Origin of the sequence: Streptomyces rectiviolaceus, assembly GCF_039533825.1 — a bacterium.
GTDB lineage: Bacteria > Actinomycetota > Actinomycetes > Streptomycetales > Streptomycetaceae > Streptomyces > Streptomyces rectiviolaceus.
In genome coordinates, this window is the sequence record NZ_BAAAUG010000050.1 from 1 (window position 1) to 40455 (window position 40455).

Annotated in this window: 35 protein-coding genes; 20 read left to right on the top strand and 15 right to left on the bottom strand. The window is 71.7% G+C overall.

The genetic code is table 11. The features are described from left to right. Together ABD378_RS16615 and ABD378_RS16620 are read right to left on the bottom strand one after the other, a co-directional pair. Nucleotides 1–498: TIGR04282 family arsenosugar biosynthesis glycosyltransferase (locus tag ABD378_RS16615; RefSeq protein ID WP_344521687.1), on the bottom strand; the 498-nt coding region annotated here is incomplete at its 3' end. Next, on the bottom strand, nucleotides 495–1256 hold the full coding sequence (locus ABD378_RS16620) for a glycosyltransferase family 2 protein (RefSeq protein ID WP_344521688.1): 762 nt from the start codon (nucleotides 1254–1256) through the stop codon (nucleotides 495–497). The genes ABD378_RS16620 and ABD378_RS16615, both read right to left, overlap by 4 nt. Before the next feature lie 124 nt (nucleotides 1257–1380). Here ABD378_RS16620 and ABD378_RS16625 point away from each other — a divergent pair, with 124 nt between their 5' ends. Then, a complete protein-coding gene (locus ABD378_RS16625; protein WP_344521689.1) occupies nucleotides 1381–2265 on the top strand; it encodes a response regulator transcription factor in 885 nt (294 codons plus the stop codon). A gap of 5 nt (nucleotides 2266–2270) precedes the next feature. Next, the gene (locus tag ABD378_RS16630; RefSeq protein ID WP_344521690.1) at nucleotides 2271–3383 is read left to right on the top strand and encodes a sensor histidine kinase; all 1113 of its coding nucleotides are present in this window, start codon (nucleotides 2271–2273) and stop codon (nucleotides 3381–3383) included. A gap of 35 nt (nucleotides 3384–3418) precedes the next feature. Here ABD378_RS16630 and ABD378_RS16635 read toward each other — a convergent pair whose 3' ends face one another. From ABD378_RS16635 to ABD378_RS16650, 4 genes are all read right to left on the bottom strand, one after another. Further along, nucleotides 3419–4468 (bottom strand): NAD-dependent epimerase/dehydratase family protein, encoded by a 1050-nt coding sequence (locus tag ABD378_RS16635; RefSeq protein ID WP_344521691.1) that lies wholly within the window; start codon nucleotides 4466–4468, stop codon nucleotides 3419–3421. Nucleotides 4469–4807: 339 nt separating this feature from the next. Further along, the gene (locus ABD378_RS16640; protein ID WP_344521692.1) at nucleotides 4808–6187 is read right to left on the bottom strand and encodes a carboxyl transferase domain-containing protein; all 1380 of its coding nucleotides are present in this window, start codon (nucleotides 6185–6187) and stop codon (nucleotides 4808–4810) included. Continuing rightward, nucleotides 6180–7628 carry an acyl-CoA synthetase gene (locus tag ABD378_RS16645; RefSeq protein ID WP_344521693.1) on the bottom strand — a complete coding sequence of 483 codons (1449 nt, stop codon included), beginning with the start codon at nucleotides 7626–7628 and terminating at the stop codon, nucleotides 6180–6182. Before ABD378_RS16645 ends, ABD378_RS16640 begins: the two co-directional genes overlap by 8 nt. Nucleotides 7629–7681: 53 nt before the next feature. Then, nucleotides 7682–8944, bottom strand: coding sequence for an SLC13 family permease (locus tag ABD378_RS16650; RefSeq protein WP_344521694.1), 1263 nt, complete (start codon nucleotides 8942–8944; stop codon nucleotides 7682–7684). A gap of 276 nt (nucleotides 8945–9220) precedes the next feature. Between ABD378_RS16650 and ABD378_RS16655 the strand changes: the two genes are divergently transcribed. The 3 genes from ABD378_RS16655 (at nucleotide 9221) to ABD378_RS16665 (ending at nucleotide 12218) form a co-directional block, all read left to right on the top strand. Further along, nucleotides 9221–9952, top strand: a complete 732-nt coding sequence (locus tag ABD378_RS16655) for a FadR/GntR family transcriptional regulator (RefSeq protein ID WP_344521695.1) — start codon at nucleotides 9221–9223, stop codon at nucleotides 9950–9952. Nucleotides 9953–10106: 154 nt separating this feature from the next. Further along, on the top strand, nucleotides 10107–10793 hold the full coding sequence (locus ABD378_RS16660; RefSeq protein ID WP_425583849.1) for an esterase/lipase family protein: 687 nt from the start codon (nucleotides 10107–10109) through the stop codon (nucleotides 10791–10793). 105 nt (nucleotides 10794–10898) lie between these two features. Further along, a complete protein-coding gene (locus ABD378_RS16665) occupies nucleotides 10899–12218 on the top strand; it encodes a YhgE/Pip domain-containing protein (protein WP_344521697.1) in 1320 nt (439 codons plus the stop codon). A 42-nt stretch (nucleotides 12219–12260) separates the two neighbouring features. On the opposite strand, the gene ABD378_RS16670 is transcribed toward ABD378_RS16665, so the two are convergent. The 4 genes from ABD378_RS16670 to ABD378_RS16685 form a co-directional block, all read right to left on the bottom strand. Then, nucleotides 12261–13319, bottom strand: a complete 1059-nt coding sequence (locus ABD378_RS16670) for a YncE family protein (RefSeq protein ID WP_344521698.1) — start codon at nucleotides 13317–13319, stop codon at nucleotides 12261–12263. A gap of 118 nt (nucleotides 13320–13437) precedes the next feature. Then, nucleotides 13438–13974: an NUDIX hydrolase family protein gene (locus ABD378_RS16675; protein WP_344521699.1), complete on the bottom strand. Its 537-nt coding sequence runs from the start codon at nucleotides 13972–13974 to the stop codon at nucleotides 13438–13440. A gap of 85 nt (nucleotides 13975–14059) precedes the next feature. Continuing rightward, nucleotides 14060–15907 (bottom strand): ABC transporter ATP-binding protein, encoded by a 1848-nt coding sequence (locus ABD378_RS16680; protein ID WP_344521700.1) that lies wholly within the window; start codon nucleotides 15905–15907, stop codon nucleotides 14060–14062. Further along, a complete protein-coding gene (locus ABD378_RS16685; RefSeq protein ID WP_344521701.1) occupies nucleotides 15904–17598 on the bottom strand; it encodes an ABC transporter ATP-binding protein in 1695 nt (564 codons plus the stop codon). The genes ABD378_RS16680 and ABD378_RS16685 overlap by 4 nt, the downstream gene beginning before the upstream one ends. 200 nt (nucleotides 17599–17798) lie before the next feature. On the opposite strand from ABD378_RS16685, the gene ABD378_RS16690 reads away from it, so the two are divergent. The 4 genes from ABD378_RS16690 to ABD378_RS16705 all read left to right on the top strand — a co-directional run bounded on the left by ABD378_RS16690 (nucleotide 17799) and on the right by ABD378_RS16705 (nucleotide 20686). Next, on the top strand, nucleotides 17799–18341 hold the full coding sequence (locus ABD378_RS16690; RefSeq protein ID WP_344521702.1) for a nitrobindin family protein: 543 nt from the start codon (nucleotides 17799–17801) through the stop codon (nucleotides 18339–18341). Between the two features lie 151 nt (nucleotides 18342–18492). Beyond that, on the top strand, nucleotides 18493–19008 hold the full coding sequence (locus tag ABD378_RS16695; RefSeq protein ID WP_160508892.1) for a lytic polysaccharide monooxygenase auxiliary activity family 9 protein: 516 nt from the start codon (nucleotides 18493–18495) through the stop codon (nucleotides 19006–19008). 113 nt (nucleotides 19009–19121) lie between these two features. Beyond that, complete coding sequence (locus tag ABD378_RS16700) at nucleotides 19122–20201, top strand: NAD(P)H-dependent amine dehydrogenase family protein (RefSeq protein WP_344521703.1); 1080 nt, start codon at nucleotides 19122–19124, stop codon at nucleotides 20199–20201. A gap of 5 nt (nucleotides 20202–20206) precedes the next feature. Continuing rightward, on the top strand, nucleotides 20207–20686 hold the full coding sequence (locus ABD378_RS16705) for a carboxymuconolactone decarboxylase family protein (protein WP_344521720.1): 480 nt from the start codon (nucleotides 20207–20209) through the stop codon (nucleotides 20684–20686). 41 nt (nucleotides 20687–20727) lie between these two features. Here ABD378_RS16705 and ABD378_RS16710 read toward each other — a convergent pair whose 3' ends face one another. Further along, nucleotides 20728–22371: a GMC oxidoreductase gene (locus ABD378_RS16710; protein WP_344521704.1), complete on the bottom strand. Its 1644-nt coding sequence runs from the start codon at nucleotides 22369–22371 to the stop codon at nucleotides 20728–20730. A 237-nt stretch (nucleotides 22372–22608) separates the two neighbouring features. Between ABD378_RS16710 and ABD378_RS16715 the strand changes: the two genes are divergently transcribed. Genes ABD378_RS16715 through ABD378_RS16745 form a run of 7 tightly spaced genes read left to right on the top strand, consistent with a single transcriptional unit; the run spans nucleotide 22609 to nucleotide 32699 of the window. Further along, nucleotides 22609–23916, top strand: a complete 1308-nt coding sequence (locus ABD378_RS16715; RefSeq protein ID WP_344521705.1) for an ABC transporter substrate-binding protein — start codon at nucleotides 22609–22611, stop codon at nucleotides 23914–23916. Then, nucleotides 23913–24932, top strand: a complete 1020-nt coding sequence (locus tag ABD378_RS16720) for a carbohydrate ABC transporter permease (protein ID WP_344521706.1) — start codon at nucleotides 23913–23915, stop codon at nucleotides 24930–24932. Before ABD378_RS16715 ends, ABD378_RS16720 begins: the two co-directional genes overlap by 4 nt. An 11-nt stretch (nucleotides 24933–24943) precedes the next feature. Next, nucleotides 24944–25756: a carbohydrate ABC transporter permease gene (locus ABD378_RS16725; RefSeq protein ID WP_344521707.1), complete on the top strand. Its 813-nt coding sequence runs from the start codon at nucleotides 24944–24946 to the stop codon at nucleotides 25754–25756. 38 nt (nucleotides 25757–25794) lie between these two features. Beyond that, nucleotides 25795–28971: a glycoside hydrolase family 38 N-terminal domain-containing protein gene (locus ABD378_RS16730; protein WP_344521708.1), complete on the top strand. Its 3177-nt coding sequence runs from the start codon at nucleotides 25795–25797 to the stop codon at nucleotides 28969–28971. A 57-nt stretch (nucleotides 28972–29028) separates the two neighbouring features. Beyond that, on the top strand, nucleotides 29029–30732 hold the full coding sequence (locus tag ABD378_RS16735) for a class I mannose-6-phosphate isomerase (protein WP_344521709.1): 1704 nt from the start codon (nucleotides 29029–29031) through the stop codon (nucleotides 30730–30732). Next, entirely contained in the window at nucleotides 30729–31634 is a 906-nt protein-coding gene (locus ABD378_RS16740) for an ROK family protein (protein WP_344521710.1), read from the top strand. The genes ABD378_RS16735 and ABD378_RS16740 overlap by 4 nt, the downstream gene beginning before the upstream one ends. Before the next feature lie 30 nt (nucleotides 31635–31664). Next, nucleotides 31665–32699: a LacI family DNA-binding transcriptional regulator gene (locus ABD378_RS16745; protein ID WP_344521711.1), complete on the top strand. Its 1035-nt coding sequence runs from the start codon at nucleotides 31665–31667 to the stop codon at nucleotides 32697–32699. 18 nt (nucleotides 32700–32717) lie between these two features. Here the strand turns inward: ABD378_RS16745 and ABD378_RS16750 are convergent, their stop codons facing one another. The 4 genes from ABD378_RS16750 to ABD378_RS16765 all read right to left on the bottom strand — a co-directional run bounded on the left by ABD378_RS16750 (nucleotide 32718) and on the right by ABD378_RS16765 (nucleotide 36442). Beyond that, complete coding sequence (locus ABD378_RS16750; protein WP_344521712.1) at nucleotides 32718–33554, bottom strand: transglutaminase domain-containing protein; 837 nt, start codon at nucleotides 33552–33554, stop codon at nucleotides 32718–32720. Beyond that, nucleotides 33551–34177: a CGNR zinc finger domain-containing protein gene (locus ABD378_RS16755; protein WP_344521713.1), complete on the bottom strand. Its 627-nt coding sequence runs from the start codon at nucleotides 34175–34177 to the stop codon at nucleotides 33551–33553. Before ABD378_RS16755 ends, ABD378_RS16750 begins: the two co-directional genes overlap by 4 nt. Before the next feature lie 154 nt (nucleotides 34178–34331). Beyond that, nucleotides 34332–35456: an NADH:flavin oxidoreductase gene (locus ABD378_RS16760; protein ID WP_344521714.1), complete on the bottom strand. Its 1125-nt coding sequence runs from the start codon at nucleotides 35454–35456 to the stop codon at nucleotides 34332–34334. Between the two features lie 68 nt (nucleotides 35457–35524). Next, nucleotides 35525–36442: a LysR substrate-binding domain-containing protein gene (locus tag ABD378_RS16765; RefSeq protein ID WP_344521715.1), complete on the bottom strand. Its 918-nt coding sequence runs from the start codon at nucleotides 36440–36442 to the stop codon at nucleotides 35525–35527. A gap of 141 nt (nucleotides 36443–36583) precedes the next feature. Between ABD378_RS16765 and ABD378_RS16770 the strand changes: the two genes are divergently transcribed. From ABD378_RS16770 to ABD378_RS16785, 4 genes are all read left to right on the top strand, one after another. After that, complete coding sequence (locus ABD378_RS16770; RefSeq protein ID WP_344521716.1) at nucleotides 36584–37702, top strand: diaminopropionate ammonia-lyase; 1119 nt, start codon at nucleotides 36584–36586, stop codon at nucleotides 37700–37702. 83 nt (nucleotides 37703–37785) lie between these two features. After that, entirely contained in the window at nucleotides 37786–38184 is a 399-nt protein-coding gene (locus tag ABD378_RS16775) for an ASCH domain-containing protein (RefSeq protein ID WP_344521717.1), read from the top strand. Further along, on the top strand, nucleotides 38177–38377 hold the full coding sequence (locus ABD378_RS16780; RefSeq protein WP_344521718.1) for a hypothetical protein: 201 nt from the start codon (nucleotides 38177–38179) through the stop codon (nucleotides 38375–38377). The genes ABD378_RS16775 and ABD378_RS16780 overlap by 8 nt, the downstream gene beginning before the upstream one ends. A 71-nt stretch (nucleotides 38378–38448) precedes the next feature. Then, nucleotides 38449–40455: ATP-binding protein (locus ABD378_RS16785; protein ID WP_344521719.1), on the top strand; the 2007-nt coding region annotated here is incomplete at its 3' end.

Here is a 40455-nt window from a genome sequence, read left to right on the forward strand (position 1 = left end):
CCGGGACCGTTGAAGGGCGCCGGTGTCGGGCCTCGACATGGGGACGCCGCGCAGGAGCTCCGGATCGGGCTCGGCGAGGCCGAGCGCCCAGAAGCCGCCGTCGACGGCAGGGCCGAACCAGGCGTCGCAGTCCCGCCAGGCGTCGGGGCCGAGCGCGGGGGCGAGCAGGCCAGGGGTGATCTGCGGGGTGTCCATGCCCACCAGGAGGGCCGGGCCCGAGCAGCCGCCGAACGCCGCGGCGAGCCGTTCGTCCAGGCCGCCCGCGCACTGGGGCACCACCTCGATGCCGGAAGGGAGCCAGGGCCCCGACTGCCCGTCGAGCACCAGGACGCGTCGGCGGGCGGGCGCAGCGAGCACGGTGGCCAGGGTGTCGGCGAGCGAGGCCGCCGCCAGCTCGGCGGCTTCCTGGGGGGTGTAGGGCGGAGTGAGGCGAGTCTTCACGCGCCCCGGCAGTGGTTCCTTGGCGATGACGAGCAAGGTCGTCCCGTACGAGGTCACAGCGCACCGCCCGACGCCCGCCGCGCACGGCCGACGGGGGGCGCCTGCGGCGGCTCCGCGAGCACGGCCCGCATGTCGCGCACCGCGTGCCACGTCCCGAGCCACGTTCCCGTGACCTTCGATTTCCCGGCACGCGGCAGATACGGCACGTCCCGCTCCTCGATCCGCCAGCCGGCGTCGGCCGCCCGCACGACCATCTGCAGCGGGTATCCGCTGCGCCGGTCGGTCAGGCCGAGCGCGAGCAGCTCCTCGCGCCGCGCCGCCCGCATCGGTCCCAGGTCGTGCAGCCGTACGCCGGTGCGCCGCCGCAGCATCCGCGCGAGCGCCAGATTGCCCGCCCGCGCGTGCGGCGGCCAGGCGCCGCGTCCCTGCGGGCGCCGCCGTCCGACGACGAGATCGGCGGCTCCCTCCGTCACCCTGCGTACGAAGGGCCGCAGCAGCCCCGGGTCGAGGGAGGCGTCGCAGTCGCAGAAGCACACGACGTCCGCGTCGGACGCCGTGAGGCCCGCGTGGCAGGCGGCCCCGAAGCCCCGCCGCCGCTCATGCACGACGGTGGCGCCCAGGGCGCGGGCGATGTCGGCCGAACCGTCGGTGGAGCCGTTGTCGACGACGACGGCCCGCCAGTCCTCGGGAACGCGTTCCAGGACCCAGGGCAGCGCGGCGGCCTCGTCGAGGCAGGGCAGGATGACATCGACCCGAAGGGCGCGCGCGTCAGGTGCGTCCGGCACGTCGGGTTCTGCGGAGGGGGAGGGGGTCATGTGACTCACCCTATGAATCTGAACCGGATATTTCGGACTTGAGGTTCTTACGAAACGGGGACGTCGGCAACCGCGAGGGGCTCTGCCGGGCAGGTCGGCGCGCGACAGGTGCGAGGCTTGCGGCATGCAGCCACCACCGCAGGACAGCCCGCACGCCGGGGCCGGCGCGCCCGATGTGCCCCGGGTGCTCGTCGTGGACGACGACCCGACCGTCGCCGAGGTCGTCGCGGGCTACCTCGAGCGCGGCGGCTACACGGTCGAGCGCGCCGAGGACGGCCCCGGGGCGCTCGAACGCGCCGGGGTGTTCCGGCCCGACCTGGTCGTCCTCGATCTGATGCTGCCCGGCATGGACGGTCTGGAGGTGTGCCGCCGCCTGCGCGTCAGGGGTCCGGTGCCCGTCATCATGCTCACGGCCCGTGGCGACGAGGACGACCGGATCCTGGGCCTTGAGGTGGGGGCAGATGACTACGTCACCAAGCCCTTCAGCCCGCGCGAACTGGTCCTTCGGGTGGAGTCGGTGCTGCGCCGCAGCCGCGCCGTACGTGCTCCCCAGGCCGTCGCCACGCTGCGGGCCGCCGGTCTGTGGGTGGACCCGGCTGCGCGTCGCGCGACGAAGGGTGGTGTCGAACTCGCCCTCACCCTGCGCGAGTTCGACCTTCTCGCCTTCCTGCTGCGCCATCCGGGGCAGGCGTTCGGGCGGGAGGAGCTGATGCGGGAAGTGTGGGGCTGGGAGTTCGGCGACCTGTCCACGGTCACGGTCCACATCCGCAGGCTGCGCGGCAAGGTCGAGGACGACCCGGCCAGGCCGCGGCTCATCCAGACGGTGTGGGGCATGGGGTACCGCCTCGACGTGCCGGACGGGGGAGAGGTCCCTGAGGGTGCCGGTGATGACGCGTCCGACCGCGACCCGCCCGCTCCTCACGCTCCTCACGGCCCTTCCGCTCCCCACGCTCCTCGCGGTCCTCGCGACCCCGACGGTGACCGCGTACCGCCCCGAGCCGAAGGCTGACCCTCATGCAGGACATCCTCCTCATCGCCCTCTTCGCCTTCCTGGGTGCTGCGAGCGCCGGGCTCCTGGGCGCCTTGGCGCTGCGCCTCCTGCGGCACCGCTCCCTCACGGTGACGATGACCGTCGTGGCGGCCGTCGCGGTGCTCGCGATGCTGGCCGGGACGCTCGCGGTGGCGTGGGAGATGTTCCTGTCGCCGCACGACCTGACCGTGGTCACCATCGTCGTGGCGATGGCCGCCGTGGTCTCGCTCGCCACCGCGCTGCTGCTCGGCCGCTGGGTGGTCGCCCGCAGCAATGCCCTGACCCTGGCCGCCCGGTCCTTCGGCGACGGCGGCAGCTTCGCGGCCCCGCCCGAACCCGTCAGCGCCGAACTCGCGGCGCTGACGAGGGAGTTGGAGTCGACAAGCGCCAAGCTCGCCGAGTCCAGGGAGCGCGAGCGCGCCCTGGAACGTTCCCGGCGCGAACTGGTCGCCTGGATCTCGCACGACCTGCGCACCCCGCTGGCCGGACTGCGGGCCATGTCCGAGGCGCTGGAGGACGGCGTGGCGGCCGAACCGGACCGCTATCTGCGCCAGATCCGCACCGAGGTCGAACGCCTCAACTCCATGGTCGGAGACCTCTTCGAGCTCTCCCGCATCCACGCCGGCGCGCTGGCTCTCTCGCCGTCCCGCATCTCCGTCTACGACCTCGTGGGCGATGCGCTCGCGGGCGTCGACCCACTCGCCCGCGAGCACCGGGTGCATCTCGTGGGAGACAGCGTCGAGGCCGTCCCGGTGGAGGTCGACAGCAAGGAGATGAGCCGCGTCCTCGGCAATCTCCTGATCAACGCGATCCGCCGTACGCCGGCCGACGGAACCGTCGCGGTGGCCGCCGAGCGTTCCCCCGACGGAGTGGTGCTCTCCGTGACCGACGGCTGCGGCGGCATCCCCGAGGAAGACCTGTCCCGTGTCTTCGACACCGGCTGGCGCGGCAGCCAGTCCCGCACGCCCCCGGCGGGCGCGGGACTCGGCCTCGCGATCGTGCGCGGCATCGTCGAGGCCCACCAGGGCCGGGCTGCCGTACGCAATGTGGCGGGCGGCTGCTGCTTCGAGGTCACGCTGCCGACGGCACGGGCGTAAGCGCTGTTCCCGGGAAGAGCGGGACCCCGACGGGGCTAGCCCCGCAACGGCGCCTTCGCGAAGGACGCCATCCCCTCGGCGAAGCCCACATCGGCCCGCCACCCCAGCTCCGCCCGCAGCCGCCCCGAGTCCGCCGTGACATGCCGGACGTCCCCGAGCCGGTACTCACCCGTCACCACCGGAGCCGGGCCACCGAACGCCCGCGCCAGCTCGCGTGCCATCTCCCCGACGGTGTGCGGCTCCCCGCTGCCGGTGTTGTACGCCGTGCACACCCCCGCGTCCCGCTCGCGCAGCGATTCCAGGGCCGTCGCATTGGCCGCCGCCACATCCCGTACGTGCACGAAGTCCCGCCGCTGGCAGCCGTCCTCGAAGACCTGGGGCGCCTCGCCCCGCTCGAGCGAGGAACGGAAGAACGAGGCCACGCCGGCGTAGGGGGTGTCGCGGGGCATGCCGGGGCCGTACACGTTGTGGTAGCGCAACGACACCGCGCGGCCGCCCGTCGCCCGTGCCCACGCGGCGGCCAGATGCTCCTGCGCCAGCTTGGTGGAGGCGTACACATTGCGTGGATCGGTGGGCGCGTCCTCGCCCACCAGGCCAGGCCTCAACTCGGCCCCGCAGTCGGGGCAGAGTGGCTCGAAGCGCCCGGCGTCCAGATCCGCCGCGGCGCGCGGGCCCGGCCGGACGGCCCCGTGCCGTGCGCACTCGTACCGCCCTTCCCCGTACACCACCATCGACCCGGCGAGCACCAGATCCCGTACCCCGCTCTCGGCCATCGCGGCGAGCAGGACGGCCGTGCCCAGGTCGTTGCAGCCGACGTACTCGGGGGCGTCCGCGAAGTCCTTGCCGAGCCCCACCATCGCCGCCTGATGGCAGACCGCGTCCACCCCGCGCAGCGCGTCCCGCACCGCGTCCCGGTCCCGGACATCGGCGACGGTCCACCGCTGTCCGGCGGGCGGCCGCGGTGGTTCGGCGTGGGCGGACGGCAGCAGGGCGTCGAGCACCACGACTTCGTGCCCGCGTTCCGTGAGGGCTTCGACCACGTGCGATCCGATGAACCCGGCGCCGCCGGTGACAAGTACGCGCATGCGGCCCACGCTAGATGCGCCGGGCCGGGCTGACGATCACCGACGGGGCTTCGTCACGGGTCCGTAAGAACCGTGCGGGGGTGGCATACGGGGGACGGCCGCCGCCTGCTGAAATGGCGACGGCCGTCGGGCGCGCGAGGGCGAGGTTCCCCGTCATCGCCTCCGCGCGCGGAATGCCCTCCCCGGCGGTGGGGTCGCGGGAGTACACCACCGTAGAACGGGGAGGACAGCGGCTGGAGCTGGTGCGGACACGGCTCGCGGGCCCCGCTGCCTCGCTTGGATGGTAGAAGCGTGCGGGATTGATCGGAACAGCGGATGACTGACTCCAGCCAACTCCGTCTAGTGGTGATGCCCCGTCACAATGCCTCTGGCAACGCCGAGTTCGACCAGATCCTGAGGGCGCAGGCGCAGGTGTTCCGCCGTCGACCGGGTCTCCTCGTGCCCCCGTTTGAGGATCGCGGTGGCGAGTTCCGGTGCGATCACCGAGAAGTAACTGTCCGGTGTCGCCCAGAGGTTGCCCGGTGCCGCGAGGGCGAGTGCGCCGCCGGATCCGCCCTCGCCGATGACCAGCGAGGTGACCGGGACAGATGCCGTGGCGACGGCGGCGAACAGTTCGGCGATGGCGGCGCCCGCCCCCGCTCGCTCGGCCTCCGCCCCGTTCGCGGCACCCGGGGTGTCGACGAGCGTGAGCACGGGAATGCCGAGCCGCCCCGCGAGCCGGACAAGACGGGCCGCGGTGCGGTAACCGGCGGGCGTCGTCGCCGTCCCGCACTGCGCCGCGTAGGCGACCGTCCGCCCCTCGTGCAGCCCGAATCCGCAGAGCATCCCCGGGTCCGTGCCCCCGCACCGGTCGCCCCGCAGGGGCGCGCGCTCGATGAAGTAGGCGTCCAAGTAGGCCGTGGCGCGCGGACGTTCGGCGGCGCGGGCGCGGCTGACGGCCTCCCAGCCGGTGGTGGGCAGCTCGGTGCGGCCGAGTGCGGTGGGGGGTTCGGCGGGTTCGGGGGTGGTGGGAGCGGACAGCAGCCTGAGGCGCAGCGCCAGCGCCTCCCGCAGTTCCTCGGGGCGTACGACATCGTCGATCGCGCCCGCCGCCAGCTGCGCCTCGGCGGTGTACGCCGCCGGATCCGTGTCCGCCGGGCGTACCCGCGACCCGGCGAAGCCGACCTGGCTGCCGGGCAGCGCAAGGATCAGGTCGGCGCCCGCTCCCAGGGTGGCCCAGCCGCCGCCGGTGGTCGGATCGCGAAGGACCGCGATCCGGGCGAGCCCCGCCGCGCCGGTGAGCTCTGACTGCCGGGCCACGCGCTGCAGTTGGACCAGGGCGCGCATGCCCTCCTGCATACGGCTGCCGCCCGTCGCGATCAGCGAGACGACAGGCAGCCGGTGGTCCCGGGCGTGGCGGTGGGCTGCCTCCAGGCGGTCCCCGGTGCGCTCGCCGAGGGAGCCGCCCAGGAAGCCGAACTCGAAGGAGACGAGCACCGCCCGGGTGCCGCCGATGGTGGCGGCGCCGCAGACCACCGACTCCCGTTCGCCGGTGCGTTCCTCGGCGCGGGCGCGGGAGTCGGCGTATCCATGCCAGGCGAGCGGGCCGTCCGGACCATCCTCGGACAACCCCTCTGTGGGGCAGGGGAGTTCGAGGAAGCTGTCCTGATCGGCCACGGCGGCGATGGCCGCGCGTGCGGTCGGGCGAGCCGCCGTTCCTTCAGGAGTGGGCTCAGGCATGGAGGGATCGCTTCATGATCTTTCCCATGTCGTTGCGGGGAAGCTCCGCCAGAAAGCGCACGGCCCGGGGGCGCTTGTGCGGGGCCAGCTGGGCGGCCACGTGATCGGCCAAGTCCCCTTCTGCCGGAGGTTGTTCGGGGTCCGTCGGTACGATCCAGGCGACGATGCGCTCGCCCAGGTCGTCGTCCGGTTCACCGGTCACCGCGGCCTCCCGCACGCCCGGGTGCTCGAGCAGGGCGTTCTCGATCTCGCCCGCACCGATCTTGTAGCCGCCGCTCTTGATGAGGTCGGTGGCCTTGCGGCCGACGATGCGTACGTAGCCGTCGTCGTCACGGACCGCCATGTCTCCGGTGCGGAACCAGCCGTCGGCGGTGAAGGCCGCGGCGGTGGCGTCGGGCCGGTTCAGATACTCGGTGAACAGATTCGGGCCGCGCACCTCGATCTCGCCGACCTCCTGCCGGTCCGAGGTCTCGGCGCCCGCCTCGTCCACGAACCGCAGCTCCACACCGCCAAGCGGCACCCCGACGGTTCCGGCGCGCGGTTCGCCGTCGGCCCGCACGCTCGTGTTCATCAGGGTCTCCGTCATGCCGTACCGCTCGATCACCCGGCGCCCTGTCGCCGCCGCGATCCGCTCGTGGTCGTGCACGGGCAGTGCGGCCGACCCCGAGACCAGGAGCCGCGCGCCGGACAGGGCCTTGGCGAGACCCGGGTCGGTGGGCAGCGCCTCCGCGATGCGGTGGTACATCGTGGGCACGCCGAACAGCATCGTGGCCCCGTCGGACAGTTCGCGCCGCACCCCCTCGATGGAGAACCGGCCCAGGTGCCGCACCGAACCGCCCCGGCGCAGCGGCCCGAGGATGCCGAGGATGAGACCGTGCACATGGAACAGCGGAAGTCCGTGCACCAGCACGTCGTCGGAGGTCCACTGCCAGGCGTCCTCAAGGGCGTCCAAGGTGGCGGCAAGGGCCCTGCGGGGCAGCACCGCGCCCTTGGGCGGGCCTGTGGTGCCCGAGGTGTAGACGATCAGGGCGGGGGATTCCGGGTCGGGCTCGGGGACCGCGGTCGCTGTCACGCTGCCGGTGAGCGTGATGTCCGTACGCTCCAACACCCGCAGTGGAGCAGGGAGTTCATCGCCCGGTGCCGCAAGCACCACCGAGGGGGCACTGTCGGCCACGATGTGCCCCAGCTCGCGCTCGCCGGTCTTCGGGTTCAGCGGCACGACGGGCACACCGGCCAGCAGCGCGGCCACGACACCGACGGCGGTTTCGAGCGTCGGCGTCGCCCACAGCGCGACCCGGCTCGCCGAGCCGATCGAGGTGGCCACGGAACCGGCCGTGGCGGCGAGTTCGGCGTACGTCAGTGAACGTGTGCCGAAGCGCAGGGCGGGGAGGTCGGGGCCCGCGACGAGGGTCGGGAAGAGGGGCGGGTGGGGAGAACTCACGCTGCGTATCTCCTTGGTTGTCGTCGAAGATCGTTGGGGGCCGTGCAGCCGTCCTACCCGAATCCTGGCACCACGAGCACGAACCACACCGCTGCGGGCACCACGGCCACCACGATTCCGCCGTACACCATCAGCTGCCGGAAGAAGCGTTCCCGGTCGACGTCCGGGGCGGCGGCGAGCACCAGCGCGCCGTTGGTCGAGAAGGGGCTGACGTCCACGACGGTGGCGGAGACGGCGAGCGCCGCGATCATGCCGACCGCGCCGATCTCGCCCTGCGCGAGGAACGGCACGGCGAGCGGGATGAGCGCGCCCATGATCCCGACGGAGGAGGCGAACGCGGAGATGATCGCGCCGATGTAGCAGAGCAGCAGGGCGGCGAGGAGCGGGACGCCGATGTCGGACACGCCCTCACCGGCCCAGTCGATGGTGCCCATCTCCTCCAGGACGCCGACGTACGTCAGCACACCGCAGATCAGCAGCACAGTCGGCCAGGCGATCTCGCCGACGGCCTTGCGGCTGGAGTCGGGCCAGAACGCGCTCAGGATCACGGCCAGGGTGATGGCGCTCAGACCGGCGTCGAGGTCGAAGCCGAGCACGGCGACGACGAGGGCGACCAGGGCGGCGAGAGTGGCGATCTTGGCCGGATCGAGACGCGAACCCGCCTCCTTCTGCTCGTCGCCGGTGCCGCGCTGTCCGTCGCCGGTGTCGCGACCGCCCAGCTTCAGCCCGCCGAAGAGGACGAAGACGATCCCGGCGATGAGGAGGTTGACGACGAGCGAGGCGAGGAAGAGCGCGAGCTCGTTCCCCGGCAGCTTCTCGCGCTCCACGATGCCGTTGACGATCGAGCCGTAGATGCTGATGGGCGAGAAACCGCCGCCCTGGGCCCCGTGCACCACCATGGCGCCCATCAGGAGCGGGCTGATGCCGTACTGGGCGGCGAAGCTCAGGGCGATGGGCGCGACGATCGCCACGGCGGCCGGGCTGACCGCGCCGATCGCGGTGAGCGCCCCGGTGATCACGAACATCACCCAGGGGATCAGCGCGATCCGTCCGCGCACGAGCCGGATGGACGCGTGCACCAGCCAGTCCGTGGTGCCGTTGGCGCGGGCGATGGCGAACAGATAGGTCACGCCGACCAGGACGACGAACAGATCGCCCGGGAAGCCGGCGAAGATGCCGTCCGCGTCGAGGTCGGCGGCCAGTTCGCCGACCGCGAAGGCGGCGGCGAAGGCGAGCGCGCCCATGTTGATGGAGCGGGTGGTGGCGATCACGAAGACCACCACGAGTACGAGGATGGAGATGAGTTCGGCGGACATCGTGGGCTCCCGTCCCTGGGGCCGTCCTTGCGGGGCCGTGGTTCGGCCGTGAGCGGCAGGCCGGCTCGGCCTCTGGCCCAGCAGTGGCCAAGTGGCTGAGCCAATCCGGCTGTTGGCGGAACTCAGCGTCGGGGTATCGGTTTCGGCCGTCAAGGGATCGGACGTAAATTGGCTGAACCACTTGGCCACTCGTCCACTGGGTCGGCCGCTGTTAGGCTGCGAATCCATCGGCAAGGGGACCGAAATCCTGCACGGGGACCGAAATGGGGGGTTGGGATGTCTGACGCGCTGCGCCCCATGGGCAGGACGAGGCTGTACGAGCAGGTGCTCGACCGGCTCCGTTCCTACGTCGGCGAAGGCGCCCTGCGCTCCGGCGACCGGCTGCCGCCCGAGCGTGAACTGGCCCAGCGCCTCGGCGTGTCCCGTGCCTCCGTCAAGCAGGCCATCGTCGTACTCGAAGTGCAGGGCCTGGTCGAGGTGCGGCACGGCGGCGGCACCTATCTGGTCAAGGACAGTCTGGACGCCGAGCCCGTGGAGCGGCTCGTGGAGCGCAAGCGGCGGCTGCCCGACGTGCTCGAGGCGCGTGAGGCCCTGGAGACGAAGCTCGCCGAACTGGCCGCCGAGCGGCGCACGGACGATGACCTGCGGGCCATGCGGGACGCCCTCGCCACGATGGCGCGGGAGATCGAGGCGGGCGAGCGCGGCGTCGAGGGCGACCGGCTCTTCCACGCCGCCGTGACCGCGGCGGCCCACAGCGCGCTGCTCGCCGAGTTCATGCGCTCCATCGCCGAGCAGATCACCGAGAGCCGCAACGAATCGCTGCGCCAGGTGCGGCGGCCCGCCCGCTCCCTCGCCCAGCACCACGAGATCCTCGACGCGATCGAGGCCGGCCGGGGCCGGGCGGCCGCGGCCGCGATGCGCCGGCATGTGCGGACGGTCGCGAAAGTACGGCTCCTCGACTGGAACCCGGACGACGAGGCGAGCGCACCGGATCACTCCGAGGCCTAGCACTCACCCGTACCCGCGGTAACTTCCCTGCTGCACAAGGCTGTTCATTCGTCGGCGCAGACCTCACCATTCTCGGCACCGCTCACGCGTCACGCGTCACGTGTCCTGACGCGGTGAACGTGGTGACGTCCGCCGGCCCGAGGGGGAACCTGTGCTGCGCCGATCTTCCGTCCCACTGACCATCGCGGCCGCCGCCGCCCTGCTGACGCCGCTGACCGCGGCCCAGGCGGACGAGGCCCCGACGGCCGCCCGCACTCCGGTGATCTTCGTCCATGGCTACAACGCCGACCCAGGCGTGTGGGGCTCCCTGCGCGACGACTTCAAGGCGTCCGGCTACACGGACGCCGAGCTGTTCTCCTGGGGGTACGACACCAGCCAGTCGGTGAACGAGGTGCTCTCCGGCCGGTTCGCCGCGTACGTCGAGGAGGTGCGCGCCCGGTCGGGCGCCGCCGAGGTGGACATCGTCGCCCACTCCTTCGGGAGCCTCGTCACCCGCTGGTACGTCAAGCACGGCGGCGGCACCGCCACGGTGGCCCACTGGGCCTCCCTCGCAGGACCCAACCACGGCACGTCCACGGCCTGGGCCTGCGCCGCCTGGTCGCAGGCCTGCCGTGACATGACACCGGGTTCGTACGTCCAGGACGGGCTCGCGGAGGGCGACGAGACGCCGGGAGACGTCGCCTACGCGACCTGGTGGTCCAACTGCGACGAGGTCATCAACCCGGACGACAGCGTGCTCCTCGACGGTGCGACGAACAACGGGGCGGGGTGCCTGAAACACAACGACCTGCTGGGCGATGACGGGGTGTCACAGGAGGTGCGGGACTTCGTCGGCGGCTAGTACGCGGGTCCCTGGCGCACAGAGGGAGACCCCATTCGCCTGGTCCTTCGCCCCTGAACGTGTTGTTCGCTCCGGGCGCCGCACGCGGCACCGAAGGTGGGCACCATGGACGACGACACCCACGACACCGACGACACCACGGCCGACAGAGCTCCCCGTCACAACGGCGCCGAGGCACGTGCATCGGCGCTTCTGCGCCGCCCCAAACTGTGGCTGGTGCCCACCGTTCTGACCGGGCTGCTCGCCCTGCTGCTGTCCCTGCTCTACATGGGCGGCATCATCAGCCCCAACCGCGACCTGCGCCACCTGCCCATCGCCATCGTCAACGAGGACCAGGGAAAGCCCCCGGCCGGGCAGCGGCAGAACCTGGGCACGCGGCTCGCCGAGACCGTCGTCGCCGACACGTCGAGCGACAAGGCCGACTGGCGCCGGCTCACGCGGGCCCAGGCCCAGGACGAGCTGGACTCCGGCAAGATCTACGGCGCCCTGCTCGTCCCCGCGAACTTCAGCGACTCCGTCGCCGCGCTCACCACCACGCGCGCGACGGAGCGGCCGACGATGACGGTCCTCACCAACCCCGGCATGGGCAGCCTCGGTTCCTCCCTGGCGAGCAGGATCGCCACGGCGGCCGCACAGCAGTCCTCCCAAGCCATCGGCAAGGAGCTGAAGGCGGCGGGCGCCGACAAGGAGGCCGGTTCCACCACGGGCCTGCTGCTCAGCGACCCCGTCGGCATCACCACCGAGGTCGGCCACCCCATCGGCGACAACAGCGGGTTGGGCCTGAGCGCGTTCTACTACACCCTGCTGCTCGTGCTGGCAGGCTTCCTCGGCGCCAACCTCATCAGCATGGGCGTCGACACCGCTCTCGGCTACGCGGACAGTGAGATCGGTCCCTGGCACACCCGGCGCCCGACCGTGCCGATCAGCCGCACGCAGACGCTGCTCCTGAAGATGGCCATGACCGCGGGGATCACCGTCCTGACCACCACCTTGATCATGCTGGCCACCATCGCGATCCTCGGGATGGACGCCACCCATCTGCCGCTGCTGTGGATCTTCTCCTACTGCGCGAGCCTCGCGGTCGGCCTGGGTGTCCAGGCCATCAACGCGGCCTTCGGTGGGATCGGCCAGCTCGTGTCCATGTTCGTCTTCATCGTCCTGGGCCTGCCCTCCTCCGGAGCCACCATCCCGCTGGAGGCGGTCCCCGCCTTCTACCGCTTCCTCGGCATCTTCGAGCCCATGCGCCAGCTCAGCGGGGGCGTCCGCTCCATCCTCTTCTTCGACGCCCGCGCCGATGCCGGTCTCGCCCGCGCCTGGATCATGATCGCGATCGGGAGCGCCGTCGCGGTGGCCTTCGGGTTCGCGATGACCCGCTACTACGACCGCAAGGGGCTGCACAGGATGACTCCCCAGCCCTCACCCTGAACTCCCGCTGATCTCCCCCTGATCTCTTCCTGAACTCGCCTTTCAGCGGCGGAGGCGGACGCGGGTCAGCAGATCCTCGCCCGCGGGGCCCGAGCCCGACTTGTCGACCACGTACGCGTGACCGTCGGCCACCTGGACGTGGTTGGGGTTCGCGCCGGTGGCCACGGACTTCACCACGGCTCCCTTGTGCGGGTCGACGACCGTGACGGTGGCGGTGGTGCGGTTGACGGCAAGGACGTGGCCCGAGCGGTGGTCGACGGCCACGGACTTGGTGCCGCCGCCGGTGGCCACGGACCGGGTGACCGCACCCTCGCGCAGGTCGACGACGGTGACCGTGCCGGAGGTCTGGTCGGCGGTGTAGGCGGTGCGGCCGTTCTTGGAGAGGGCGATCGAGAGCGGTCCTTCGCCGGCCGGGATGAGCCGCGGGCTCTCGGAGCCGCGGGAGACCTCGATGATCTGGGCGCCGTGGTAGTCGGCTGCGTACACCGAACCGGTCCGTTCGTTCACGGTGATGCCCGTCGGTCCTGTGCCGGGGACGGTGACGCGCTTCTTCTCCTTGAAGGTGCCGGAGTCGAACGCGACGAGGCTGCCGTCGGCGAAGGAGCTCGCCCACACCGTGTCGCGCCGCTCGTCGACGACTATCTCGCGGGCGTGGTTCACGTTCGGCAGCGTGGCGAGGCGCTTGCCGGTGCGCTGGCTGTAGACGGCGACGCTGTTGTCGCGGGTGTTGGTCGTCCAGACGGTGTTGTGCTCGTCATCGACGGTGACGCCGTAGACCGCCTCGACGGCACCGGTGGCCGCGTCGGTGACCGGTGGCGTGTAGGCCTTCTCCACCTTGAGGGTGTCCGGGTCGACCTTCAGCAGACGGGAGTCGGTGACGGTGGCGGGCGGCATGCCCACGGAGGAGGTCATCCAGAGCGCGTCGTTCCGCTCGGAGTACGCGGACTGGTACAGGCCTTGCCTGATCGGCGCCGTGACGGCGGGCGAGCCGGTCTTCGCGGTGTCGGCGCCCGCGGTGCCGGTCGAGACCAGGGCACTTCCCGCGGCGAGCGACACGGTGATCGCGGTGGTACGGCGGGCCCGGCGGATGGTTGAGCTCATGCTGCGTCGATCTCCTTGGCAGATGTGCCTTCGGAGGAAGGCACTCGCCGATCAACTTAGCCGAGCCTTACCTAATCCGTCAGGCCCCTCCTGTCTGGTCCCGTCTGGTCCGGTCCCTTCAGGTCAGGCAACCGGCGTGCGCCAGGGCCTGCTTGAGGAGAAGGCCGTGACCGCCCGGCATCTCGTTCTGGACCACCTCGGACGAGGCCTCCTGCGGACTGAACCAGACCAGGTCGAGAGCGTCCTGCCGGGGGCGGCAGTCGCCGGCCACCGGGACGATGTAGGCGAGGGACACGGCGTGCTGGCGGGGGTCGTGGAACGGCGTGATGCCTTGCGTGGGGAAGTACTCGGCGACGGTGAAGGGCTGCAGGGAGGCCGGGACGCGGGGGAGTGCCACCGGGCCGAGATCCTTCTCCAGGTGGCGCAGGAGGGCGTCCCGGACCCGCTCGTGGTGCAGGACCCGTCCGGAGACGAGGGAGCGGCTGACCGACCCGTCCCGCCCCATGCCCAACAGCAGTCCGATGCTGGTGACTTCGCCGCTGTCGTCGACGCGCACCGGCACGGCCTCGACGTACAGGATCGGCATGCGGTTACGGGCCTGCTCGAGCTCGTCGGAGGTCAGCCAGCCGGGCGTGGTTTCGGTCGTGTCAGACATCGGCTGATCATACGTTCACCGGCTTCCGTCGTGCTGCTTCACCTTCGTCCCGGTGTCGCCGAAGGCGAAGAACGGGTCCCGAGGGTCAGTCGTCGTCCTTCACGGTGTCGGGGCCGCCGTGGTGCGTGGGGGGCGCCTCGGTCGCGGTACGGGTGCCGGACCACGCCTCCCACAAGGAGGCGTAGGGGCCGGAGCCTTCGCGCAGTTCGTCGTGGGTGCCGCTCTCCACGATCCGGCCGTCCTCCATGACGACGATCCGGTCCGCGGTCGCGGCCTGGGTGAGGCGGTGCGCGACGACGAGCGCGGTGCGTCCCTCGACCGCCCGGCCCGCGGCCTTCTCCAGGAGGCGCGCGCCGGTGCTGCCGGCCTCGGCCGTCGCCTCGTCGAGCACGGCGACCGGCGGGTCGGCAAGCATCAGCCGGGCCAGGGCGAGTTGCTGGACCTGGGCGGAGGTCAGGCGGTGGCCCCCGTCGCCCACGACGGTGTCCAGGCCGTCGGGCAGCGCTTCCGCCCACTCCAGTGCCTCGACATCGGTCAGCGCCGTGCGCAGCTCGTCGTCGGTGGCGTCGGGACGTGCGAGGCGCAGATCGTCCGCCAGCGGTCCGGCGAAGACGTGCGTCTCCTGGGTGACCAGGGCCACCGGCAGACCGCTGCCACGGCCCGGGGTCCCGGTCAGGCGTACCGAGCCTGAGGTCGGCCGGTGCACCCCCGCTATGAGTTTGGCGAGGGTGGTCTTGCCGGCGCCGCTCGGGCCGACCAGCGCCACCCGCTCTCCGGCCCGGAGCGTGAGGTCCACGTTCTGCAGGACGGCACGGCCGGGTACGTACGCGTGGTCGATGCCGGTCACGGTGACGGTGCCGTCCGGCTCCGTACCGCGCTGCGACGGCTCGGCCGTCCCCTGTGGCCGCGTGGGCTCAGGAGTGGGCTCGTCGGCCACCCCGACGAGGCGGGCGAGCGAGGCGGTCGCCGACTGCGCGTCGTCGAGGAGTACGAGCGCGGAGTTGACCGGCGTGAAGAGGCTGTGGAAGTAGAGCGCGGCGGCGGTCGCGGTGCCGATGGACACGGAGTCCGCGCGGACGAGGAGGAAACCGGTGACGAGGACGGCGGTGAGGCCGGTGTACTCGGCGACGTGCAGGCGGTTGTAGAAGTCCAGGACCAGCCGTATGCCGCGCATCTTCAGCTCGACCGCGGTCGACGAACGCCGGGTCACCCGCGCGGTGTGCTCCTCCTCGATGGAGAAGCCACGCACCGTGCCCGCGCCGGCGATGGTGTCGAGCAACTGCTGCTGCTGTGCCCCGGTGGCGATGCGCTGCTGGGCGTAGAGCGGAACGGCGTGGCGCACGTACCAGCGGGCGGTGGACGCCTGGACGGGCACCGCGAGGAGGGCCGCGACCAGGAAACGCCAGTCGAGCGCCGCCATCGCGGCCAGCGTCAGGAAGATGGCGAGCAGCGAACGGGCCAGTTCGGGCAGGGCGCTGCGCACCGCCTCGCCCACCACGGAGACGTCGCGGGTCACCCGGGCGGTGAGGTCGCCCGCCCCCGCCTTCTCCACCTGTTCGAGCGGCAGCCGCAGGGCCTTCTCCACGAACCGCTCACGCAGTTGCGCGAGCACGGTCTCGCCGAGCCGGGAGACGAGTGACAGGCCGAGCGCGGTGGTCCCGCCGTGTGCGAGGGCGACCAGGACGAGCAGGACGACCGGCAGCGTGAGGTCTCCCGCCGGCCGCTGGTCGGCCACCAGGTCGACGATGCGGCCGAGGATCGGCTGGACGAGCAGGCCCACGCCGGTCGCCGCGATCATCACCGCGAAGCCGCCGAACGCCAGGCCGCGGTACGGACGCACCAGCTCGCGGACCGCGGCTCGGGTGCGGACCGCGGTCGCGGTGGGGAGCAGCTCGCGGGTGTCCGGATGCTGTTCGGACGAGGTCTCGTTCATGCCAACACCGCCGTGCGATAGGCCTCATGACGTTGGATCAGGTCTGCGTGCGGGGCCGTGTCGGTGATCCGGCCCTCGTCCAGGAGCACCACCCGGTCGGTGACCGAGAGCAGCGCGGGACTGGTGGTCACCAGGACCGTGGTGCGACCCTTGCGGATCTCGCGGAGACCGGTCGCGATGCGGGCCTCGGTCACGGCGTCGACCGCGGTGGTCGGATCGTGGACCACGAGGACGGGCCGTTCGGCCGCAAGGGCGCGCGCGAGGGCGACCCGTTGGCGCTGCCCGCCCGAGAGCGAGTGGCCGCGCTCGCCGACCGACGTGTGCTCGCCGTCCGGCAGTGTCTGCGCGACCTGGGCCACTCCGGCGGCCGCCATCGCCTGCTCCGGGTCGGTGCCCTCGGGGGCGGCGGCCGTGACGTTCTCGCGGACGGTGCCTGCGAAGAGGTCCGCGTCGTGCGCGGCGACGAGCATCGCCGTGCGCAGCTCGGCCGGGTCGAGGTCCCGCAGGGGTATGCCGTCCAGTTCCACGGTCCCGGTGTCGGGGTCGGTCCGCCGGGCCAGGCAGCGCAGCAGATCGGTGGCGTCCGCGGGGTCGGTCGCGACGACGCCGAGCAGCTCGCCGGGCGCGATGTCCAGATCCACTCCGCGCAGCCCGCCGTGCCGCACGCCGACGAGCCGGACCGCGCCGCGCACCGGCTGGGGCAGGCCGCGGTCTCCGGAGGTGACGGCGGGCGGTGTGGCGACGACCTCCGCGATCCGGGTGGCCGACGCCCGGCCCTGGGCGAGCTCGGCGTTGACCCAGGAGAGCGTCTCCAGGGGGCCGAGCAGGAAGAGCGCGAGCCCGACCGCCGACACCAACTCGCCAAGACTGATGCTGCCCTGGGCGGCCAGCCTGCCGCCGACCAGTGCGACGGCGGCGATCAGGCAGCCCGTCAGCGCGAGCACCACACCGCTCTGGAAGGCCTGCGCGCGCGCCGCCTTCAGGGTGGCCCCCAGGGAGTCGCGGCTTGTGGTGCGGTAGCGGGCGATGGCCGCCGACTCACCGCCGATGCCCTTGAGGATCCGCAGGCCCGTCACCAGGTCGGCGGCGACGGCCGACGCGTGCGCCGCGCGCTCCTGCTCGGCCTCGCTGCGGCTCTCCAGCGGTTTGCTCAGGAGATGCCCGAGCCAGAGCAGCACCGGGGTGCCGAGCAGCACGACCAGGCCGAGCGTCAGCGACATGCGCAGCAGGACCACGGCACAGGTGAGGATGCCGGTCAGCGCCGAGATCCCGGCCATCAGGGCCATGTTGACGGCGCCGACCCGCTTGGCGTCCTCGGTCGCGATGTTGGCGAGCGCCCCGGGCAGCCGGCCTTCCTCGGCTCCGCCGCCGGGGTCGAGTATGCGGCGTACGAGAGAGATGCGCAGGGTGTGCTCGGCGCGGGCGGCGGCCCGCTCACCGGCCATGGCGCCGAAGCGGAAGCTCAGCGCGAGCGCCACATAACCGACGGCGAGGACACCGAGACAGACGAGCAGGGCGCCGGTGTCGGAGTCGGTGACGGCCTGGTCGATCGCGACACCGATCAGGACGGGGACCAGCGCCTCGCCTATCTGGTGGCCGGAACCCAGCAGCGAGCCGATGGCGACATCGCGCCGCTGCCCCCGTATGGACTCTTTCAGGACGTCCCGCCCCGACGGACTTGAAGAACTCACCCGCCACCCTCCAGGGCCGGACAACGAAAATCTAGGTGAGGCTACCCTAAGTCAATTGGGTCGATTACCCGTGGTGGCGTCCCATGCCCCAACTCTTCGGCCGCCGGTGAGGGCTCCCGCCGCCGTCGCCTCCCGGCCACTGTCGCCGCGGGCCCCTAGGCTTCCTCCTGGCATCGGCCCCTACCCCTGGAGCGCACACCGTGTTCGACCCCGCACCGGAGCACCCGTACCCCGACGGTCACCGACCGGACGAGGCGCCCGCGCCGCACGCGCTGCTCAAGCCCGTGCTCGGCCTCCTGGGTACCTGGCACGGCCGGGGCCAGGGCGAATATCCGACCCTTGACGCGGACTTCACGTACGCCCAGGAGGTCACCTTCAGCCATGACGGACGCCCCTTCCTCCGTTACGAGGCACGGGCCTGGCTCCTGGACGCCGACGACGCACCGCTGCGCCCGTCCGCACGGGAGAGCGGCTGGTGGCGGCTGCAGCCCGACGGCCGGGTGGAGGCGCTGATCACCCAGCCCACCGGCATCGCGGAGATCGCGGTGGGCCAGGCGAACGGCAACACGATCGACCTCTCCACCAGCGAGGTGGCCCGCACCCCCACCGCCAAGGAGGTCAAGGCCACCCGCCGCCGCTACGAACTGACGGACGCGGACACGCTCACCTTCGTCCACGACCTCGAAGCGGTCGGTCAGCCGCTGCAGCATCACCTCTCGGCACAACTGCACCGCACGGCGTAGAAACCGCGCGCCGCCTGCTGCCCGTACGTGGCCCGAAAGCAGCCTTGACCGAGGCTTGCCGAAGTCTATGGTCTGGACTAATCGGCCATCGCGAACGTCTGGCCCCAGGTCTTCACGCACACCCCCACCCCAGCGCCGTGAAGGAGTATGCATGCACAGGAAGCGGAAGTTGGCCGCCATGATCGGTGCGGGCCTGGCACCGGTCCTCGCCCTCACGCTGCCGACCGGTTCGGCCAGCGCGCACGGATACGTCAACGCACCGGCGAGCAGGCAGGCGCAGTGCGCCGCGCGCACGATCGCGTGCGGCGACATCAAGTACGAACCCCAGAGCGTCGAGGGGCCCAAGGGCCTGCGCAGTTGCCATGGCGGCAACGCCCGGTTCGCGGAGCTGAACGACGACAGCAAAGGGTGGAAGGTCAGCGACGTGAGCAGGACGCAGACCTTCACCTGGACGTTCACCGCACGGCACCGCACCGCGAACTACGAGTACTTCGTCGACGGCACGAAGGTCGCGACGATCGACGGCGGCAACCAGCAGCCGCCGGCCACCGTCTCGCACCAGGTCAACCTCGGCAGCGCCACCGGCAGGCACAAGGTGCTCGCGGTCTGGAACATCGGCGACACGTCGAACGCCTTCTACGCGTGCATCGACGTGAACATCCGCTAGGCACGCATCCAGGCATCCAGGCATCCAGGCATTCACGCATCCCTGACCCCTGACGGAAATCTCTCCGGTCATGGCCCTATGAACTGATACGCCCTCTGGTTACCCTCCGCCGCATGATTTCCACGGTTGTCTGGGGCACCGGAAATGTCGGCCGAGCGGCCATCCGTGCCGTCGATGCCCACCCGGCGCTGAAGCTCACGGCCGTGCTCGTCCACAACCCCGACAAGGTCGGCCGCGACGCGGCCGACCTCGCCGGTCTCCAGGGGCAGTTGGGCGTCGCCGCGACCGACGACGTCGACGCGGTCCTGGCGGCCTCACCCCAGGCAGTGGTGTACGCGGCGTCCGGCGACATCCGCCCCGACGAGGCCCTCGACGACGTCGGCAGGGCGATCCGGGCCGGAGCCGTGGTCGTCACCCCCGCCCTCTACGCGCTCTACGACCAGCGCAACGCCCCGCCCGAGCTGCGTGATCCGGTCCTCGCCGCCATCGCGGACGGCGGCGGGTCGCTCTTCGTGTCCGGCGTCGACCCCGGCTGGGGCAACGACGTACTGCCCCTGCTGATCAGCGGACTCGGCAGCACCGTCGACGCGATCCGCTGCCAGGAGATCTTCGACTACTCCACGTACGACCAGGAGGACTCCGTACGCCACCTGATCGGCATGGGGCATCCGATGGACTACGAGCCCCTGATGCTCGCCGAGACCGTCCCGACCATGGTGTGGGGCGGCCAGATCAGGCTGATGGCCAGGGCTCTGGGCGCCGAACTCGACGACATTCGCGAGACGTTGGAGCGGCGTGCGCTCGACACTTCGGTGAGCACCCGCACGATGGGCGACTTCGATGCGGGCACGCAGGGCGCGGTGCGGTTCGAGGTGCAGGGCATCGTCGGGGGAGAGCCCCGCATCGTCATCGAGCACGTCACCCGCATCCACCCGTCCTGCGCACCGGACTGGCCGACGCCGCCGGACGGTGCGGGCGCGCACCGCGTGATCATCGAGGGCCGCCCGCGCATCGAGGTCACGGTCGAGGCCGCCGACGAGGGCGAGAACCGGTCAGCGGGCGGCAACGCCACCGCCGTCGGCCGTCTGGTCGGCGCCATCGACTGGCTCGTGGCCGCGGAACCCGGACTCTACGACGCACTCGACGTCCCGCTGCGCCCCGCGACCGGCAAGCTCGGAAGGAGCAAGCAATGAGCCCGATGCACATAGACATTCCCGAGGGGCAGGAGCCGATCGGGTACGTGTGGGGTGAGATGGTCCCCGGGATCGGCATGGCCGCCGCGAACTTCTCGCTGTCGGTGTACGAGCACACGACCCTGGGGCTGCGGGAGTTCGAGGCCGCGCGGCTGCGCGTCGCGCAGATCAACGGGTGCCTGTTCTGCCTCGACTGGCGGACCGAACGCGAGGGGCAGAAGGTCGAGGAGGAGTTCGCCGATGCGGTGACCCAGTGGCGCACCACCGACGCCTTCGACGACCGGACACGCCTGGCCGCCGAGTACGCCGAGCGATACGCCCTGGATCACCATGGCCTCGACGAGGAGTTCTGGACGCGGATGACCGCGCACTACGGCCAGCGCGAGATCGTGGAACTGAGCATGAGCATCGGTTCCTGGCTGGCGTTCGGCCGGCTCAACCACGTGCTCGGCCTCGACGCGGTGTGCGTACTCCCCGGGCATTGAAGGGTGTTGCTACACATCCGTGCCGCTACACATCGGTGCCGCTACACATCCGTGGCGATGATCTTCTCGATGTTCCGTTCGGCGAGCGCCGTGATGGTGACGAACGGATTGACGCTGGTGTTGCCGGGGATCAGCGAGCCGTCGATGACGTACAGGCCGGGATGACCGTGCAGACGGCCGTAGTTGTCGGTGGCCTTGTTCAGGACCGCGCCACCGAGCGGGTGGTAGGTGAGGTGATCGCCCCAGATCTTGTACGTGCCGAACAGATCGGTGCGGTAGATCGTCCCCTCCTTGGCGTTGATCTTGTCGAAGATGGTCTTGGCGGCGTCGATGGACGGCTGCTTCCAGGCCGTCTGCCAGTTCAGCTCCACCTTGCCCGCCGTCGCGTTCCAGGAGAAGGCGGCACGGTTCGGGTTCTTGGTGATCGAGAGGTAGAACGAGGCGTAGGTCTCGATCCCGGTGGGCAGCGGCGCGACCTCGGCGAACGCGCCGCCCGCGGCCCAGTTGTCGATGCCGGCCGTGGGTATGGACGACTGGACCTTGCCGGTCGCGTCCCACATGTGGTTGGCGCGGCCGCACATGACGTTGCCGTTGTCGCCCCAGCCCTTGCCGATCTCGCCGTTGAGGTGGGGCAGCGCGCCGGTGGCTTTCAGTTTGACCAGTAGTTTGCTGGTGCCCACGCTGCCGGCCGCGAAGAACACCTTGTCCGCGGTCACGGTCTTGGTGGCGGTGGTGGTGCCGCTGGTGTTGAGCTGCTCGATGACGACGGTGTAGCCGCTGCCGGACGCGGGGGAGACCGAAGTGACCTTGTGCAGCGGGGAGATGGTGACCTTGCCGGTCGCGGCGGCCTTGGCGATGTAGGTCTTCTGGAGCGACTTCTTGCCGTAGTTGTTGCCGTAGAGGATCTCGCCGGCGACCGCCGACTTGGGGACCGTTCCTGCCGCCTCCTGCTTCATGTAGTCCCAGTCGTAGACACCGGGCACGAAGAGGAACGGGAAGCCGGAGCGCTGCGCGTGCTTACGGCCGACCCGGGAGTACTGGTAGCAGTCGACGCTGTCGAACCAGGCAGGGTCGATGGTGCTGACGCCGAGACCGGCGTTGGCGCGCGGGTAGTAGGTGGAGTACATCTCCCCGGCGTCCACCGACGGGAGGACGGCGCCGAAGTTCTCGCGCTTGGGCGTGACCGCCATGCCGCCGTTGACCAGGGAACCGCCGCCGACGCCGCGTCCCTGGTAGACGATGATCCCGCCCATCTCCTCGGCGTCGAGGATCCCGGTGTAGCGGGGGATGGCCTTGTCGATCGGGAAGCCGAGGAAGTTGCTCAGAGGCTGTTTGGTCTTGGTGCGAAGCCAGTAGGAACGGCCGTCGGGCGAGGTCGTGTGGGCGAAGATCTTGCCGTCGGATCCGGGGGTGTCCCAGGCCATGCCCATCTCGATCATGTGGACGTCGACGCCCGCCTGGGCGAGGCGCAGCGCGGCGACGGAGCCGCCGTAACCGGTGCCGATGATCAGGACGGGGACGCGGGCTCCGTCGCCGATGGGTCCGGCTGCGGCTGCGGACGGTGCCTGGGCGGAGGCAGTCTGAGCAGAGAGGGTGACGGCGCCAAGAATAGAACCAGTTCCAGCGATAAATCTTCGGCGTGTGACGCCCTCTGGGCCGGTAATGCGCGTGGTAATGCCACTCATGTGACGTTCCTCACTCTCGTAGGAATGGGAACGAGTTCTACTGCTACTGGCGCATTAAGTCACTGCATACCTAGAGGTAACTTCTGTCCGATCTTGTACCAATGATCCGCCGTCTGTCAGGGCTGGCGAACCGTGCGCGCTGCGCGAACCATTGACATCCCATCCCGGCGTCGAGAAGCTCCATCACGCCCGTGTTAACGCTAACACCGGGCTGACACACACCTGGGGGAGCCACCCATGTCAGGTAGTCGTCACCGCCTTCATCCGGCATCGGATGCCCCGCTCGACCGCCGCACCCTCCTCGCCGCGACCGCCGCCGGAGCGCTCGCCACGGCCTGCGGAACCGCGAGCGGGCAGCCTCCCGGCAAGGTCGCCGTGCTCGGTGACAGTGCCGCCTGGGAGAAGCCGATGGCCGCCGCGGGGGCGGCCATGAAGTCCGTGGCGGGCCTGCGGCTCGTGCCGGAGGTCAACCCCTCCCTCGAGTCGTTCGAGCAGGTCGTCAAGTCCTCCCTGCGCACCAGCAAGACGCCGGACATGCTCAAGTACTGGTCGGGCTACCGGCTCCAGGACCTCGCCCGCACCGGCGGCATCGTCGACCTGACCCGGCAGTGGGACAGGGCCGTCGGCAAGGGGTGGGTCGACGCCTCGTTACGGGACGCGTTCACCTACCGGGGGCGGGTCTACGCCCTGCCGATGAACCTCGCGTACTGGGTGTTCTTCTACAACATCGAGGTGTTCGAGGAACACCGCCTCCAAGTCCCCGAGACCTGGGACGACTTCCTCGCCACCTGCGAGCGGCTCAAGAAGAGCGGGATCACCCCGCTGCACGGCTCGGCGGCCGACCGCTGGCCCGCCTTCATCTGGTTCCAGGAGATCCTCAGCCGCCAGGACCCGCAGTTCTACGAAGACTTGATGAACGGCCGCGAGCGCTACACCGACCCGCGCGCCGAACGCGCCCTGCGCACCCTGGAGTCCTTCTTCGACGAGGACTGGTTCACCTCCATGGACATGAGCCACGCCGACGCCGCCCCGGCCCTGGTCCACGGCAAGGTCGGGATGGTGCCCTGCGGCACCTGGCTCGGCTCGACCCTCGTGGGCGCGGGCGGAAAGCCCGGCAAGAACCTCGGCGCCTTCGTGCTGCCCATGGCGGACCCGAAGGCCCGCCCCTGCGTCATCTTCGAGTCCAGCGCTCTGGTCTCCACCGTCAAGGGTCCTGACAGGGAAGAGGCGTTGAAGGCGGCAGGCCACTGGCTGCGGCCCGCCGTCATGAAGGCCTTCTCGCACAGCCTCCAGGACGGCTGCCCCAACCCGGAGGTCGAGCCCGCGAACCCGGTGATCGGCGGCCTCGCGAAGAAGGTGCGCGGAGACAAGCTCCGGCTGCTCAACCGCTTCTGGGAACAGGGACCGCCCGAACTGGTCGAGGCGACCGTCGACGACCTGGCCGGATTCCTGCTGAACCCGTCCTCGTACCGCGAGGTGCTGCGGACCATGCAGGACCGCGCGGACGAGGCGTGGCAGGTCTGGCGGGAGGCGGAAGAGACATGACGGAGATCGTGACCCCTGGCCGACGAGCCGCCAAGCACTCCGCCAAGCACTCCGCGAAGCCAATGCGCGTACGCCGCCGCGTCCCGACCCGCACCCCGCACCACGCGGCCCGCGGCAACGGCCGGCTCGGCGGACCGCTCGCCGCACTGCCCTGGGCGCTGCCCGCCTTCGCCTTCGTCGGCGTACTCCTCGTCTATCCGTTCTTCCGCAGCGTCTACGACAGCTTCTTCGAGAACAACGGCTTCACCAGCAGCTTCACCGGGTTCGACAACTACGCGCGACTCGCCGACGACCCGATCTTCGGCCGGTCGCTGCTCAACACCCTGATGTGGGTGGTCGGAACGCTGCTCCTGCCCGTCCTGGCCGGACTGCTCATCGCCGTCGCCACACACCGGATGCGGTTCGGCGGGATCGCACAACTCATCATCGTGCTGCCCTACGCCATCTCCGCCGCCGCCACCGCCGTCCTGTGGAACTTCATGCTGACCTCCGACGGCGCGGTCAACCAGGTCCTTCGCGGGGTCGGCCTGGACTCGTGGGCGCAGACCTGGCTCCTGGAGTGGCCGCAGAACACCCTGTCGATGATCGTCGCCAGTACGTGGCAGGCCACCGGGCTCAATGTCGTGCTCTTCGCGATCGGCCTTCGCGCCATCCCCCAAGACACCGTCGAGGCGGCCCAGTTGGACGGGGCGAGCGGCTGGCGGATGTTCCGGTACATCACGCTGCCCCAGCTGCGGGCCGTGACGGTCGTCGTGGTCGGGATGGCCATCGTGAACAGCCTCAAGGCCTTCGACATGATCTGGATCCTCACCAAGGGCGGCCCGTCCCGCTCGTCCGAGACCCTCGCCCTGACCATGTACCGCGAGGCGTTCCGGCTCTTCCACGTCGGCTACGGATCGGCGATCGCCCTCGTCCTCTCGGTGATCGTCGTCGCCTCCTCCTGGCTGTATCTGCGCCGCCAGATGCCCGAGGCCGAAGCCGAGGCCGACGCCCGCGCCGCCACCGCCAAGGCTTGAGGAGGCACCCCATGGGTCGCACCGTGCGTCATCTCTTCATCGCCGGATGCGTGCTGCTCTGGCTGATCCCGCTCTATCTCCTCGTGGTCAACGCGCTGACGCCCGCGGCCGAGTACACGGGCAAGCCCGACTGGACCTTCCAGGGCTTCGACCTCGTCGAGAACATCAAGACCGCCTGGAACGTGGCGGGCATCGGCGACAGCTTCCAGGCCTCGCTACTCTACGCCGTGGTGTGCGGCCTTGCCGCCGTACTCATCGCGGCCATGGCGGCTTTCGCCGTCGTCGTCCTGCCCATCCCCAGGCCCGCCTTCTGGTTCTGGCTGATCTACTCCGGCACGCTCTTCCCGCTGCAGATGTTCCTCGCACCGCTCTTCGGCCTGTACGCGGACGCCGACCTGTACGACACGAGGCTCGGCCTCATGCTGATCTACGCCGCGTGGGCGGTGCCGTTCGCCTTCTTCCTGATCCGCAATCAGATGACCACCATGCCCCCCGAGTTGACCGAGGCCGCGCTCATCGACGGCGCCTCCTTCCGGCGGATCTTCTGGCGCATCCACGTGCCGCTGATGAAGGCGGGCCTCGGCGCCGCCTTCATCTTCCAGTTCACGGCCGTCTGGAACGACCTGCTCCTCGGCATCACGCTCAGCCGCAGCCCCGACGTCCAGCCGGTGATGGCCGCCCTGACCACCCTCAACAACGCCTATTCCTCGACAGGACCGCCCGTCATCCTGGCCGGCGCGCTGATCGTCTCCGCGCCCACGCTCCTGCTCTTCCTGGTGTTCCGCGGCCTGTTCCTGCGCGGTGTCACCGCATCCGCCCGCTGAGACCCGCCGACCCGACCACCGCTCCGGGAGAGATCCGCATGACGACACGGGCCCTCGTCCGCACCACCGACTGGGACAACGACCGGATACGCGACAGCCTGCGCTCCTCCGTCACCACCGCGGAGGGAAGCCTCGGCGGCAGCGCCCTGCGGCTGACGGAGGAACCGCTGCTGCGCAGGGCGGCGGACGGCGACGGTCTGACGCAGTCGCTGCGGATCGAAGCGGTCAACGGGGCAGCCCTGCCGGGGGAGTTCACCGTCCGCACCGAGTCCGGCGCCGCGCTGCCCGTCGAGCGGCTCACCGGCCCCGGCGGCTCCGTACGCCTGATGGTGCCCGCCGTCGACACCGAGACGCGCCTCACCGTCTGCCTGCCGGACACCACCGAGGGCATAGACGTCCGGCTCACCCCGCAGCGCCGGTGGACGCTCCACCTGGTCCACCACTCCCACCTCGACATCGGATACACCGACCCCCAGGGCCACGTCCTGGCCGAGCACCTCTCCTTCCTCGACTCCTGCCTGGAACTGACCCGGGCTACCGACGACTGGCCCGCCGAGTCGCAGTTCCGTTGGTGCGTCGAGTCGTTGTGGTCGTTCCGGCAGTGGGCGGACGCCCGCCCCGCCGAGCAGGTCGAGGAGTTCGTACGCCGCGTGCGCGAGGGGCGCATCGAGCTGACCGCGCTGCCGTTCAACCTGCACACCGAGACCTGCTCCACGGACGAGCTGCACGAACTGCTCCGCCTCGCCCACGACGTGCGCGAGCGGCACGGCGTCACGTTCACCTCCGCCATGCAGACCGACGTGCCGGGCGCGGTCGTCGGCCTGGTCGACGCGCTGTCCGCCGCCGGAGTCAAGTACCTCTCCGTGGCGCACAACTGGGCGGGCCGTTCGGTGCCTCACCTGGTCGGCGGCGAGAAGCTGCCCCGCCTCTTCCGCTGGCGCGCCCCCAGCGGCAACAGCGTCCTCGTCTGGGTCACCGACACCCCGCACGGCCTCGCCTACATGGAAGGCCCGCTGCTCGGCTTCGATACGGACTACGCGGACGTCGACGACCTCCTTCCCGCCTATCTGACCTCCCTCGCCACCAACCCGTACCCCTACCGCGGCGGCATCTTCGGCTGGGCCATGGACCAGACGGAGATCAAGCGCGAGCCCTACCCCTGGGACGTGCTCCACCTGCGCGTCCAGGGCAAATTCGGCGACAACGCGCCGCCCCGCCGCATCATCGCCGACACCGTCCGCCGCTGGAACGAGACCTGGGCCCACCCTCAGCTGCGGCTCTCCCGCAACGAGGACTTCTTCACCGACGCCGAGGCCAGGCTCGGCGACGCCGTCCAGACCTTCGACGGCGACTGGACCGACTGGTGGGTCGACGGAGTCGGCTCCGGTGCGCGGCCGCTGTCCCTGGCCCGCACCGCCCAGTCCGTGGTCGCCGACGCCCAGACCATCGGCACGTTCGCGGGACTCCTCGGCGCCACGGGGGCGGAGGAAGACAGTGCGGACGCGGCAGGGGTCTACGAGGCGGTGTCGCTCTTCGACGAGCACACCTGGGGCGCCGGCGACCCGTGGACCCACGGTGACGAGGGCGGCCACTCCGGAGAGCACCAGTGGCACTGGAAGTACGGGCAGGCGATGCGCGCCCACGACGACGGGAACGCGCTCCTGAGCAGGGCGAGCGCCCGGCTGGGACAGCGGCTCGCGGCGACGCCGGGCGTGGCGGCGACCTACCACGTCATCAACACCTGCTCCTGGCCGCGCACGGACGTCGTACGGATCTTCCTGCCGGAGAGCAGCGTCCCGCTGGATCAGCCGGTGGCCGTGTACGACGCCCGTGTCGGACGCCGGATCGTCCACGAGGAGCAGCCGCAGACCAACGACGACCACCGGGACGCCGGACGGTTCCTGGTCGTGCGCGTGGACGACGTGCCGTCGGCGGGGTCGGTGCGCCTCGACATCACCGGCATCACGGCCGGCGCGGCGCGTGCCGACGAGCGGTCGTCGGCCACGGTCGTGAAGGCCGCCACCGGCTGGAACCCCACCGGTGGCACCGAGCGCGACGACCCGGCGCAGACCGCCGCCGCGGCGCTCGCCCGCCCCGAACCGACCCTCCTGGAGAACGAACACCTCGCCGTCCGCGTGGACCTGGCGAACGCCTGCATCGCCTCGGTCATCGACAAGTCGACCGGCCGTGAACTCGTGCGGCGTGACGCGACCGTCGGATTCAACGACTACATCCACGACAGCTACACCACGGCCGGTGCCTTCAACCACAACTCCAGCCGTACGACGGCCTCCGACCGCCTCGAACACCTCGGCGTCCGAGCCGTCGCCCCGCCCGCCGCGCTCATCGCCCGCCGCTCCACCGTGACGGCCGAATCCATCACGTACGAGACGCGTCCGGCCGGAGCCAACCGGCTGCGCACCACCCTCACCCTGCCCGTGGGCGTGCCACGCCTCGACATCGAGAACCGCCTCGACAAGGACGCGACGCTGCGCAAGGAGAGCGCCTACTTCGCCTTCCCCTTCGCCTTCGACGAGCCGGTCGTCCGGATGGAGGCGTCCGGCGGTCTCACGGGCAGCTTCCTTCCCGTGGTGCCGGGTTCGGCCCTGCACATGCGGGCCGTGCGCCGCTGGGTGACCCTCGCGGACGACGGGCTCGCGGTGGCCTGGTCCACGCAGGACGCCCCGCTGGTGCAGTTCGGCAACATCGCGCTGCCGTACGCGCCCTTCCCGAAGACGATGGGGCACGACGAGCCCGCCACCGTCTTCTCCTGGATCCACAACAACCTGTGGGACACCAACTTCCCCGGCGAGCAGGGCTTCGAGTTCACCTACCGCTACAGCCTGGCCTGCGGGACAAGCGCCGACGGGCTCGGCCCTCGGACGGCAGCCGCCTGGAGCCGCCCGTTGCGGGCCGTGCGGGCCAGGGGAGCCGAGGGCGGCGGGCAGGCGTCGCTCGCCTTCGCCGATCTCGGGGACGCTAGGGTCCGCCTGGTCGGTCTCACGTCGCCGGGGCCCGGTGAGGTCCTGCTCCGGCTGCAGTCCTTCGCGGAGGAGCCGGTGGCCTGTCCGGTGCGGGTCCATTTCCCGGTCGCGGCCGCCCACAGCGCGGACTACCTGGGGTCGGCGCACGGTGAACTACCCCTCTCGGACGGTGCGTTGACCGTCTCCATTCCCGCGCTCGGCACGACCGCGGTGCTGTTCGTACGTCCCTGAAGACCCCCGTGACCTCCCTGGAGACCCCGCGAAGAACCCCCGCACGAAGGAGCATGCGTGTACCGGCTCGACCCGCGTTATCCCCCGGCACCGGGGGCCGTGCTGACCAGCGGCTGGGAGGCCGTGGCCGCCCAACTGCCCGATGAACCCGCGATCGTGGCGATCGAAGGGCCGCCGGCCGCCGACTGGGAGACCATCGCGACCCGGCTCACCGCCGCATGCGCCCTGCCCGTGCGCACCCTCGACATCCGTACGCGCTACGCGTCCCCAGCCGTGGTGAGGCGCCGCACCATGAGCGCGCCGGACGCCGACGACCCCTACTACTGCAAGCTGGCGCAGAACCCGCTGTCCGACCTGTTCGACGAACGCCCCCTGGAGGAAGGCGACATGGAGGGGCTGCTGCTCGTCTACGGCCCCGGGGCATCGCTGGTCCTGCACGACGTGCTCTGGTACGCCGATCTGCCCAAGCGGTACGCGGAGTCCGCGGTGGTGGCCGGAGAGGGGAGCAACCTCGGACTCCCGGGTGTGCGGGCCGAGTTGAAGCGGCTCTTCTACGTGGACTGGCCGATGCTCGACCGCCACCGTGACGCGATCGCCGGGCAGCTGGACGGCTGGGTGGACGTTCAGGAGCCCGAGCGGCCCGTGTTCCTCGACGGGGACGGCCTGCGGGCGAGCTACGCCCGCCTCGCGCGTCGCCCCGTGCGCACCAGGCCGTTCTTCAACTCCACGCCGTGGGGCGGACATTGGGGACAGCGCGCGCTCGGCTTCAACCCCGGCGCGCGCAACACCGCCCTCGGCTACGAACTCATCGCCCCCGAAGCGGGCATCCTCATCGGACACGGCCCCGACGCCCAGGCGGAGGTGCCCTTTCAGCTCCTGTGCGCCCTGCACCCCGATGAGGTGCTCGGAGCGGAGTCACACGCCCGCTTCGGCACGTCCTTCCCGATCCGCTTCGACTATCTGGACACCGTGGGCGGCGGCAATCTGTCGGTGCACTGCCACCCCAAGGAGCCGTACATGCGGGAGCGGTTCGGCTGGCACTACACGCAGCACGAGACGTACTACATGACGCTCGGCGGCGCGGACGCACGCGTCTACCTCGGCCTGCGCGAGGACGCCGACCTCGCCCTGTTCCGCAAGGAGATCGAGGAAGCGGCGCACGACGGGGTGCCGATGGACCCGGAGGACCACGTCATGACGTTCCCGGCCGAACAGGGCAGGCTCTTCATGATCCCGGCGGGCACCCCGCACGCCAGCGGCGCCGGAAACCTCGTACTGGAGATCAGCGCGACCCCGTACCTCTACAGCCTGCGCTTCTACGACTGGCTGCGACCGGACGCCGACGGCAACCCGCGCCCACTGCCCTACGAACACGGCCTAGCCAACCTGGAGACCGAGCGGCGCGGTGACGCGGTGACGCGCGACCTGGTGCAGGAGCCGTACGTCCTGCGGCGCGGGGACGGCTGGCGCGAGGAACTGCTCGGCGCGCTCGACGAGATGTTCTACGAGGTGCGGCGCTACACGCTCGACGCGGACGCCGCCGCAGCGGACGACACGGCGGGACGGTTCCACGTGCTGAACGTGGTGGAGGGCGAGGGGGTCACCGTGCTGACCTCGGCGGGGGAGCGGCACACGCTGGCGTACGCGGAGACACTGACCGTGCCCGCCGCGGTCGGCGGCTACCGCCTGGAGTCGCGGGGCGGCCCGGCGAAGGTGGTGAAGGCGCTCGTACGCGACCGCCGCGCCGCGGGCCCCTCATGAGAGCCGTTCTGGAGATCGGCGGCACCCATGTCACCGCCGCTCTGGTGGACCCTCTGCGCACCCGCGTAAGCCGCCGGATCCGGCGGTCACTTGACGCGCGGGGCGACGCCGAGCACATCCTCGGCACGATCGTGCGCTGCGCCGACGAGCTCCGGGCGCCCGCGGGCCAGGTGTGGGCCGCCGCCGTGCCGGGGCCCTTCGACCACGACAAAGGGATCGCCCGTTTCAAGGGCGTGGGGAAGTTCGACGACCTGTACGGCATCGATGTGCGCTCGGTGCTGCTCGACGGTGTGTGGCCAAGGCCCGCGGACGTGGTGTTCCTGAACGACGCCCACGCGTTCCTGCTCGGGGAGTGGAGCGCGGGGGCCGCGGCCGGCCGTCGGCGCTGTGTGGGGATCACCCTGGGGACGGGGGTGGGGTCGGCGTTCCTCGTGGACGGTGTCGTGTGCCGCGAGGGCCCCGGCGTACCGCCCGAGGGCCGCGTCGATCTGTTGCGCTGGTCCGGAGCACCCCTGGAGGACTCCGTCTCGCGGCGGGCGATCCTTGCCCGATACGGCGCCCGTCACGGCGCCCATCATGGCGCCCGAAACGGCGTTCGTCACGGCGAGCCGGACGTGGACGTGCGGGACATCGCCGTACGTGCGCGGGAGGGTGAGCCGTGGGCCGGACAGGTCCTTGACGAGGCCCTCGCCGCTCTCGGTACCGTTCTCGCCCCGTGCGTACGCGACTTCGGCGCGTCGGCGGTCGTCGTCGGCGGCGCCATGGCGCGATCCTGGGACCTGGTCGGCCCGGCCCTCCGCCGCGGCCTCGGGGATACTCCGGTGAGACCGCGCCCCGGCACGCTGGGCGCGCATGCGGCGCTGATCGGGGCGGCGGAGTTTGTGGGGGCTGCCGGGCGTTGAGGCGATCCCCGGGAAAGGACACACGTGACGATGCCCGAACCGCGTCCACCCATGGACGGCCCCGCCACCCTGCGGGACGTCGCCGAGCGGGTGGGGGTCAGCGCGATGACCGCGTCCAGGGCCCTGCGCGACGACCCGCGCGTGCTCCCGGCCACCCGGGAACGCATCCGCTCCGCCGCGGCCGAGCTCGGTTACCGGCCCAACGAAGTGGCCCGCAGCCTGCGCCTGGGACGAGGCACGGGCCTGGTCGGACTCGTCGTCACGAACCTGGCCAACCCCTTCTACTCACGCCTCGCCCTCGGAGTGGACTCCGTCATCGCGGGCGACGGCTTCAAGACCGTCATCGGGAACACCGGCCAGGACCTGGACAGCGAGCGTGAACTCGTCGCCGACCTGGTGGCCCGCCGCGTCGACGGCCTCAGCGCCGTCCACGCCGCGGCCGACCAGCGCCATCTCGCCGCCGCGGCGGCCGACGGCGTACCCGTGGTGCTCGCAAGCCGGCCGCCCGAGGGGTTCGAGGCCGACTGCGTCCTGGTCGACGACTTCGGCGGGGCCCGCGCCGCCACCGCCCGGCTGATCAACCGCGGCCACCGCCGGATCGGCTTCCTCGGCTCACCGCCCGCCGTCTACACCGGCACCGAGCGCCTGCGCGGATACGCGGCGGCCCTCGCCGCCCATGGGATCCCCTTCGACGAACGCTACGTACGACAAGGCCAGACCGAGCCGCGCGAAGCCCGACGCGCCGCGGCTGGACTCCTCGCGCTGCCCGAGCCGCCCACCGCCCTGTTCTGCTCCAACAACCGCAACACGATCGGGGCGTTCCGCGCCCTGCGCGCGTCCGGCACCGACACCGCGCTCGCGGGCTTCGACGACTTCGAACTGGCCGACGCGCTCGGCCTGCCGCTCACCCTCGTCGCGTACGACAGCGATGAGCTGGGCCGGGCGGCGGGCAGGCTCCTCGCCGACCGGATGCGGGGGAGGGGATCCGACGCCGCGAGCAAGCCCGCGCCCGGCCCGGCGCGGCGCATCGTGACACCCACCAGCCTGGTGGAGTACGGCTGTTGACGGCCGTGGCGTCCGGTATCAGGCGACCGGCGTGAGGGGTCCGGCCGACGGCCGGGCGCCCGCCGAGCGGCGGCCGAGCACGGGCTCGGCGACCCAGCGCACAGGGCCGCACAGGGTCTGGCCGTGCCCGGTGAAGAGCTCGTCGCGTGAGTCGAAGTGCCCCAGATCCGCGAGGACATGGGCCGAGAGGTCGCAGGACGCGGCGTCGGCCCCACAGGCCGTCGCCGCCGTCGCCCCGTCCCAGTCGACCGCCGTCCGGGAGAGCGCCTCGAAGAGCGTCTCCGCCCCGACGTTGGTGAAGCCGCCTGCGCGCCGCCCGCTCAACTCGTCCAGGTCGCCGAAGAGTTCGGAGACCGGGAGCCACTGGGCGGTGGGGGTTGCGGTGGCGGTGGCCGATCGGCCGTGGGCCGGTTCGTCGATGCGGAACTCCGGCCACGCCAGCAGTACTTGTTCCGGGACGAGCCGTCGAAGGTGCGGGAAGCGCGGGTGCCAGAACGCCCCGTCCACGAGGAGGCCGCGCACCCGAGTGGCCACGCCGGACGCCCGTGCCACGGACTCCAGGATCGCGAGCCGCTGGCTGCACGAGCCCCGGCCGCGCCGCAGCACCTCCGACACCGGCCGCTCGTCGTGCACCGAGTACACCGGTCGTACGGTCGCGGCGATCCGCCCGTGCGCGCGGCGCAGGGTGGCCAACTGGTCGCAGGCGGGCGGGGGTTCGGAGGCGCCCGACGGGACGGCCTGGACGCTCCGGATGAGTTCGGCGACGCGCGGGTGGCGCCAGTCAAGTATCCGCGTCGGCGCCGTGCTCCCTGTTGCTTCAGCTTCCGCTTCCGCCCGTGGGCGTGGCGCCTTCACGCCTGACCGCCCGGCGTCGGCTCCGCCTCGGCGCCTTCGGCGCCCGCGCGGCGGCGCTGACGCGAGGCCCGCAGGTTCGCGGCGTTGCCGCAGCCTCGGGTGGAGTGCCAGACGCCGCTGTTGTTGCGGGAGCGGTCGTAGAACGCCGTGGCGCAGCGTTCGTTGCGACAGATCTTCAGGCGCCGCCACTCTCCGGTGGTCTGGGCGAGCAGCGCCTCGCACAGCACGGCGGACGTCAGCCAGCGCCAGCCCTCGCCCTCGGGTTCGGTGGTCACGGCGGCGTCGCCGTGCAGGCTGACCTGGAGGGCGCAGGAGGTGAAGCGGGCGGTCTCGCCGCTCGTCGTGCCGCACCGGGACAGCAGCGCCCGGCGCAGCTGCTCGCGCAACTGCCGCAGCTTGGGCAGGTCCTCTTCGGTGAGCGTGAGCCGCACCGCCGTGCGCCCCGTTCGCTCGGCCCAGGTGGGCAGGGCCACGGATACCCAGTCCTGTGCGGCGGCCACGTCCCCGAGAAGATCGGCCCCGGGCACGCCGCAGGAGGGCGCGGTGTTCAGGATGTCCTGCACGAGCCCCAGGCCGCCGGGGACGGCGGTGGGGAAGTAGCGCTCGGTGGCAGGCCAGGTCATGGGCATATCGTACGCGACCGGGGGCGACAGCAGCGTATGGCCTTAGCTGCCGTCGCCGCGCCTACGGCCCCCGGTGCCGCCGTGAGCACGGTCCCGGCACCGTGCCGGGACCGCGTCGGGACCGCGTCGGGACCGTGCCCAAGGTGGCTCTCGCTCAGGCCAGGCTCTTCAGCAGCGACTTGTCGAAGGGCAGCGCGTCATCGAGCCGGTTCTCCAGGGCCTTGGCCGCCCACTCCGGATCGGCGATGAGGGCGCGCCCCACCGCCACCAGGTCGAACTCGTCCCGCTCCAGGCGGTCGATGAGCGGGTCGATGCCGGTGGCGGCGGACGGCGCAGCCCAGCCCTGCGAGCCGATGAACACCTGGTCGAGGCCGACCGAGCCCACGGTGACCACGGGCTTGCCGGACACCTTCTTGACCCAGCCCGCGAGGTTGAGGTCGCTGCCGTCGAACTCCGGCAGCCAGTAGCGGCGCGTGGAGGCGTGCAGCACGTCGACGCCCGCGTTCACCAGCGGCGTGAGCAGGCGCTCCAGCTCCTCGGGGGACTCGGCGAGCTGCGCGTCGTAGCTGCCGGCCTTCCACTGCGAGAGGCGGAAGAAGACGGGGAAATCGGGCGAGACGGCGGCCCGCACGGCCGCGACGATCTCGGCGGCGAAGCGGGTGCGGGACTCGATGTCGCCGCCGTAGCCGTCCGTCCGCCGGTTGGTGCGCTCCCAGAGGAACTGGTCGATGAGGTAGCCGTGCGCGCCGTGCAGTTCGACGCCGTCGAAGCCGATGCGCTCGGCGGCCGCGGCGGCGTCCGCGAACGCCCGGATCACGTCGTCGAGGTCGTCGGCCGTCAGCGCGCTGCCCTTGGGCTGCCCGTCGAGGCCGATCGCGGAGGGGCCCGCCGGGGGAGCGGAAGGCACCGGGCCCGTGCCCTCGTCGCGCGTGATGCCGACGTGCCACAGCTGCGGAATGATCTTCCCGCCCGCGGCGTGCACGGCGTCGACCACCTTGCGCCAGCCTTCGAGGGCGTCGTCCCCGTAGAAGCGCGGGACCCGGTCGCTCGTACCGGCCGACGCGTGATCGACGTACGTCCCCTCGGTGATGATCAGGCCTACGCCGGCGGCGGCCCGGCGGGCGTAGTACTCCGCCACGTCCGCGCCCGGCACGCCGCCCGGTGAGAACTCCCTGGTCATGGGTGCCATCACGATGCGGTTGGGCAGGGTGAGGCTGCCGACGCTGAAGGGCCGGTCGAGGGTCTGGGGGGTGCGCGCGGTCTGCGACGCCGAGGTCATGCGTCCTCCTGGCAGGTAATGAGGGAGCGATCATCCTGCGATCGATGACGCAAGCGTACGCGCTTTACTCATGTCGCTTGCCGGAGGGCCTCCCGGCAGGCCCGAATCGCCGGATGGTGGCTGCGGCCGCTGCGCACCGCCGTGAAGAGCCGACGCGCCCGCTGCCCTCGGGGCAGCGGCCGCAGGGGCACGGTCGCGGTCTCTCCGTCCCATACGAGACCGGGGAGCAGCGCGGCGGCATGGCCCCGCTCCACGAGGCGCACGTGCAGGAGGAGGTCGCTGGTCTCGAACCGCACGTCGGGTTCGAAGCCCGCGTTGCGGCAGAGCGTCGTCGCCCAGTTCCGGGCCGCCGTCCCCGCGGGCTCCATGACCCAGGGGTGGCCGGCGAGGGCGCGGAGCGCGGCGGCCGGGCTCCGCGTGTCCTGCGACGTGCCGCCCGACGTGTCGCCCGCCGGTTCCGGCAGCGCGAGGTGCAGCGGGTCGGCGCAGAGGTCTTCCTGTTCGAGACCGGCGGGCCTCGGGCTCGGGAGCCCCGGGTACTCCTCGGTGATGACCAGGTCGAAGTCGCGGGCGAGCAGCGCGGGCAGGGACTTCTCCGGTTCCAGCTGGGTGAGGTGGATCCGCAGGCCGGGGTGCGCCTCGCGCAGCAGGGTCAGGGCGGTGGGCACGAGGGCGAGGGCAGCCGTCTGGAACGAGGCAATGCGCAGCGTTCCGGTCAGGTCGGTGAGGGACGTGGCGATGTCGGCTTCGGCGCGCTCCAGCCGTTCGAGCACCGCCTCGGTGTGGGCGACGAGGATCTCCGCCTGCGGGGTGAGGCGCACGCGCCGCCCCACCGGTTCGAGGAGCTGGACGCCTGCCTCGGACTCCAGTAGCGAGAGCTGCTGAGAGACGGAGGAGGGGCTGTACGAGAGCGCGGCGGCGACGGCCGCGAGCGTGCCGCGGTCCTTGAGCTCGCGCAGCAGCCGCAGCCGATGAAGGTCGAACATGGGCCAGTCCTCGTCGTCGGCGGCCGACCCTCCCGGATCGGACGGGGATCACGATGGATCACCATCAGTCGGATTCTCTGACGAATATAGATCGGAAACATTCGCTGGACCGAAGAGTGGCGATGGCCGCAGGCTGGCCGCATGCCTGAGAACACCGAGAAGCCTGCGACCTGGTTCGCCCGGCCCGCCGCCCGCACCTGGACCTGCCCGCCCGCCCCCGCGCAGGCCCAGGCCTTCCACGCCTCACTTCCCGGCTATGCCGTCACACCCCTCCACGAACTTCCCTCCCTCGCGGCCGAGTTGGGCGTCGGCCGGGTCTTCGTCAAGGACGAGTCCGCACGCCTGGGGCTGCCCGCGTTCAAGGCGCTCGGCGCGTCCTGGGCGGTGCACCGGGCCCTCGCCGAGCGCGCCGCGAGCAGCGGGGCTTCGCCGGAGCCGGTCACGCTGGTCACCGCCACCGACGGCAACCACGGCCGCGCGGTGGCCCGGATGGCCCGGCTGCTCGGTCAGCGCGCCCACGTCTTCGTGTCCAAGGGAGTGCATCCGGCCGCATCGGCGGCGATCGCCTCCGAGGGTGCCGAGGTCACCCAGGTCGCCGGGCCCTACGACGACGCCGTGCACCAGGCCGCCGTCGCCGCGGCGGAAGGGACCGCCACGGTGCTCGTCCAGGACTCGGCCTGGCCCGGCTACGAGCGCATTCCCCGCTGGATCGTCGAGGGCTACTCGACCCTGTTCGCCGAGATCGACGCCCAACTCGCCTCATCCGACGCTGAGTTGCCGGACCTGGTGGCCGTGCCCGTCGGCGTGGGCTCGCTCGCCCAGGCCGTCGTCACCCACTACCGCAGCCGCCCCGCAGGACAGCCGGCCCCAGCACTGCTCTCCGTGGAGCCCGAAGCGGCGGCCTGCGTCATCGAGAGCCTCACCCGCGGGGAGCTGACCAGCGTCGTCACGGGCGACACGGCGATGGCGGGGCTGAACTGCGGCACACCCTCCAGCCTCGCCTGGCCCTACCTCCGCGACGGCCTCGACGCCGCCGTCGCCATCACCGACGCCGACAGCGCACGGGCGGCCCGCGAACTCGCCGCCCTCGGCGTCTCCTCGGGCCCTTGCGGCGCCGCTTCGCTCGCGGGCGTCCGCGCCGCACTGACCGGCGAGGGCGCCGAGGGCCGCCGCGAGGCCCTCGGCCTCGGCCCCGCATCGACCCTCGTACTGCTCAGCACGGAAGGCGCGGACGCCAACCCGCACCACCAGGAGCCCTGATCCCGGCTCGCCCCGCCCGGCCGGGCGGGGCGACAATGGTGGGGTCGGGCAGGGGCCATCACCGTCCACGATCGGAGTCGGCGTTGCTGTTCAAACGCGACGTGCTCATCGGCATCGCGGCCGGGGAGATCGATCTGGCCTTCCGGCGCTGGCGCAGGCCGGCGGTGCGGCCCGGCACCGAGCTGCGTACCGAGGTCGGCGTGCTGGTGATCGGCGAGGTGGAGATCGTGCCGGAGCCTGCGGTCACCGACCGCGACGCGCGCCGGGCGGGGTTCGCCGACCGGGAACGGCTGCTCGCCGATCAGCGGCCGGGTGAGGAGCGGCGGCTCTACCGGATCGGGGTCCGCGTCGCCGGTGACGATCCGCGGATCCGGCTGCGGCAGGACACGGACGTGTCCCGCGCGGAACTGGACGAGATCGTCGCGGAGCTCGGCCGGGTGGACGCCAGGAGCCGACGGGCCATGGACCACGCAGATGCTTGAACTGATCGACGATCAACCGGGCGTGCGGGCCGCCGAGTTGGCCGATCACGTCGGCAGGGAAACGCAGCCCTTCAAGGCGGACGTACGCAAGCTCAAGGAGCGCGGCCTCACCGAGTCCCTGGAGACGGGATACCGGCTCTCACCGCGAGGGCGGCTGGTGCTCGGCCGGCTGCGGGCGTCCGGCCGAGGCTGACCGAACCCCCGTGCGGGCCGAACCCCCGTGCGGGCGACGCAAAAACGTGGTCGCGTGGGAGAATCTGCCGCGTGGACGGGGGGATCCTCGAGCGGGATCTTGAGCTGGCTCGACTGATCGCCGCCGCACGGGAAGCGGCCGACGGCGCGGGTTCGGTGGCGCTCGTCTTCGGTGAGGCAGGGATCGGCAAGTCGAGCCTCGTGAACGCCCTGCCGGGCGCGCTGTCCGCGCAGGCCAGGGTGCTGGTCGGGCAGTGCGACGACCTTGCGACGCGGCGGCCGCTCGGCCCCTTCCGCGACCTTGTCGGCAGTGTGCGTGCCGAGTTGGCGCAGGCGGTGACCGAGGGCGGCGACCGGCATCGGGTGTATGACGCGCTGCGGGCCGAGTTGGGCGATCCGCCCCATCCGACGGTCCTCGTCGTAGAGGACGTGCACTGGGCGGACGAGGCCTCCCTCGACGCGCTGCGGTTCCTGGTACGCCGTGTGGACCGGATGCCCGCGGTCCTTGTGCTGACCTACCGTGACGACGAGTTGAGCCGCGAACACCCCCTGCGTCATCTCCTGGGCCAGGTGTCGCGGGCGGCCCGCGTGCACCGCGTCCCCCTGTCGCGCCTTTCGCAGGACGCGGTGCGCACGCTGAGCGCGGCGAGCCGCCTCGATCCCGCGCAGGTGTACGCGGTGACCTCGGGCAACCCCTTCTACGTCGCCGAGGTCGTAGCGGCGGGCGGCACCGGGGACGTGCCGCCGACGGTGGTCGACGCCGTCCTTGCCAGGCTGCGCGGCCTCGACGACGCCGCACGCGACGCGCTCGAACAGCTCGCCGTGGTGCCGTCGGCGGTCGAGCGTCCCCTGGCCGACGCGCTACTGCCGGGCGGGGTATGCCAGTTGACGTCGGCGGAGCGGCGCGGCCTGCTTGTCGTGTCCCCGGAGCGGGTGGTGTTCCGGCACGAGATCATCCGGCGGGCCATCGCCGACTCGCTGCCGTCGGCGCGGCGGATCGAGCTCAACCGGAGGGTGCTCGCCGTCCTGGTCGCACAGCCCGGCGCCGACTCATCGCGCATCGTCCACCACGCCGCCCAGGCGGGCGACCAGGACGCCATCGCGCGGTACGGACCCGACGCGGCCAGGGACGCCGCACGCACCGGGGCACACCGCGAGGCCGCCGCCCAGCTACGGCTCGTCCTGCGGCAGCGCCTGCGCTACGGCCCCGCCGAACTCGCCGATCTCCTGGAGCGGTTCGCGGTCGAGAGCTACACCATCGCCGACTCGCCGGCCGCCGTCAGCGCCCAGCGGGAAGCCGTCGCCCTGCGCCGCTCCCTCGGTGACCTGCGGGCGCTCGGCGCGGATCTGCGCTGGCTGTCCCGGATCCAATGGTGGGCGGGCGACGCGGACGCGGCGCAGGAGGCCGCACGGGAGGCCATCGACGTACTCGAACAGGCCGGTGACGAGCGGCTGTTGGCGCTCGCGCTCAGCAACACCTCTCAGCTCCGCATGCTCTCCGACCGGTACGCCGAGGCCATCGGGTACGGCGAGCGCGCCATCACCCTGGCCCGGCGCACGGGCGACGCGGCGATCCTCTCGCACGCGCTGAACAACGTGGGCACCGCACGCTGGCGCGGCGGCGACCCGTTGGGGCGCCCGCAGCTGGAGGAGAGCCTGGCGGTCGCCCTGAAGGCGGACGAGGCCGAGCACGCCTGCCGCGCCTACGCCAATGTCATCTGGACGCTCCTGGAGAACCTCCGGTTCGCGGAGGCGGATCACTTCCTGGCGCCCGCCATGGAGTTCGCGGACCGCACGGAGCACCTGGGGTTCCTCCGCTACCTCCAAGTGGAGCTGGCGCTCAGGCAGTTCGCCGCGGGGAAGTGGGACGAGGCGGAGAAGCACGTCGAGTCCGGTGACGCGCAGGAGTTCCCGCCGGCCCGCTGCCCCGCCCTGACCGTCCTCGCACGCGTGCGGATCCGGCGCGGCGCTCAGGGCGGCGACGAGCTCCTCGGACGCGCCTGGGAGGTCGCCGCGCGGACCCGGGAGCTCCAGCGCACGGCCCCGGTCGCGGCCGCACGGGCGGAGGCCGCCTGGCTG

What these genes read in the sequence shown, in the direction of transcription:
- ABD378_RS16620 (WP_344521688.1), bottom strand. Translation starts at nt 1,256, where the DNA reads ATGACCCCCTCCCCCTCCGCAGAACCCGACGTGCCGGACGCACCTGAC.
- ABD378_RS16625 (WP_344521689.1), top strand. Translation starts at nt 1,381, where the DNA reads ATGCAGCCACCACCGCAGGACAGCCCGCACGCCGGGGCCGGCGCGCCC.
- ABD378_RS16630 (WP_344521690.1), top strand. Translation starts at nt 2,271, where the DNA reads ATGCAGGACATCCTCCTCATCGCCCTCTTCGCCTTCCTGGGTGCTGCG.
- ABD378_RS16635 (WP_344521691.1), bottom strand. Translation starts at nt 4,468, where the DNA reads ATGCGCGTACTTGTCACCGGCGGCGCCGGGTTCATCGGATCGCACGTG.
- ABD378_RS16640 (WP_344521692.1), bottom strand. Translation starts at nt 6,187, where the DNA reads ATGCCTGAGCCCACTCCTGAAGGAACGGCGGCTCGCCCGACCGCACGC.
- ABD378_RS16650 (WP_344521694.1), bottom strand. Translation starts at nt 8,944, where the DNA reads ATGTCCGCCGAACTCATCTCCATCCTCGTACTCGTGGTGGTCTTCGTG.
- ABD378_RS16655 (WP_344521695.1), top strand. Translation starts at nt 9,221, where the DNA reads ATGTCTGACGCGCTGCGCCCCATGGGCAGGACGAGGCTGTACGAGCAG.
- ABD378_RS16665 (WP_344521697.1), top strand. Translation starts at nt 10,899, where the DNA reads ATGGACGACGACACCCACGACACCGACGACACCACGGCCGACAGAGCT.
- ABD378_RS16670 (WP_344521698.1), bottom strand. Translation starts at nt 13,319, where the DNA reads ATGAGCTCAACCATCCGCCGGGCCCGCCGTACCACCGCGATCACCGTG.
- ABD378_RS16675 (WP_344521699.1), bottom strand. Translation starts at nt 13,974, where the DNA reads ATGTCTGACACGACCGAAACCACGCCCGGCTGGCTGACCTCCGACGAG.
- ABD378_RS16680 (WP_344521700.1), bottom strand. Translation starts at nt 15,907, where the DNA reads ATGAACGAGACCTCGTCCGAACAGCATCCGGACACCCGCGAGCTGCTC.
- ABD378_RS16695 (WP_160508892.1), top strand. Translation starts at nt 18,493, where the DNA reads ATGCACAGGAAGCGGAAGTTGGCCGCCATGATCGGTGCGGGCCTGGCA.
- ABD378_RS16700 (WP_344521703.1), top strand. Translation starts at nt 19,122, where the DNA reads ATGATTTCCACGGTTGTCTGGGGCACCGGAAATGTCGGCCGAGCGGCC.
- ABD378_RS16705 (WP_344521720.1), top strand. Translation starts at nt 20,207, where the DNA reads ATGCACATAGACATTCCCGAGGGGCAGGAGCCGATCGGGTACGTGTGG.
- ABD378_RS16710 (WP_344521704.1), bottom strand. Translation starts at nt 22,371, where the DNA reads ATGAGTGGCATTACCACGCGCATTACCGGCCCAGAGGGCGTCACACGC.
- ABD378_RS16715 (WP_344521705.1), top strand. Translation starts at nt 22,609, where the DNA reads ATGTCAGGTAGTCGTCACCGCCTTCATCCGGCATCGGATGCCCCGCTC.
- ABD378_RS16720 (WP_344521706.1), top strand. Translation starts at nt 23,913, where the DNA reads ATGACGGAGATCGTGACCCCTGGCCGACGAGCCGCCAAGCACTCCGCC.
- ABD378_RS16725 (WP_344521707.1), top strand. Translation starts at nt 24,944, where the DNA reads ATGGGTCGCACCGTGCGTCATCTCTTCATCGCCGGATGCGTGCTGCTC.
- ABD378_RS16730 (WP_344521708.1), top strand. Translation starts at nt 25,795, where the DNA reads ATGACGACACGGGCCCTCGTCCGCACCACCGACTGGGACAACGACCGG.
- ABD378_RS16740 (WP_344521710.1), top strand. Translation starts at nt 30,729, where the DNA reads ATGAGAGCCGTTCTGGAGATCGGCGGCACCCATGTCACCGCCGCTCTG.
- ABD378_RS16745 (WP_344521711.1), top strand. Translation starts at nt 31,665, where the DNA reads ATGCCCGAACCGCGTCCACCCATGGACGGCCCCGCCACCCTGCGGGAC.
- ABD378_RS16755 (WP_344521713.1), bottom strand. Translation starts at nt 34,177, where the DNA reads ATGACCTGGCCTGCCACCGAGCGCTACTTCCCCACCGCCGTCCCCGGC.
- ABD378_RS16760 (WP_344521714.1), bottom strand. Translation starts at nt 35,456, where the DNA reads ATGACCTCGGCGTCGCAGACCGCGCGCACCCCCCAGACCCTCGACCGG.
- ABD378_RS16765 (WP_344521715.1), bottom strand. Translation starts at nt 36,442, where the DNA reads ATGTTCGACCTTCATCGGCTGCGGCTGCTGCGCGAGCTCAAGGACCGC.
- ABD378_RS16770 (WP_344521716.1), top strand. Translation starts at nt 36,584, where the DNA reads ATGCCTGAGAACACCGAGAAGCCTGCGACCTGGTTCGCCCGGCCCGCC.
- ABD378_RS16780 (WP_344521718.1), top strand. Translation starts at nt 38,177, where the DNA reads ATGCTTGAACTGATCGACGATCAACCGGGCGTGCGGGCCGCCGAGTTG.